This is a genomic window from Burkholderia sp. PU8-34, from assembly GCF_053427725.1.
Genome location: NZ_JBSAXC010000002.1, coordinates 1 through 55,778, shown reverse-complemented (window position 1 = coordinate 55,778; position 55,778 = coordinate 1). Strand labels below are relative to the sequence as shown.

The 55,778-nt window shown below is 68.0% G+C and carries 54 protein-coding genes, 2 tRNA genes and 1 pseudogene (1 of these 57 running past the window's edge); 36 read left to right on the top strand and 21 right to left on the bottom strand.

From position 1 onward, the window contains the following. Window positions 1-887, bottom strand: the 5' portion of a protein-coding gene (locus ACV22Z_RS04975; protein ID WP_448075223.1) for an RluA family pseudouridine synthase. Its footprint begins 118 nt before the window's first position; the window shows 887 of its 1,005 coding nt (coding positions 1-887); its start codon is at window positions 885-887; the stop codon falls past the left edge of the window. A gap of 722 nt (window positions 888-1,609) precedes the next feature. Here ACV22Z_RS04975 and ACV22Z_RS04970 point away from each other — a divergent pair. The 6 genes from ACV22Z_RS04970 to ACV22Z_RS04945 all read left to right on the top strand — a co-directional run bounded on the left by ACV22Z_RS04970 (window position 1,610) and on the right by ACV22Z_RS04945 (window position 8,906). Next, a complete protein-coding gene (locus tag ACV22Z_RS04970; RefSeq protein ID WP_448075815.1) occupies window positions 1,610-4,810 on the top strand; it encodes an Rne/Rng family ribonuclease in 3,201 nt (1,066 codons plus the stop codon). Between the two features lie 126 nt (window positions 4,811-4,936). Beyond that, window positions 4,937-6,049 (top strand): GTP 3',8-cyclase MoaA, encoded by a 1,113-nt coding sequence (gene moaA, locus ACV22Z_RS04965; RefSeq protein WP_448075222.1) that lies wholly within the window; start codon window positions 4,937-4,939, stop codon window positions 6,047-6,049. A 12-nt stretch (window positions 6,050-6,061) separates the two neighbouring features. Beyond that, window positions 6,062-6,679: a molybdenum cofactor guanylyltransferase MobA gene (gene mobA, locus ACV22Z_RS04960; RefSeq protein ID WP_448075221.1), complete on the top strand. Its 618-nt coding sequence runs from the start codon at window positions 6,062-6,064 to the stop codon at window positions 6,677-6,679. Between the two features lie 125 nt (window positions 6,680-6,804). Beyond that, the gene (moeA, locus tag ACV22Z_RS04955) at window positions 6,805-8,103 is read left to right on the top strand and encodes a molybdopterin molybdotransferase MoeA (RefSeq protein ID WP_448075220.1); all 1,299 of its coding nucleotides are present in this window, start codon (window positions 6,805-6,807) and stop codon (window positions 8,101-8,103) included. Window positions 8,104-8,142: 39 nt separating this feature from the next. After that, window positions 8,143-8,418, top strand: coding sequence for a hypothetical protein (locus ACV22Z_RS04950; protein ID WP_006476519.1), 276 nt, complete (start codon window positions 8,143-8,145; stop codon window positions 8,416-8,418). Next, window positions 8,415-8,906: an N-acetyltransferase family protein gene (locus ACV22Z_RS04945; protein ID WP_448075219.1), complete on the top strand. Its 492-nt coding sequence runs from the start codon at window positions 8,415-8,417 to the stop codon at window positions 8,904-8,906. Before ACV22Z_RS04950 ends, ACV22Z_RS04945 begins: the two co-directional genes overlap by 4 nt. A 90-nt stretch (window positions 8,907-8,996) precedes the next feature. Here the strand turns inward: ACV22Z_RS04945 and rmuC are convergent, their stop codons facing one another. From rmuC to pncB, 5 genes are all read right to left on the bottom strand, one after another. Continuing rightward, window positions 8,997-10,484 (bottom strand): DNA recombination protein RmuC, encoded by a 1,488-nt coding sequence (gene rmuC / locus ACV22Z_RS04940; RefSeq protein WP_448075218.1) that lies wholly within the window; start codon window positions 10,482-10,484, stop codon window positions 8,997-8,999. Beyond that, window positions 10,481-11,470 carry a 2-hydroxyacid dehydrogenase gene (locus ACV22Z_RS04935; RefSeq protein WP_448075217.1) on the bottom strand — a complete coding sequence of 330 codons (990 nt, stop codon included), beginning with the start codon at window positions 11,468-11,470 and terminating at the stop codon, window positions 10,481-10,483. The genes rmuC and ACV22Z_RS04935 overlap by 4 nt, the downstream gene beginning before the upstream one ends. Window positions 11,471-11,549: 79 nt before the next feature. Further along, a complete protein-coding gene (locus ACV22Z_RS04930) occupies window positions 11,550-12,980 on the bottom strand; it encodes a sodium:proton antiporter (protein WP_448075216.1) in 1,431 nt (476 codons plus the stop codon). Window positions 12,981-13,025: 45 nt separating this feature from the next. Beyond that, window positions 13,026-13,688: a LutC/YkgG family protein gene (locus ACV22Z_RS04925; protein ID WP_448075215.1), complete on the bottom strand. Its 663-nt coding sequence runs from the start codon at window positions 13,686-13,688 to the stop codon at window positions 13,026-13,028. A gap of 88 nt (window positions 13,689-13,776) precedes the next feature. Then, window positions 13,777-14,976 (bottom strand): nicotinate phosphoribosyltransferase, encoded by a 1,200-nt coding sequence (gene pncB / locus ACV22Z_RS04920; protein WP_448075214.1) that lies wholly within the window; start codon window positions 14,974-14,976, stop codon window positions 13,777-13,779. Window positions 14,977-15,311: 335 nt separating this feature from the next. Here pncB and fdxA point away from each other — a divergent pair, with 335 nt between their 5' ends. The 8 genes from fdxA to ACV22Z_RS04880 all read left to right on the top strand — a co-directional run bounded on the left by fdxA (window position 15,312) and on the right by ACV22Z_RS04880 (window position 19,900). Further along, window positions 15,312-15,635 carry a ferredoxin FdxA gene (gene fdxA / locus ACV22Z_RS04915; protein ID WP_042583454.1) on the top strand — a complete coding sequence of 108 codons (324 nt, stop codon included), beginning with the start codon at window positions 15,312-15,314 and terminating at the stop codon, window positions 15,633-15,635. A gap of 98 nt (window positions 15,636-15,733) precedes the next feature. Then, a tRNA-Asn gene (locus tag ACV22Z_RS04910) sits at window positions 15,734-15,809 on the top strand. 69 nt (window positions 15,810-15,878) lie between these two features. Continuing rightward, window positions 15,879-15,954, top strand: a tRNA-Asn gene (locus ACV22Z_RS04905). Window positions 15,955-16,079: 125 nt separating this feature from the next. Continuing rightward, window positions 16,080-16,565 carry a CreA family protein gene (locus tag ACV22Z_RS04900; protein WP_448075213.1) on the top strand — a complete coding sequence of 162 codons (486 nt, stop codon included), beginning with the start codon at window positions 16,080-16,082 and terminating at the stop codon, window positions 16,563-16,565. Window positions 16,566-16,622: 57 nt separating this feature from the next. Next, window positions 16,623-17,525: an AraC family transcriptional regulator gene (locus ACV22Z_RS04895; RefSeq protein ID WP_448075212.1), complete on the top strand. Its 903-nt coding sequence runs from the start codon at window positions 16,623-16,625 to the stop codon at window positions 17,523-17,525. A 237-nt stretch (window positions 17,526-17,762) separates the two neighbouring features. Next, the gene (locus ACV22Z_RS04890; RefSeq protein WP_448075211.1) at window positions 17,763-18,515 is read left to right on the top strand and encodes an AzlC family ABC transporter permease; all 753 of its coding nucleotides are present in this window, start codon (window positions 17,763-17,765) and stop codon (window positions 18,513-18,515) included. Further along, the gene (locus ACV22Z_RS04885) at window positions 18,512-18,853 is read left to right on the top strand and encodes an AzlD domain-containing protein (RefSeq protein WP_448075210.1); all 342 of its coding nucleotides are present in this window, start codon (window positions 18,512-18,514) and stop codon (window positions 18,851-18,853) included. The genes ACV22Z_RS04890 and ACV22Z_RS04885 overlap by 4 nt, the downstream gene beginning before the upstream one ends. Window positions 18,854-19,123: 270 nt before the next feature. Next, window positions 19,124-19,900: a DUF4088 family protein gene (locus ACV22Z_RS04880; RefSeq protein ID WP_448075209.1), complete on the top strand. Its 777-nt coding sequence runs from the start codon at window positions 19,124-19,126 to the stop codon at window positions 19,898-19,900. Window positions 19,901-20,018: 118 nt separating this feature from the next. Here ACV22Z_RS04880 and ACV22Z_RS04875 read toward each other — a convergent pair whose 3' ends face one another. Next, a complete protein-coding gene (locus ACV22Z_RS04875) occupies window positions 20,019-20,483 on the bottom strand; it encodes a hypothetical protein (RefSeq protein WP_448075208.1) in 465 nt (154 codons plus the stop codon). A 341-nt stretch (window positions 20,484-20,824) separates the two neighbouring features. Here ACV22Z_RS04875 and ACV22Z_RS04870 point away from each other — a divergent pair, with 341 nt between their 5' ends. The 3 genes from ACV22Z_RS04870 (at window position 20,825) to fumC (ending at window position 24,097) form a co-directional block, all read left to right on the top strand. Beyond that, on the top strand, window positions 20,825-21,043 hold the full coding sequence (locus tag ACV22Z_RS04870; RefSeq protein ID WP_448075207.1) for an RNA-binding S4 domain-containing protein: 219 nt from the start codon (window positions 20,825-20,827) through the stop codon (window positions 21,041-21,043). A 142-nt stretch (window positions 21,044-21,185) separates the two neighbouring features. Beyond that, a complete protein-coding gene (gene norM / locus ACV22Z_RS04865; protein ID WP_448075206.1) occupies window positions 21,186-22,574 on the top strand; it encodes a multidrug efflux MATE transporter NorM in 1,389 nt (462 codons plus the stop codon). Between the two features lie 128 nt (window positions 22,575-22,702). Then, window positions 22,703-24,097: a class II fumarate hydratase gene (gene fumC / locus ACV22Z_RS04860; protein ID WP_448075205.1), complete on the top strand. Its 1,395-nt coding sequence runs from the start codon at window positions 22,703-22,705 to the stop codon at window positions 24,095-24,097. A gap of 64 nt (window positions 24,098-24,161) precedes the next feature. Here the strand turns inward: fumC and ACV22Z_RS04855 are convergent, their stop codons facing one another. Continuing rightward, the gene (locus tag ACV22Z_RS04855) at window positions 24,162-24,674 is read right to left on the bottom strand and encodes an acyl-CoA thioesterase (protein ID WP_448075204.1); all 513 of its coding nucleotides are present in this window, start codon (window positions 24,672-24,674) and stop codon (window positions 24,162-24,164) included. 145 nt (window positions 24,675-24,819) lie between these two features. Beyond that, window positions 24,820-24,963 (bottom strand): hypothetical protein, encoded by a 144-nt coding sequence (locus ACV22Z_RS04850; RefSeq protein WP_448075203.1) that lies wholly within the window; start codon window positions 24,961-24,963, stop codon window positions 24,820-24,822. 186 nt (window positions 24,964-25,149) lie between these two features. Between ACV22Z_RS04850 and ACV22Z_RS04845 the strand changes: the two genes are divergently transcribed. Next, window positions 25,150-25,857: an ArsR/SmtB family transcription factor gene (locus ACV22Z_RS04845; protein ID WP_448075202.1), complete on the top strand. Its 708-nt coding sequence runs from the start codon at window positions 25,150-25,152 to the stop codon at window positions 25,855-25,857. A 173-nt stretch (window positions 25,858-26,030) separates the two neighbouring features. Beyond that, on the top strand, window positions 26,031-28,694 hold the full coding sequence (locus ACV22Z_RS04840) for a DUF6600 domain-containing protein (protein ID WP_448075201.1): 2,664 nt from the start codon (window positions 26,031-26,033) through the stop codon (window positions 28,692-28,694). Between the two features lie 118 nt (window positions 28,695-28,812). Here ACV22Z_RS04840 and ACV22Z_RS04835 read toward each other — a convergent pair whose 3' ends face one another. Beyond that, window positions 28,813-29,784 (bottom strand): thymidylate synthase, encoded by a 972-nt coding sequence (locus ACV22Z_RS04835; protein WP_448075200.1) that lies wholly within the window; start codon window positions 29,782-29,784, stop codon window positions 28,813-28,815. A gap of 41 nt (window positions 29,785-29,825) precedes the next feature. Continuing rightward, the gene (locus ACV22Z_RS04830) at window positions 29,826-31,223 is read right to left on the bottom strand and encodes a sigma 54-interacting transcriptional regulator (RefSeq protein ID WP_448075199.1); all 1,398 of its coding nucleotides are present in this window, start codon (window positions 31,221-31,223) and stop codon (window positions 29,826-29,828) included. Between the two features lie 531 nt (window positions 31,224-31,754). On the opposite strand from ACV22Z_RS04830, the gene ACV22Z_RS04825 reads away from it, so the two are divergent. The 9 genes and pseudogenes from ACV22Z_RS04825 (at window position 31,755) to ACV22Z_RS04785 (ending at window position 39,975) form a co-directional block, all read left to right on the top strand. Beyond that, window positions 31,755-32,114 (top strand): hypothetical protein, encoded by a 360-nt coding sequence (locus tag ACV22Z_RS04825; RefSeq protein ID WP_448075198.1) that lies wholly within the window; start codon window positions 31,755-31,757, stop codon window positions 32,112-32,114. Window positions 32,115-32,170: 56 nt separating this feature from the next. Beyond that, window positions 32,171-32,653, top strand: coding sequence for a hypothetical protein (locus tag ACV22Z_RS04820; RefSeq protein WP_448075197.1), 483 nt, complete (start codon window positions 32,171-32,173; stop codon window positions 32,651-32,653). Continuing rightward, a complete protein-coding gene (locus tag ACV22Z_RS04815) occupies window positions 32,650-33,288 on the top strand; it encodes a hypothetical protein (RefSeq protein ID WP_448075196.1) in 639 nt (212 codons plus the stop codon). The genes ACV22Z_RS04820 and ACV22Z_RS04815 overlap by 4 nt, the downstream gene beginning before the upstream one ends. 24 nt (window positions 33,289-33,312) lie before the next feature. Next, a complete protein-coding gene (locus ACV22Z_RS04810) occupies window positions 33,313-34,758 on the top strand; it encodes a cell wall anchor protein (RefSeq protein WP_448075195.1) in 1,446 nt (481 codons plus the stop codon). 70 nt (window positions 34,759-34,828) lie between these two features. Then, window positions 34,829-35,539 carry a C39 family peptidase gene (locus ACV22Z_RS04805; protein ID WP_448075194.1) on the top strand — a complete coding sequence of 237 codons (711 nt, stop codon included), beginning with the start codon at window positions 34,829-34,831 and terminating at the stop codon, window positions 35,537-35,539. Window positions 35,540-35,545: 6 nt separating this feature from the next. Continuing rightward, the gene (locus tag ACV22Z_RS04800) at window positions 35,546-36,370 is read left to right on the top strand and encodes a peptidase C39 (protein ID WP_448075193.1); all 825 of its coding nucleotides are present in this window, start codon (window positions 35,546-35,548) and stop codon (window positions 36,368-36,370) included. A gap of 117 nt (window positions 36,371-36,487) precedes the next feature. Then, window positions 36,488-37,861, top strand: coding sequence for a hypothetical protein (locus ACV22Z_RS04795; protein WP_448075192.1), 1,374 nt, complete (start codon window positions 36,488-36,490; stop codon window positions 37,859-37,861). 22 nt (window positions 37,862-37,883) lie between these two features. After that, a pseudogene (locus ACV22Z_RS04790) lies at window positions 37,884-39,362 on the top strand (sigma 54-interacting transcriptional regulator); the annotation flags it as partial. A gap of 112 nt (window positions 39,363-39,474) precedes the next feature. Next, on the top strand, window positions 39,475-39,975 hold the full coding sequence (locus tag ACV22Z_RS04785) for a dihydrofolate reductase (RefSeq protein WP_448075191.1): 501 nt from the start codon (window positions 39,475-39,477) through the stop codon (window positions 39,973-39,975). An 87-nt stretch (window positions 39,976-40,062) separates the two neighbouring features. Here ACV22Z_RS04785 and pmbA read toward each other — a convergent pair whose 3' ends face one another. Then, on the bottom strand, window positions 40,063-41,433 hold the full coding sequence (gene pmbA, locus ACV22Z_RS04780) for a metalloprotease PmbA (protein ID WP_448075190.1): 1,371 nt from the start codon (window positions 41,431-41,433) through the stop codon (window positions 40,063-40,065). 215 nt (window positions 41,434-41,648) lie between these two features. On the opposite strand from pmbA, the gene yjgA reads away from it, so the two are divergent. Together yjgA and mog are read left to right on the top strand one after the other, a co-directional pair. After that, window positions 41,649-42,260, top strand: a complete 612-nt coding sequence (yjgA, locus tag ACV22Z_RS04775; protein WP_448075189.1) for a ribosome biogenesis factor YjgA — start codon at window positions 41,649-41,651, stop codon at window positions 42,258-42,260. Continuing rightward, a complete protein-coding gene (gene mog, locus ACV22Z_RS04770) occupies window positions 42,244-42,861 on the top strand; it encodes a molybdopterin adenylyltransferase (protein WP_448075188.1) in 618 nt (205 codons plus the stop codon). The genes yjgA and mog overlap by 17 nt, the downstream gene beginning before the upstream one ends. Before the next feature lie 16 nt (window positions 42,862-42,877). Here the strand turns inward: mog and orn are convergent, their stop codons facing one another. Further along, a complete protein-coding gene (orn, locus tag ACV22Z_RS04765) occupies window positions 42,878-43,498 on the bottom strand; it encodes an oligoribonuclease (RefSeq protein ID WP_448075187.1) in 621 nt (206 codons plus the stop codon). Window positions 43,499-43,612: 114 nt separating this feature from the next. On the opposite strand from orn, the gene ACV22Z_RS04760 reads away from it, so the two are divergent. From ACV22Z_RS04760 to ACV22Z_RS04750, 3 genes are read left to right on the top strand one after another with little or no spacing between them, the layout of a single operon-like run. Next, window positions 43,613-44,872, top strand: coding sequence for a M48 family metallopeptidase (locus ACV22Z_RS04760; protein ID WP_448075186.1), 1,260 nt, complete (start codon window positions 43,613-43,615; stop codon window positions 44,870-44,872). Continuing rightward, complete coding sequence (rsgA, locus tag ACV22Z_RS04755; RefSeq protein WP_448075185.1) at window positions 44,869-45,813, top strand: ribosome small subunit-dependent GTPase A; 945 nt, start codon at window positions 44,869-44,871, stop codon at window positions 45,811-45,813. The genes ACV22Z_RS04760 and rsgA overlap by 4 nt, the downstream gene beginning before the upstream one ends. Before the next feature lie 57 nt (window positions 45,814-45,870). Further along, on the top strand, window positions 45,871-46,188 hold the full coding sequence (locus ACV22Z_RS04750) for a putative signal transducing protein (RefSeq protein ID WP_448075184.1): 318 nt from the start codon (window positions 45,871-45,873) through the stop codon (window positions 46,186-46,188). 66 nt (window positions 46,189-46,254) lie between these two features. Here the strand turns inward: ACV22Z_RS04750 and ACV22Z_RS04745 are convergent, their stop codons facing one another. From ACV22Z_RS04745 to rpsP, 6 genes are all read right to left on the bottom strand, one after another. Further along, on the bottom strand, window positions 46,255-47,193 hold the full coding sequence (locus tag ACV22Z_RS04745) for a CobD/CbiB family protein (protein ID WP_448075183.1): 939 nt from the start codon (window positions 47,191-47,193) through the stop codon (window positions 46,255-46,257). Between the two features lie 119 nt (window positions 47,194-47,312). Beyond that, window positions 47,313-47,999, bottom strand: coding sequence for a CoA pyrophosphatase (locus ACV22Z_RS04740; protein ID WP_448075182.1), 687 nt, complete (start codon window positions 47,997-47,999; stop codon window positions 47,313-47,315). An 88-nt stretch (window positions 48,000-48,087) separates the two neighbouring features. Next, complete coding sequence (gene rplS, locus ACV22Z_RS04735; protein WP_124599106.1) at window positions 48,088-48,477, bottom strand: 50S ribosomal protein L19; 390 nt, start codon at window positions 48,475-48,477, stop codon at window positions 48,088-48,090. Between the two features lie 134 nt (window positions 48,478-48,611). Then, entirely contained in the window at window positions 48,612-49,406 is a 795-nt protein-coding gene (gene trmD / locus ACV22Z_RS04730) for a tRNA (guanosine(37)-N1)-methyltransferase TrmD (RefSeq protein WP_448075181.1), read from the bottom strand. Continuing rightward, window positions 49,407-50,084, bottom strand: a complete 678-nt coding sequence (gene rimM, locus ACV22Z_RS04725) for a ribosome maturation factor RimM (protein ID WP_448075180.1) — start codon at window positions 50,082-50,084, stop codon at window positions 49,407-49,409. Window positions 50,085-50,126: 42 nt separating this feature from the next. Further along, window positions 50,127-50,381, bottom strand: a complete 255-nt coding sequence (rpsP, locus tag ACV22Z_RS04720; RefSeq protein WP_010091769.1) for a 30S ribosomal protein S16 — start codon at window positions 50,379-50,381, stop codon at window positions 50,127-50,129. A gap of 154 nt (window positions 50,382-50,535) precedes the next feature. Between rpsP and ACV22Z_RS04715 the strand changes: the two genes are divergently transcribed. Further along, on the top strand, window positions 50,536-51,693 hold the full coding sequence (locus ACV22Z_RS04715) for a PQQ-dependent sugar dehydrogenase (RefSeq protein WP_448075179.1): 1,158 nt from the start codon (window positions 50,536-50,538) through the stop codon (window positions 51,691-51,693). 110 nt (window positions 51,694-51,803) lie between these two features. Continuing rightward, window positions 51,804-52,271, top strand: a complete 468-nt coding sequence (locus ACV22Z_RS04710) for an NINE protein (RefSeq protein ID WP_448075178.1) — start codon at window positions 51,804-51,806, stop codon at window positions 52,269-52,271. Window positions 52,272-52,399: 128 nt separating this feature from the next. Here the strand turns inward: ACV22Z_RS04710 and ACV22Z_RS04705 are convergent, their stop codons facing one another. Both ACV22Z_RS04705 and ACV22Z_RS04700 read right to left on the bottom strand, forming a co-directional pair. Then, a complete protein-coding gene (locus tag ACV22Z_RS04705; RefSeq protein ID WP_448075177.1) occupies window positions 52,400-53,698 on the bottom strand; it encodes a PA0069 family radical SAM protein in 1,299 nt (432 codons plus the stop codon). Between the two features lie 68 nt (window positions 53,699-53,766). Then, window positions 53,767-54,255 carry an Lrp/AsnC ligand binding domain-containing protein gene (locus ACV22Z_RS04700; RefSeq protein ID WP_205797105.1) on the bottom strand — a complete coding sequence of 163 codons (489 nt, stop codon included), beginning with the start codon at window positions 54,253-54,255 and terminating at the stop codon, window positions 53,767-53,769. A gap of 144 nt (window positions 54,256-54,399) precedes the next feature. Between ACV22Z_RS04700 and ACV22Z_RS04695 the strand changes: the two genes are divergently transcribed. Next, window positions 54,400-55,686, top strand: a complete 1,287-nt coding sequence (locus ACV22Z_RS04695) for a D-amino acid dehydrogenase (protein ID WP_448075176.1) — start codon at window positions 54,400-54,402, stop codon at window positions 55,684-55,686. Window positions 55,687-55,778: the final 92 nt, after the last annotated feature.

The following is a 55,778-nucleotide window of genomic DNA, read 5'->3' as shown; positions in this document are numbered from 1 at the left end:
GCATGCAGGAACATCCGCTTGAGCGACGGCTGCGCGTTCGCGCGGGCGAGCGCCTTGTTCAGTGCGAAATCGCCGTACTTGGCGTCGCCGACGATCGGCAGGCCGAGATGGGCGAGATGCACGCGAATCTGATGGGTCCGACCCGTTTTAAGTTCCGCCTCGACGAGCGCGTACTCGGGCCAGCGCTCGACGAGGTTGAAGACGGTATGCGACGGCAGCCCGTCGTCCTGCACGCGCACGCGCCGCTCCCCTTCCGGGGTCGAATACTTGAACAGCGGCACCTTGACTGCGCGGCGGCGGCCCCAGTCGGGCTGCCATTCGCCGTGCACGCATGCGAAATAGCGCTTGTCCATCCGGTTTTCGCGGATCTGCTCATGCAGGCCGACGAGCGCGGCGCGCTTCTTCGCGAGCATCAGGATGCCGGACGTCTCGCGGTCGAGCCGGTGCACCAGTTCGAGGAATTTCGCGCGCGGACGCGCCTGGCGCATCTGCTCGATCACGCCGAACGCGACGCCGCTGCCGCCGTGCACTGCGATGCCGGCCGGCTTGTCGATGACGAGCATCGCGTCGTCCTCGAACAGCACGTCGAAATGCGCGGGCGGCACGACGGGCGTGCCGGCGCGCGCGAGGTCGGCCGCGGCCACCCGGACCGGCGGCACGCGCACGATGTCGCCATGCGCGAGCCGGTACTGCGCGTCGACCCGACCCTTATTGACGCGGACTTCCCCGCTGCGCAGGATCCGGTAAATATGGCTTTTCGGCACGCCTTTACAGACGCGCAACAGGAAGTTGTCGATCCGCTGACCGGCAGCGTTTTCGTCGATCTCGATCATCGAGACCTGGCCACTTGCGACCGAATTCTGGGATATTTTGCCTAACTCATTCATACTGAATATAATTTTGCCCAGCCTGACGTAGCGGGCGGCCTGACCGGCCGGCCTGGACGGGTTGGGTGAGGCGCAAGCGCAAACCGTCATTTTACTTGCGCCGGGGGCTGACTGCTCGCCCCGAACCAAGAGAAGCAGCAAGTTGCACGCACGGCGCCGGCCGCCGGCAAGGATCGCGCCCACAGGCGGATTCGGTCGGCAAGGCGCCGCGGTAACGGAAAGTTGGTTGAAAAGAATTTAATTGGCAGCCGGGCGGCGCGATACGCGCCCGTACCGGCTGCCGGTTGCGAAAACTACGGCGTTGCGCCCGATTTGGCCCCGCGAAGCGTGCGGGGACTGGCGACGTCAAACCAGGGAAGTACACCCCAGGCGGGAAAGTCGGGCTGGATTCGATACTCCCCGCTGCGGCCGAAGCCGCAGCATCTGCCGCCCGTCGGCGCGCGCGACTCACTGCGCGCGCCCGTGGCAATGCCGGTCTCAGGCTTAGCGCGCTTTCGCAGCGTGCGGTGTGTGAACGCCGTGCTTTGGAGCCGTATTCGCAGGTGCCCTTTGGCCGCCGGCCCCGTCGTTCGGGACCCAAGCGCCTATTCAGGCAATTCTCCCCGCCATCGTTCCCGCTCCAGCGTGCTTGTGACAACACAACAAGGCGCGGCCTGCCGTCGTCCCCGCTCTCCCGGCTGACAACCGTGAGGCGCCGGCAGCAGAGCCGCCTGGAGTCGTTCATGAAACGCATGCTGTTCAATGCGACGCAGCAGGAGGAGCTGCGCGTCGCCATCGTCGATGGGCAAAAACTCATCGACATCGATATCGAGACCGCCGGACGCGAACAGCGCAAAGGCAACATCTACAAGGGCGTCGTCACCCGCATCGAGCCGTCGCTCGAAGCCTGCTTCGTCAACTACGGCGAAGACCGCCACGGCTTCCTGCCGTTCAAGGAAGTCGCCCGCCAGTACTTCAAGGAAGGCATCGACATGCGCTCCGCGCGCATCCAGGATGCCCTGCGCGAAGGCCAGGAGCTGATCGTCCAGGTCGAGAAGGAAGAGCGTGGCAATAAGGGCGCGGCCCTCACCACGTTCATCTCGCTCGCCGGCCGCTACCTCGTGCTGATGCCGAACAACCCGCGCGGCGGTGGCGTGTCGCGCCGCATCGAGGGCGACGAGCGCCAGGAACTGCGCGAAACGATGGCGCAACTGCAGATTCCCGACGGCATGAGCATGATCGCCCGCACCGCGGGCATCGGCCGCAGCGCCGAGGAACTGCAGTGGGACCTGAACTACCTGCTGCAGCTGTGGCGCGCGATCGAGGCGGCGTCGCAAAGCGGCAACGCCGGCCAGCCGATGCTGATCTATCTGGAATCGAGCCTCGTGATCCGCGCGATCCGGGACTATTTCCAGCCGGATATCGGCGAAATCCTGATCGACACGACCGAGATCTACGATCAGGCCCGTGCGTTCATGGACATCGTGATGCCGGACAACGTCGCGAAGGTGAAGCGCTACCACGACGACGTGCCCCTCTTCTCCCGCTTCCAGATCGAGCACCAGATCGAAACGGCCTACTCGCGCACGGTGCCGCTGCCGTCGGGCGGCGCGATCGTGATCGACCACACCGAAGCGCTCGTCGCGATCGACGTGAACTCGGCGCGCGCGACCAAGGGCGCGGACATCGAGGAAACGGCAACCCGCACGAACCTCGAAGCGGCCGACGAAGTCGCCCGCCAGCTGCGTCTGCGCGACCTCGGCGGCCTGATCGTGATCGATTTCATCGACATGGAATCGGCGAAGAGCCAGCGCGAAGTCGAGCAGCGCCTGAAGGATGCGTTGAAGCATGACCGCGCCCGCGTGCAGATGGGCAAGATCTCGCGCTTCGGCCTGATGGAGCTGTCGCGCCAGCGGCTGCGCCCGGCGCTGTCCGAGGGTAGCCACGTGACCTGCCCGCGCTGCAACGGCACCGGCCATATCCGCGACACCGAATCGTCCGCGCTGCAGGTCCTGCGGATCATTCAGGAAGAAGCGATGAAGGAAAACACCGCGGCGATCCACTGCCAGGTGCCGGTCGAGGTGACCGCCTTCCTGCTCAACGAAAAGCGCCAGGAAATCAACAAGATCGAGTCGCGCTTCAAGGTCGGCATCGTGCTGATCCCGAACAAGCACCTCGATACGCCGCACTACAAGCTCGAGCGCCTGCGCCACGACGACGCGCGCCTCGACGATCCGCGCGCATCGTGGAAGATGGCCGAGGAAGCGGCCCGCGAAATGGAGTCGGAAACCGGCTACAGCAAGCGCGCCGCCGAAGTGAAGCCGAAGCAGGAAGCCGCGGTCAAGGGCATCACGCCCGAACGTCCGGCACCGAGCCCGGCGCCGCAGCGTGCGGCGGAACCGGCGCCCGCACCGGCACCGGCACCTGTCGTCCCGGCACGCGGCGGTTTCATCGGCTGGCTGAAGGGCCTGTTCGGCATGCAGCCGGCAGCACCCGCGCCGGCGCCGGCGCCCGTGCTGGAACCGGCCGCGGCCCGTCCGGTTCGCGAGCGCACCGAGAAGACCGAGCAGCGCGGCGGCGACCGCAATCGCAACCGCCGCGGTGGCGCCCAGCAGCCGCAGGGCGGCCGCGATCAGGCTGCCGCCGGCCGTGGCCAGCCGCAGCGTCCGGAGCGCGAAGGCAAGGAAGCACGCGAACCGCGTGAAGGTCGTGAAGGTCGTGAAGGCCGCGAAGGCCGTGGCCAACGCGAGCCGCGTGAAGCCCGCGAGGGTCGCGAGGCACGCGAGCCGCGTGAACAACGCGAACCGCGTGAGGCGCGTGAGCCGCGCGAACAACGCGAGCCGCGTGAGCCGCGTGAGGCACGTGAACCGCGTGAGGCACGCGAGCGCGTCGAGCAGCCGGAAGCCGTCGAAGCAACCGGCCGCGGCGAGCGTCGCGAGCGCGGTGAACGCCGCAAGCCGACCCAGCATGCGGCCACGCTCGAGACCGTGACCCGTGGCGAAAGCCATCCGGAACAGGTGGAAGACGAGGCTGCCGCAGCCGCACTGCCCGGCGCCGACGTGATGGCTGACGCCGAAGCCGGCGCGCGCGACGGCGAGGAGCGCCGCCGCCGCCGCCGCGGCCGCCGTGGCGGTCGTCGCGAACGCGAGGAAGACGGCGCGATCGTCGGTCACGCAGCGGAAGGCGCGGACGGCGAAGCCGTCGCCGTGCCCGCAGCAGAGTCGGCCGTTGAGCCGGTAGCGCACGCCGCACCGGTCGCGACGGCCGAGCCGGTGCACACCGCAGCACCGGCAGCCGTAGCCGCCGTTGCAGCAGTTGGCGCAGTCGTTGCGGAATCCGCGGCAGCGCATGCCGAACCGGCCCAGCCGGCCGCGGTCGACACGCAGCCGGCACCGGCCCGCGTCGACGAAGCCCCGGCAGCGCCCGCCGTTGCAGCGCAACCCGCCGAAGCGGTCGGCGCCGCGCCTGCGGTCGAGGCCGAAGCCGGCCCCGCCCCGGTCGCCGTGTCGCCGACCGACGCGTTCGAGGTGCCTCAAGCCGCTGCGGCGGTCGTTGCCCCGCAACCGGCTCCGGTCGCGGAGATTGCGGAAGTCGCGCCGGCCGTCGCAGCCGAAGCAGCCCCGGCACCGGCTGTCGAAGCGGTTCACGTCGAACCGGCTCACGTCGAAGCGGCTCATGTCGAACCGGCACCGGTCGCTGCAGCCGTAGCCGCACCGGTCGCCGAGCATGCGCAGCCGGCCGCCGCCGCGGCTGCTGCGGCCAGCCTCGAGACGGTGCTCACGCAGGCCGGCCTCGTGTGGGTGAACACGGACGCCGACAAGCTCCGCGCCGCCCAGGACGCCGCGTCGCACCTCCCGCGCGCGGTCCGCGTGCCGCGCGAACGCAAGGCGCTGCCGCCCGTCGACACGACGCCGATGCAGCAGGTGGAAACGACGCACCACTGATCGCGTCCGCCACGACGAAAAAGCCCGCTCCGGCGGGCTTTTTCACGTCCGCGCTGCGGGTTTCCGCCCCGGGTCCGGCCTGCCGCTTGCAGCTAGAATAGAGGTCTGGCTCGCACTTCTTTCAACATGTCCCGACGCATCATTCCCCTTGCCGACGTCAGCGGGATGCCGGACGTCTCCGGCGCCGCGCACACCCCCGACGGCCTGTTGCGCGACACGCTCGCGCGGCCGCTGCGCGACCTGCGCATCTCGGTGACGGATCGCTGCAATTTCCGCTGCGTGTATTGCATGCCGCGCGCGATCTTCGACAAGGACTATCCGTTCCTGCCGCACAGCGCGCTGCTCACGCTCGAGGAAATCGAGCGGATCGCGCGGCTGTTCGTCGCACACGGCGTCGAAAAGATCCGGATCACGGGCGGCGAGCCGCTGCTGCGCAAGAACCTCGAGTTCCTGATCGAGCGCCTCGCGCGCCTGACGACGCACGACGGCCGCCCGCTCGACCTGACGCTGACGACCAACGGCTCGCTGCTCGCCCGCAAGGCGCGCGCGCTGAAGGACGCCGGGCTCACGCGCGTGACGGTCAGCCTCGACGCGCTCGACGACGCATTGTTCAAGCGCATGAACGACGCCGATTTCGCGAGCGCCGACGTGCTCGACGGGATCTTCGCCGCGCAGGCCGCCGGCCTCGAGCCCGTCAAGGTCAACATGGTCGTGAAGCGCGGCACGAACGACAGCGAGATCCTGCCGATGGCGATGCGCTTCCGCGGCACGGGCGTCATCCTGCGCTTCATCGAGTACATGGACGTCGGCATGTCAAACGGCTGGAACATGACCGAAGTGCTGCCGTCCGCCGACGTCGTCGCGCGCATCGCCGAGCATTTCCCGCTCGTCCCGCTCGAGGCCCACACGGCAGCCGAGACCGCACAGCGCTGGGGCTATGCGGACGGCGGCGGCGAGATCGGCGTGATCTCCAGCGTCACCCAGGCGTTCTGCGGCGACTGCACGCGTGCGCGCCTGTCGACCGAAGGCAAGCTGTACCTGTGCCTGTTCGCGTCGGCCGGCCACGACCTGCGCGCACTGGTGCGGGGCGGCGCGAGCGACGCCGAGATCGCAACCGCGATCGCGCGCATCTGGCAGGCCCGCACCGACCGCTATTCGCAACTGCGCGGCAGCGCGACGCCCGATACGGCCCCCGAAGGCGCCGCAAAGCGCGTCGAGATGTCGTACATCGGCGGCTGACCCCGACGCGCGATGCCCGCTTCCGCTCCCCCGTCGATTGCCGGCCTGCTGCTTGCCGGCGGACGCGCGACGCGCATGGACGGCGCCGACAAGGGCCTGCAGCTGCTGGACGGCACGCCGCTCGCGCTCCACGTGCTGCGCCGGCTCGCGCCGCAGGTCGATGAGACGCTGATCAGCGCGAATCGCCACCTCGACCGCTACGCCGAGCTCGGCGCGGCGTTTGGTGCACACGTGGTGGCGGACGCGACACGCGACTTTCCCGGCCCGCTCGCCGGGCTGCTCGCCGGCATGCGCGCCGCGCACGCGCCGCTCGTCGCGTGCGCCCCGTGCGATTCGCCTTTCCTGCCCGACGATCTCGTCGCGCGGCTGCATGCGGCGCTCGTCGAATGCCAAGCGGACATCGCGATGGCCGTCACCGTCGACGCGCGGCAGCAACGTTCGCCCCAGCCGACCTTCGCGCTGCTGCGCACGTCGCTCGCCGACGATCTGGCGGCACGGCTCGGCGCCGGCGATCGCAAGGTCCGTGCGTGGTACGCACGCCACAAGACGGTCGAAGTCGAGTATCACGACGAGCGTGCGTTTTACAATGCCAACTCTTGGCAGGAACTCGCCGCGCTCGCCCGTCGCTGACGGCACCGGCCCCGTTCCCGCCCGCCGCCCTGCCGCACGCGACACCGCGCTCACCCACCGCTCTCGTCCTGCCGGCCACGAACCCCGGCCACGAACCCGATAAGCCTCGCGGCGCAGTCCGACTCATGACCACGCACTCCTCGCCTGCTTCACGATCCGCCCCAGACGATCACACGCCGATGTCGCTCGCCGATGCGCAAGCGCTCGCGTGCCATTGCGCGGTGCCGGTCGACGCATGCGACACGGTGTCGCTGCGCGACTCGCTCGACCGCGTGCTCGCGGCCGACGTGAATGCGCCGTTCGACATCCCGGCATACGACAACTCGGCGATGGACGGCTACGCGTTCAATGGCGACGACTGCGCGCACGCGTCGCCCGACGGCGACGTGACGCTCGCGATCGCGGGCACGGCCTTCGCCGGCCGGCCGTTCGACGGGGCCGTGCCCGCGCACGGCTGCATCCGCATCATGACAGGCGCGCCGCTGCCCGCCGGGTGCGACACGGTGATCCCGCAGGAACGCGTAGCCGTGCAGGACGGCACGATTCGCTTCGCCGCGCGCGACGTGTCGCGCGGCGCGAACTGCCGCAAGGCGGGCGAAGATCTCGCGCGCGGCGCGTGCGCGCTCGCCGCGGGCCGGATCCTGCGCCCGGCGGACCTCGGACTGCTCGCGTCGTTCGGCATCGCCGACGTGACCGTCCGCCGCCGCCTGCGCGTCGCCGTGTTTTCGACCGGCGACGAGTTGCGTACGCCCGGCGCGCCGCTCGACCGCGGCACGCTGTACGACAGCAACCGCGGGATGCTGGTCGCGATGCTCGAACGCCTGAGCGTCGAACCGGTCGATCTCGGCATCGTCCGCGACGATCCTGCTGCACTCGAGGCGGCGCTGCGCGGCGCGGTCGCCGCGCAGGTCGATGCGGTGATCACGTCGGGCGGCGTGTCGGTCGGCGAAGCGGATTTCACGCGCGACGTGATGGCGCGGCTCGGCGACATCACGTTCGCGAGCCTCGCGCTGCGGCCCGGACGGCCGCTCGCCTGCGGCATGCTGGCGCCGCCGTCCGCCGGCGCACGCGGTGCGCTGTTCTTCGGCCTGCCCGGCAATCCTGTGGCGTCCGCGGTGACGTTTCATGCGATCGTGCGTCCCGCGCTGCTCGCGATGGCCGGCGCACACGTGCCGCCGTCCGCGCTGTATCGCGCGTTCAGCACGCAGCCGCTGAAGAAGCGCCCGGGCCGCGCCGAATACCTGCGCGGCATCGCCACGCGCGCCGCCGACGGCAACTGGCACGTCGCGCCGGCCGGCTCGCAGAGTTCCGCGTCGCTGAGCGGGCTCGCCGCCGCCAACTGCTTCATCGTTCTCGGCCACGATGCGGGTGCGATCGACGCCGGTGCGCCGGTCGACATCCTGCCGTTCGACGGCCAGATCTGAATTCCACAATCGGTATATCTCTACGGGGGCAATCCACACATGAAAAAACAAATTTCGTCGATCGCCGCGGGACAGACCGCCAAGGCGCTGATCCTCGTCTACCTGACGTTCAGCGTGCCGATCGTGCTGCTCGGCATCCTCGTTGCCTACATCCGCTACGGGATGGTCGAACTGAGCACGATCCTGAGCGCGCTGCTGCTGAACGCAATCCTCGGCTTCGTGCTGCTGTGGATCGCCTGCCATGCGTACAACTGGGTGGCGTCGCGCTTCGGCGGCATCGAGATCGTGCTGTCCGATCCGCCGGAGGAAGCATGAGCGGCACCCCGCTGATCCGCGCGGCCGACGCTCGCGACGTCGGCCCGATCCTCGCGCTGATGCGCGAGCTGGCCGAGTTCGAGAAACTCACGCACCTGTTCGTCGCGACCGACGACGATCTCGCCGATGCGCTGTTCGGCCCGCATCCGGCCGCAGAGGCGCTCGTCGCGGAACGCGACGGCGCACTCGTCGGCTATGCGCTGTTTTTCCATAACTATTCGACGTTTCTCGGCCGTCGCGGCCTCTATCTCGAGGATCTCTACGTGCAGCCGTCGCAGCGCGGCACGGGCCTCGGCACCGCGATGCTCCGGCGGCTCGCGGCACTCGCCGTCGAGCGCCGCTGCGCACGCTTCGAATGGTCGGTGCTCGACTGGAACCAGCCCGCGATCGATTTCTACGAGAAGATGGGCGCGACCGTGCTGCCGGAATGGCGCATCGTGCGTGTGACGGGCGACGCGCTGGACGCGCTCGCGTCGGCCGTTCAGTAGCCGCGGCTGCGCGGATCATCTCCGCAAAACGGAAAACGGGCGCCGACGGCGCCCGTTTTGCTACAGCCCACCCCGCACGACGGATGCGGGTCAGGCTTCGTCGGTATCGGCCCCTTCCGCCGCGTCCGCCCCTTCCGCGCCGAGCAACCCGGCCGCCGTGTCGCCCGGCAGCGCCTCGACCTGCTTGAGCTTGCGGTTCATCACGCGCGTGCGCTGTTCGGCCGCCTCGATCGAACGCGTGACCGTCTCGAGCTGCGACTTCGTGCGCGCGAGCACGTCGCCGAACTTGCCGAATTCCGTCTTCACCGCACCGAGCACCTGCCAGACCTCGCTCGAACGCTTCTCGATCGCCAGCGTGCGGAATCCCATCTGCAGGCTGTTCAGCAACGCGGTGAGCGTCGTCGGGCCCGCGACCGTCACGCGATAGTCGCGCTGCAGCAGGTCGGTCAGCCCCGGGCGGCGCAGGATTTCCGCATACAGCCCTTCGGTCGGCAGGAACAGCAGCGCGAAATCGGTCGTGTGCGGCGGCGCCACGTATTTCTCGGCGATCGTGCGCGCTTCCGCCCGCACGCGCATTTCGAGCGCGCGCGCCGCCTCTTCGACCGCGGCCGCATCGGCGCGCTCCTGTGCGTCGATCAGCCGCTCGTAATCCTCGCGCGGGAATTTCGCGTCGATCGGCAGCCAGACCGGCGGCGCTTCGCGTGTGCCGGCGTCGCGTCCCGGCAGGCGGATCGCGAATTCGACCCGCTCGCTGCTCTTCGGCACGGTCGCGACGTTCTTTGCGTACTGGTCGGGCGTCAGCATCTGTTCGAGCAGTGCCTCGAGCTGGACTTCGCCCCACGTGCCGCGCGTCTTCACGTTGGTCAGCACCTTCTTCAGGTCGCCGACCCCGGCCGCGAGCGTCTGCATCTCGCCGAGCCCGCGATGCACCTGCTCGAGCCGGTCCGACACCAGCTTGAACGACTCGCCGAGCCGCTGCTCGAGCGTCGCGTGCAGCTTCTCGTCGACGGTGCGCCGCATCTCCTCGAGCTTCGCCGCGTTGTTCGTCTCGATTTCCTTCAGGCGCTGTTCGAGCGTCGCGCGCACCTCGCCAATCCGCCGGTCGTTCGCCTCGGTGAGCTGCGTGAGCTGCCGGTTCAGCGTGTCGCCGAACAGCCGAAGCGCCGCGGTCTGCTCTTCGCGCGCCTGCTGCGCCTGGCGCTGCAGGCTGTCGCGCATCGCATCGAACTGCTGCGTATTGCCGGCAACGAGCTTCGCGAGCTGCTGCGCGAACCCGTCGATCTGGCTGTTCTGTACGGTCGCGACGCTCGTCATCTGCGCGGCGAGCGTCTGCTGCAGCCGTGCGAAACTGCCCGCCAATTCGGTGCGCGAGCCGCGCGAACCCTCGACGATCTCGCCGCGCAGCTCGCGTTCGAGCCGCTCGAGCGCGCGCCCCTGCGCATGCGCGGCATCTTCGATCTGATCGCCGAGCAGCGCCGTATCGTCGTGGCGGCCGCCGCCCCGCACGATCGCGACGATCGCCACCACCAGCGCGACGGCCAGCACGACGACCGCCGCAAGCAACAACGTCATCGTCATGCGCGCGTCTTCCCGATCACGTCCGGGTTGATCGGATTCGGCGGCCGCCCCGCACGCGGCCCGGCGCCCAGCGCGGCGATCAGGTTGTCGGCCGCGAGATTCGCCATCGCGCGGCGGGTCTTCTCGGTCGCGCTCGCGATATGCGGCGTCAGCACGACGTTCGGCACCTCGAGCAGCGCCGGATGCACGCTCGGCTCGCCCTCGAACACGTCGAGGCCCGCCGCCGCGATTTTCCTGTCGCGCAACGCGGCGGCCAGCGCCGCGTCGTCGACGATCCCGCCGCGCGCGATGTTGGTGAGCGTCGCGGTGGGCTTCATCAGCGCGAGTTCGGCCGCGCCGATCGTGTGGTGGTTTTCCTTCGTATACGGCAGCACGAGCACGACGTGGTCGGCACGCGACAGCAGCGCTTCTTTCGACACGTATTCGGCATTCAGCTCGGCCTCGATCTCCGGCGCGACGCGCGAGCGGTTGTGATAGATCACCTGCATGCCGAAACCCTTCGCGCGGCGCGCGAGCGCCTGGCCGATACGGCCCATCCCGATCACGCCGAGCGTCGAGCCGTGGATGTCGCTGCCGAGGAAACCGTCGTACGCCCACTTCTGCCAGTGGCCGGCGCGCAGCCAGTGCTCGGACTCGGCGATGCGCCGTGCGGCCGCCATCATCAGCGCCCAGCCGAAATCGGCGGTGGACTCGTTCAGCACGTCAGGCGTGTTGGTGCCGAGCACGTTTGCCGCATTGAACGCCGCCATGTCGAAGTTGTTGTAGCCGACCGCCATGTTCGCCACAACGCGCAGGCGCGGCGCCGCCGCGAGCGTGTCCGCGCCGATCGGATCGCCGGCCATCAGCGCGCCGTCCTTGTCGGCCAGGCGTGCGGCGAGCGCGTCGGGGGCGAGCGCATCGCCGTTGTTCCAATCGACTTCGAAATACTGCTCGAGCCGTTCGATCACGTCCGGGAAGATCGGACGCGCGACCAGGATCTTCTGCATCGCCATCTCCGCTTGTCGCCGGCGGCCCGTCGCGCGCATCGCGCGACCAGCCGCCCGCTGATTGTTGAAAACTGTCAGCTTACGCCGTGAAGAAGATCCACGTCGCGAGCAGGAACACGGGCACCAGCACGACGATCGCCCAGCCGAGATACGCGAAGAAGCTCGGCATCTTCACGCCGCGCGATTCGGCGATCGCCTTCACCATGAAGTTCGGCGCGTTGCCGATGTAGCTGTTCGCGCCCATGAACACGGCGCCCGCGGAAATCGCGGCAAGCGTCGTCGCGCCCGTCGTCATCAGCGATTGCGCGTCGCCGCCCGCGAGGTTGAAGAACACGAGATAGGTCGGCGCGTTGTCGAGGAACGACGACAGCAGCCCAGTCGCCCAGAAGTACATCGCGTCGACCGGCTTGCCGTCCGGCCCGGTGACGAGATGGACGATGGGTGCGAACGCGCCGTCCGCGCCCGCGCGCAGGATCACGATCACCGGCGCGATCGTCACGAAGATGCCCGCGAACAGCTTCGCGACCTCCTCGATCGGCGCCCAGTTGAACGCGTTGCCTTCGCGCGCTGAACGCGGCGTCAGCGCGAGCGATGCGAACGTCACGCCGATGAGCGCGACGTCGCGTACGAGATTCTGCAGCGCGACGTGCGTGCCCCACACGTCGAACGTGATGCCGGGCTTCCAGATCCCGCTCATCAGCACGAGGCCGATCACCGCTGCCAGCAGCACGAAGTTGATCTTGCCGTCGATCGACAGCGCTTCGCCGTCGGGCGTCGGATCGACGGCGGCCGGCCGCTCTTCGCCGCCCTTCCGGTAGAAATACGTATCGAGTACGAAAAACACGCTCAGCAGCACCGCGCAGATGAACAGCATCGGCAGCGCGAGATGCGTCGTCGTCCAGAAGAAGCTCACGCCGTTCAGGAAGCCGAGGAACAGCGGCGGATCGCCGAGCGGCGACAGTGAGCCGCCCGCGTTCGCGACGAGGAAGATGAAGAAGATCACGACGTGCACCACGTGCTTGCGGTTGTCGTTCGCGCGCAGCAGCGGCCGGACCAGCAGCATCGCCGCGCCGGTCGTGCCCATCACGCTCGCGAGCAGCGTGCCGAGCGCGAGGATCGCGGTGTTGAGCTTCGGCGTGCCATGCAGGTTGCCGTTCACGCAGATACCGCCCGCAACCGTATAAAGCGCGGTCAGCAGCACGATGAACGGGATGTATTCCTCGAGCAGCGCGTGCACGAGCGTGCCGAACGCGGTGCCCGCGCCGAACGCGGACGCGAACGGAATCAGGAGCGCGATCGCCCATGCGGCCGCGATCTTGCCGAAGTGGTGATGCCAGAACACGGGCGCTGCGAGCGGGAACAGCGCGATGGACAGCAGAATCCCGGCGAACGGGATGCCCCAGAGCGCGGACAACGTGGCGCCGTCAAGCGTCGCGGCCGATGCGAGCGCGGGAGCGGCGCCAAGCGCAGCCCCCGACGCCATGCCCGCCCAGGCGGCATGTCGTTTCATGCGGTACTTCCTTGATTGTGGGTTGCGGTGAATGCGGCGGGCGCGTCATGCGCCCCGTACGACGATCACGTGGACGCGGTACGGGCCGTGTGCGCCCAGCACGATGGTTTGCTCGATGTCGCCCGTGCGCGACGGACCGGACACGAAGTTGACCGCGCGCGGCAATTCGCCGCGCTCTGCACGGATCAGCGCGAACGCGTCTTCGTGGCCGGCGACGATCCGCGACGCGGGCACGATCGCGATATGCGTCTCCGGCAGCAGGCCGGCCGATGCATAGGTATCGGGCCCCGACAGCAGGACCAGCGAGCCGGTTTCCGCCGTCGCGCAAAAGCAGCCGGTCAGGCCAACGAGATCGCCGTCGGCCGGCTTGCGGCATTCGACGGCGAGACCTGCGCCCGCCCAGTCGAGATCGGCGAGCGTGCGCCACGCGATGGCCTGCATCGGCAGGCCGTGTGCGGACAGGTAGCGGGCAGCGGCGGCCGGGGCGTCGGCGAGCGCGTCGACTTCGTCGACGGTCGTCGCAAGCTTCGTCGCCTCGTCGACGAAGGCCGCGACGAGATCGGCCGGCGCCGGCGGACGCGGGCCTTGCGGATGACGGGCGAGGTAGTCGGCGACACCTTCGCGCTCCGCCGCGTCCGGCTCGGCCGAGCGCCCCTGCGCGGCGCGGATGCGTGCGAGGATCTGGCGACGGGCAGCGGAAGTGTCCATGAACGGTCCTCGTGACGTTGGCGTGCGATACCGTCGGATTATACCGGCCGCCCTCGCCCCGACGCACCTTCGGCCGAACGGCCGACGCTTACTTCGACGCGTCTTCGTCGACCGGCTGCGCGATGCCGAACACCTGGCGCAGGTACGCGAGATACGCCTTGTCGTCGCACATGCTCTTGCCCGGCGAATCCGACAGCTTCGCGACCGGCTGGCCGTTGCAGCGGACCATCTTGATGACGATCTGCAGCGGCACGTAGCCGAGGTCGTTGGTCAGGTTGGTGCCGACGCCGAACGCGAGCTTGCAGCGTTCGCGGAACCGTTCGTACAGCTGCATGACCTTCGGGATGTCGAGCGCGTCGGAGAACACCAGCACCTTGGTGCGCGGGTCGCAGCGGTTGGCCTCGTAATGCCGGATCATCCGTTCGCCCCACTCGAACGGATCGCCCGAGTCGTGGCGCGCGCCGTCGAACAGCTTGCAGAAGTACATGTCGAAGTCGCGCAGGAACGCGTCCATCCCGTAGACGTCCGACAGCGCGATGCCGAGGTCGCCGCGGTATTCCTTCGCCCACATCTCGAAACCGTAGATCTGCGAGTCGCGCAGCCGCGGGCCGAGCGCCTGGCACGCCTGCAGGTATTCGTGCGCCATCGTGCCGAGCGGCGTGATGCCGTGCTTCATCGCGTAGAGCACGTTGCTGGTGCCCGCGAACTGCGGGCCGAGGCCGTCGCGCAGCGTGAGCGCGACCTCCTCGTGCCAGACCTTCGAGAAGCGCCGGCGCGTGCCGTAGTCGGCGATCTTGCAGTCGGCGAACTCGGGCTTCCCGCCGAGCAGCTTGATCTTCTCGCGCAGCCGCCCGCGGCCCTCGCGGTAATCGGGTTCGCGCTGCGTGTTGCGGAAATAGACCTCGTTGACGATCGCGAGCACCGGGATCTCGAACAGGATCGTGTGCAGCCACGGCCCCTGGATCTCGATGTCGATCTCGCCGTTGCCCTTCGGCGACGGCCTGATCGAGATGTACTTCTCGTTCAGGTGGAAGAGCGCGAGGAAATCGACGAAGTCGCTCTTGATGAAGCGCATCCGGCGCAGGTAGTCGAGTTCGTCGTCGGTGAAGCGCAGCGCGCACAGGCCGCGCACCTCGTCGCGGATCTCGTCGATGTAGGGCACGAGATCGACGCCGGGCGTGCGGCACTTGAAGCGGTACTCGACGCTTGCGGCCGGGAAGTGATGCAGGACGACCTGCATCATCGTGAACTTGTAGAGATCCGTGTCGAGCAGCGAAGTGATGATCATGATGACGGCAACGCCAATATCTGGACCGGCTCCGGCGCACCGCGCGCCGCCCGGCCTGCCGGCCATGTTACCCGAATGCGTGCCGGACCATCGCGAAACCGCGCCGCGGTGCACGGGCCGCCCTGGGCGGCCCGTGGGCGGGCGCCCTAGGCGGACTCCACCAGGCGCCCCCCAAGCGCCCCCTGGGCGGGGCCCCTACGCGGGCCGCCATAAACTAATCACGAAACGGTATAAGCCGGAAAGCCGACCACGCGATGCGGGTTTTGTGCATCAGTTACAATGCCGCTTTTGGCGCAAACGCCACCCCATATATACCGCCAAGCAGGAGCGTTTTAATGACTCACGTTGTGACCGAAGGCTGCATCAAGTGCAAATACACGGATTGCGTGGATGTGTGCCCTGTGGATTGCTTCCGTGAAGGTCCCAACTTCCTCGCGATCGATCCGGACGAGTGCATCGACTGCGCCGTGTGCGTCGCCGAGTGCCCGACCAACGCGATCTACGCGGAAGAAGACGTCCCGGGCGACCAGCAGCAGTTCACCGCGCTGAACGCGGAGCTGGCGAAGAACTGGCCGTCGATCACGAAGACGAAGCCGGCGCCGGCCGACGCGGACGAGTGGAAGGACGTGCAGGAGAAGCTGCACCTGCTCGAGCGCTGATCGCAGGGCGCCCGCCCGAAAAAATTTTCAGCGGTGTGCGTCAAAAGTGTTGACAGAGTAACCAACACTCCATAAAATCTCATTTCTCTGCTGTTTGTTCCCCGATAGCTCAGTCGGTAGAGCGCCGGACTGTTAATCCGTAGGTCCCTGGTTCGAGCCCAGGTCGGGGAGCCAAAAATGCAAAGGCCCGTTGAAGGTGGACGGGTTTTTTGTTGGTAGACAAACGCAGATGTACCGATTTATTCCCCGATAGCTCAGTCGGTAGAGCGCCGGACTGTTAATCCGTAGGTCCCTGGTTCGAGCCCAGGTCGGGGAGCCAAATAGCAAAAGGCCCGTCAGTCGACGGGCCTTTTGTTTTTCCGGCGTTGCACGGCATCCGATGCCGATGGCGCGTCCCGCGCGCGTGCTAGAGTCTCTGTCTCGCAATCGCTTCAGACTCCGCCGATGAAGACCCGCCTTTCCACCGTCGTGTCGTCTGCCCTCCTCGTCGCAACATTCGCCGCCGCGTCGCTCGTGCACGCAGAGGAAGTCGGCAGCGTCAACACCAACTTCCGCATGACCGGCTCCGACCGCGTGGTCGTCGAGGCGTACGACGATCCGCTCGTGCAGGGCGTGACCTGCTATGTGTCGCGCGCGCGCACCGGCGGGATCAAGGGCACGCTCGGCCTCGCCGAAGACCCGAGCGAAGCGTCGATCGCGTGCCGGCAGGTCGGCCCGATCGGCTTCGCCGGGCCGCTCAAGCAGCAGACCGACGTGTTCAGCGAGCGGATGTCGTTCATCTTCAAGACGCTGCACGTCGTGCGGGTCGTCGACAAGAAGCGCAACACGCTCGTCTACCTGACCTACAGCGACCGGGTCGTCAGCGGCAGCCCGAAGAACAGCGTGACCGCGGTCCCCGTCCCCGCCGCCACACCGATCCCCGTCAAGTAAGCGCGCCGGACGCGCGCGGCACTACACTATCGGTTCGCCCGCTCCTGCGCCCCCGCCATGTCCGCCGCCCGCTTCCGAGAATCCGTCCGCTACTGGCGCACGCCGCTGCTGCCGGACGCGGATCTCGTCACGGCCACCTATCGCGACCACACGTTCGCGCCGCACTGGCACGACGCGTACACGATCCCCGTCATCGAGGCGGGCGCCGAGCGCTACACGTATCGCGGAGCCGGCCATGTCGCCGAAACGGGCACCGTCCCGGTGATCAATCCCGGCGAGGTGCACACCGGCTCGCGCGCGACCGACGACGGCTGGCGCTACCGCGTTTGCTACCTGCCGGTCGATTTCATCCGGTCGCTCGCGAGCGCGATTGCGGGGTGCCCGCAGGACGCGCCGTGGTTTCCCCCGGACGTGATCCGCGACGCCGATCTCGCCGCCCGGATCGCGCACGCGCACCGGCTGATGGAAGCCGGCAGCGAACGCGCGAGCGCGTCGTACGAATACGGAGGGGTGTCGGACACCTCTGCCGGCGCCGGCGTATCGCGCCCATACGATCCGCTCGCGGCCGAAATGGCGATGCTCGACGCGTTCTCGACGCTGATCGTCCGTCATGCCGACACCCATCCGCGGCCGGCACCGCTCGCGGAGGATGAACCGCGCGTCGAGGCGATGCGCGAGCAGCTCGCCGCCGACCTGACGCGCGCGATGACGCTCGACGAGGTCGCGCGCGCGGCCGGCCTGTCGCCGTTCCACGCCGCACGCCTGTTCACGCGCACGACCGGCATGCCGCCGCATGCGTGGCGCAACCAGCTACGCCTGCAGCGCGCGCTCGCGCCGCTGCGCGCGGGCGTCGCCGTCGCCGACGTCGCGGCGGACAGCGGCTTCGTCGACCAGAGCCATTTCACCCGGCATTTCAAACGGATGTTCGGCGTGCCGCCGGGACGCTGGCAGACGCGCTGACGCGCTGACGCGCCGGCCGCGTGCCGCCGCCGCGGCCGCCCGGCACGTGCGTGCGCATCGGCCCGAAGTCCGGGCATGGCAGGCGGGAAGGCGCAGGAAAAGACAAAAAGGCGGCCGGAACGCCCGTCGCCCGGATCGCGAATCGGGGGTCGCGCAGCACGCCGCACACGGCAGCGCAAGAACGTACAAGTCGGCAGCGTGCCGCCCCGCTATCCTCCAGAAGATGGAGGCACCATCTTGAATCACACCCCTGCTTCATCCCCCCGCCGTCCACTGAACGAGTGGCTCGACGGCGCGCGCGACACGATCCCGATGATGGTCGGCGCGGCGCCGTTCGGCGTGATCTACGGCACGCTCGTCAGCGGCGGCCCGCTCGCCGGCTGGCACGGCGCACTGATGTCGCTGACCGTGTTCGCGGGCTCCGCGCAGTTCATCGCGCTGGGGCTCATCGCGGGCGGCGCGGGCTTCGCGATCGTGCTCGCGACGACGCTGATCGTCAACCTGCGCCACCTGCTGTACAGCGCGACGCTCGCGCCCTATGTCGCGCACCTGCCGCTGCGCTGGCGCGCGACGCTCGGCGCATTGATGACCGACGAAGTGTTCGCGGTCGCGTACGCGCACTATCGGCACTTCCCGCCGGGCGCGATCGGCCCGCACTACTTCCTCGGCTCGGGAATCGCGATGTACGTGAACTGGCAGATCTGGACGATCGCCGGGTTGTGGTTCGGCGCCGCGTTCCCGGGGCTCCAGTCGCTCGGCCTCGATTTCGCGATGGCGGCGACCTTCATCGCGATCGTGGTGCCCCAGCTCGGCACGCTGCGCTTCTTCGCGGCGGCCGCCACCGCCGGCACGCTGGCCTATTACTGGCAGGGCTGGCCGTACAAGCTCGGCCTGCTCGGCGCGGTGGCAGCCGGGGTCGTCGTCGGCGTCGCGCTCACGCTGCTGCACGACCGCGCGCGCGCCGGCTCGCGCACGGAGGCCGCATCGTGAACTACGCGCTGCTGATCCTCGGAATGGCCGTCATCACGTATGCGATCCGCTCGACGCTGTTCCTGTTCGGCGAACGGCTGACATTCCCGCCGCTCGTGCGTACCGCGCTTGGCTTCGTGCCTGTCACCGTGCTGACCGCGATCATCGTGCCGATGACCGTGTCGCCGCATGGCGGGACGGCGGAGCTCACGTGGCGCAATCCGCAGCTCGTCGGCGCGCTCGCCGCCGTGCTGGTGTCGGCGGCGACGCGCCGGCCGCTCGTGACGATCGCCGCCGGGCTCGCCGTGTTCTTCTTCTGGCAGGGCGTCGTGCTGCCGCACGGCTGGCTGCCGGGCTGAGCGACGCGCTCGCCGGCAGCCACGGCGGCAGCCCCGCCGCCGACACGCGCATCCGGCGGGCCGCCTCGTCCGGATGCCGCCTGCCTCCCCCACTGGCCGCCCACCGCGCGGCGCGCGCTTTGGCGCGGCCCGCTCAAGTTTTCCGCCCGTGTGCCGATAAACGGTTGAAGACCCGCCATCGGCCCCGGCGCAGATCGGTCCGTCGACGCTCCGCCCGTACCGGCGCGCGCCGTCGGCTCCGGCACGCGCGGGCCGCCATCGAGACGATTCATGGGCCAGATCACCCTTTCCCTCAAGGACGACACGCTCGCGTCCCTGCGCAAGGACTACGACGCGTTCGTGCGCGTGTCGCTGAAACTCGACCCGCAGTTCGCGACGCCGTCGTTCGAGGATTTCCTGCGCGCAAAACTGCTCGACAACATGGTGCCGCTGACCGAGCACGCGGTGCAGCGGATGCTGGAGGGCGGCCAGTATGCGTGGGCGAAACGCACGCTCGACAAGGAATTCCCGGACGTCGTCGCGATCCTGATGCGGCAGGCCGGCGAATTCGGCTTCGGCTTCGCGTCGCGGTCGGAATGGACGCCCGACGAGCTCGCGAAGTCGTGCCGCGACTGGGCGAAGGCGATTGTCACCGAGGCGCAGGGCGACGCGAGTCTCGTCGACCCGCTCGCCGCGCAGATCAAGAGCGCGGTCCTCGACATCCAGGCGCTCGAGGAACAGATGCAGACGCCTGCGTGGCGGCTTGCCGAATCGCTGCGGCAACGGGTCTACGAAGCGAAGCTCGCGTGCGAGATGAGCGTCGGCAGCACCGCGCGCGACAAGCTCGGCGAGCTGCGCGGGCTGTTGCGGCTCGGGCTCGCGCACGGCTCGTTCCAGAAACAGGAAGCCCAGCAGATCATGGAATACCTGCGTCTGCTGAAGCCGGAGATCTTCGTCGACGAACCGTACGACGTGTTCGCGCGCCTCGCCGCGTGGCTGCGCAGCGTGTTTGCGCCCGTCCAGCCGCGGACCGCGCAAGGCAACGCATCGGAACAGCGCCGGCCGTGACTGCGCGCCGGCCGCAATGAAAAACGGCCCGGTCCGCGCGAAGCGAACCGGGCCGCCGGATGGCCGCCGTCACGACACGCCTTCCGGGGCGGCCGTCGTGCCGGCGGGCGAACGCCGCTTACTGCGCTGCGCCCTGGCCCGAAGCACCGCCCTGCACGCCGACCGACGCGCCGCCCTGGGCGGCTTCGCCGCCTTCGGCCGCTTCGCCGGCCTTCGCCTTCGCGGCGCCGGCATGGCTCTTCGTCGACTTCGCGGCGTGCTTCACGTGCTTCTTCGCCGAGTGGACAGCCGACGATGCGGTGTCCTTGGCCTCGTCGGCCGCCGAGCCGACTGCACCGGTCTCGCCGTCGGCCGCCTTGCCGGCTGCTGCGCCGACACCACCGACCGCATTGCCGAGGCCGCTGCCCGACGCATTCGCGCCGGCCGCACCCTGCGCACCTGCGCCGATGCCGGCAGCCGGCGTCTGCACCTGCACGCCGGCACCTGCGGCACCCTGCGCGCCTGCCCCCGTCTGCGCGAATGCGGCCGAGGTCGCGAACGCCGTCACTGCGGCACCGATCAGCATCATACGAATCCTGGACATGGCAATCCTCCTCAAGAAGTTGTTGGCGCGGGCCGCATCGCTGCGGTCCGTCGCGTACCCCGCCGCAACACGCGGCAGGTACGGCTAGAGACCCGGCCGTCGCGACGCGGGTTCGCCGATCTCGCAGACTGTTACCCACCGTTTCATTTGCTGACGAATGGCTCACACTCTTTAACATCTCACGCTGGCACATTCCCGACTGGGATGCGATACGTCCGCTCTCGCGTGATCTCGCCCCACCGACGCGACCGCCCGAGACCACGCCGCCGCGCTCGCGCCGCAGCCCCGCGTGCCGTATGATGCGGGGCGATTCATCCCGCGCCGTGCGCGCTTTCTTCGTCATGCCCAATCTGGATTTCACGCTGACCGGCGAATACGTCGAGTTGCACAACCTGCTGAAGATCACCGGCCTCGCCGACAGCGGCGGCTCCGCCAAAGTGATCGTCGCGTCCGGCGCGGTTAAAGTCGACGGCGCCGTCGAACTCCGCAAGACCTGCAAGATCCGCGCAGGCCAGGTCGTGCTGCTCGGCGACACGCGCATTGCGGTACACGGCGTGTAGCGAACGCGAGCGCGCCGCCCGCCGACCCTGTCCGCGACAGGGCCATCGGCAACCCGTTCGACAGGGTGTGAATAAACCCGTAAGCTAGCTTTCTCTCAAAATAAGCACAGCGCGGGCCCGCACCCACGCAAGCGTTCATTCCATGTCGCATTCCGGTCTCTCGCGGACGGTCGCCGCGCCGCCGTCCCTGTCCAGCCACGCCGCCGACACCGCGCGCCTCGCCGCCCCGCTCGCGATCGCCCAGCTGTCGCAGATGGCGATGAGCGTCACCGACACGGTGCTGCTCGGCTCCCTCGGCCCCGACTCGCTCGCGGCGGGCGGGCTCGGCGCGAACTTCTTCTTCGTGATCGTCACGGTGCTGCAGGGCGTGCTGTCGTCGATCAGCGTCAGCGTCGCGCACGCGCGCGGCGCGAAAGCCGACCATCGGGTGCCGCACATCTACTGGACGGGCTTCGCGCTGTCGGTGCTGCTCGCGATTCCCGCGATCGTCGCGCTGTCGCTCTCCGAGCCGATCCTGCTGATGTTCCACGAGCCGCCGGCGCTTGCGCGCCATGTCGGCGAATACACGGGCATCCTGCGCTTCGCCGCGCTCGGCAGCCTGATCGGCGTCGGCCTGATGCGTTCGTTCCTGCCGGCGATCGGCGCCGCGCGGCGGCTCTTGTGGGTGTCGCTTGGCGGCGTCGGCGTGAACGCCGTGCTGAACTACGGGCTGATCCACGGCGCGTTCGGGCTGCCGCGGCTCGGCTTTCTCGGCTCCGCGGTCGCGACGACGATCACGATCTGGCTTTCCGCGCTCGCGCTCGTCTGGCTGCTGCACGGCCGCCGGCGCTACAAGCATTTCGTGACCGTGTCGCGTCCGAAGCTGCCCGTGATGGGCGAGCTCATCGGCATCGGCTGGCCGGTCGCGATTACGTACGGGGTCGAATCGACGCTGTTCCTCGCCACCGGCCTCACGGTCGGCGTGCTCGGCGCGACGTCGCTTGCTGCGCACCAGATCGCGCTGAACGTCGCGTCGGTGTCGTTCATGGTGCCGCTCGCGATCGGCCAGGCCGCCAACGTCCGCGTCGGCTACTGGGTCGGCGCGGGCGCGCCCGTTGCCGCGCGGCATGCAGGTTTCGTCGCGCTCGGGCTCGGCGTCGCGTTCATGTCGCTGTCGGGGCTCGTGATGATCGTCGCGCCGCACACGATCGTCGGCCTCTACCTGCGCCTCGACGCCCCCGCCAACGCCGGCACCGTGTCGCTCGCCGCGTCGCTGCTCGGGATCGCCGCGGTGTTCCAGATCGTCGACGGCATGCAGACGGTCGCGTCCGGCGCGCTGCGCGGCCTGAAGGACACGCGCATCCCGATGCTGGCCGCCACCTTCGGCTACTGGGGGATCGGCTTTCCGACCGGCTACTGGCTCGCGTTCCATGCGGGCCTCGGTGCGCGCGGCCTGTGGTGGGGCCTCGCGGCGGGACTCGCGAGCGTCGCCGCGCTGATGGCGTGGCGCTTCCACCTGAAGAGCGCATCGCTCGCGACGCCGCGCGCTTGAACGCCAGACGACGCAAACCTGTTGTCGGCGCTATCCTTCTTCCGTTGTAGACGCCCGGCGCGACTGCCTCACGATACGCCCGATGCCGCGCGCCGCGCGGCCCTTCCCCTTTCGAAGAGGAGTAGATCATGAACGAAGCAGTTCGGATGGAACGCGACACGTTCGGCGAGATCGCCGTGCCTGCCGCCCGGCTCTGGGGCGCGCAGACCGAGCGCTCGCTGCAGAACTTCAGGATCTCGACCGAGAAGCAGTCACCGGAGCTGATCCACGCGCTCGCGATCGTCAAGCGCGCGGCGGCCGCCGTGAACCAGTCGCTCGGCGTGCTGGCCGACGACAAGGCCAGCGCGATCATCGCCGCGGCCGACGAGATCATCGCGGGCCAGCATCCGCGCGAATTCCCGCTTGCGGTCTGGCAGACCGGCTCCGGCACGCAGACCAACATGAACCTCAACGAGGTGATCGCCAACCGGGCGAGCGAGCTGATGGGCGGCGAGCGCGGCGAAGCGCGCAAGGTCCATCCGAACGACGACGTGAACCGCGGGCAATCGTCGAACGACGTATTCCCGACCGCGATGCACGTCGCCGCCGCGTATGCGATCGCCAACCATCTGCTGCCCGCGCTGCATACGCTGCGCGCAACGCTCGACGCGAAATCGAAGGCGTTCGCCGACATCGTGAAGATCGGCCGCACCCACCTGCAGGACGCGACGCCGCTCACGCTCGGCCAGGAATTCTCCGGCTACGTCGCGCAGCTCGACCAGGGCATCCGGCACGTCGAATCGGCGCTGCCGCACCTGTACGAACTCGCGCTCGGCGGCACGGCGGTCGGCACGGGGCTGAACGCGCATCCGGAATTCGCGGTGCGCGTCGCCGACGAGATCGGCCGCCTGACGACGCTGCCGTTCGTCACCGCGCCGAGCAAGTTCGAGGTGATGGCGGCCGCCGACGCGCTCGTGTTCGCGCACGGCGCGCTGAAGACCGTCGCGGCGAGCCTGATGAAGATCGCGAACGACGTCCGCTGGCTCGCGAGCGGGCCGCGCTGCGGGCTGGGCGAGCTGTCGATTCCCGAGAACGAGCCGGGCAGCTCGATCATGCCGGGCAAGGTGAATCCGACGCAGTCGGAAGCCGTGACGATGCTCTGCTGCCAGGTGTTCGGCAACGACGTCGCGGTCAACGTCGGCGGCGCGAGCGGCAATTTCGAGCTGAACGTGTTCCGGCCGATGATCGCGCACAACGTGCTGCAGTCGGTGCGGCTGCTCGCCGACGGCGCGCAGAGCTTCAACGACCATTGCGCAGTGGGCATCGAGCCGAACCGCGCACGCATCGACCTGCTGCTGAACGAATCGCTGATGCTCGTGACGGCGCTCAATCCGCACATCGGCTACGACAAGGCCGCGCAGATCGCGAAGAAGGCGCACAAGGAAGGCACGACGCTGAAGGGCGCCGCGCTCGCGCTCGGCTATCTGACCGAGGCGGAATTCGATGCGTGGGTGCGGCCGGAGCAGATGATCGGGTCGCGCTGACGCGCGGGTCGCGCGCCGCCGGCATCGCGCGGCGCGCGACGGGTCCGGCGCAACGGCGCTCGCGTCAGACCGTGCCCTTCGCAACCTCTTCGGGCTTCATTTCGACGATCTTGTCGAGCGCGGCGCGCACGTCCATCGCGTATTTCGCGAGACGCTTCTGCTCGTCGGTCTCCGGCACGAACGGCGGCACCGGCAACGGGTTGCCGTTCTCGTCGACCGCGACGAACACGACGAGGCAGTCGGTCGTCTGGCGCAGCACGCCGCCCTTCGGATCGCCGGCGTGCACGGACACGTGGATGTGCATGCTGGTGCGCCCCGTCGCGACGACGCGCGCCTTCAGCTCGACGAGGTTGCCGACCATGATCGGGCGCTGGAAGCGGATGTTGCCGACGCTGACCGTCACGCAATAGCGGCTCGACCAGACCGCCGCGCACGCGTACGCGACCTCGTCGATCCATTTCATCAGCGCGCCGCCGTGCACCTTGCCGCCGAAGTTCACGGACGTCGGCTCGGCGAGAAAGCGGAACACGGTTTCGGTGCGATCGAGGGTCGCGGGGGTGGGGGTCGAGGCGGACATCTTGTGGGCTCCAGGCGGCGGGGGCGCTGCAATCGGGGCCATTATACGTGGCGCTGCGACAACGCGTCGCGGCGCGCCGGCCGACGCGGCGCAAGCGGGCGTGTCCGGGCCGCTGCGTGCCCCGGACACATGGATGACCGCCCGCTCAGCGGCGCACCGTGATGCCCTGGTCTATCACGCCGTACATCTCGATACTGCCGCCGCGCTCGCCGGCGGAACTCGCGCCGCCGCCCTGCGCACAGGCCGCGCAGACCAGCGCGACCGCCAACATGCCGAAAATCGTCTTCATCGTCGCTTCGTGTTGCATCGGGTTGCATGCAGCGGCCCGCTGCCGCCGCGTCCGGTCATTCTACGCGCGGCAGTCCCCGCGCTGCCGGACGGCTCCGCATTCGACATTTCATCCCGAAGCGAAACATCGAATGCCGCAAGCGCCTACACTGCGAAACATCCTCCTCTCCTCTGCCGGAACACTGCGATGACCGATACCGACGACCATCATTTTCCGGGCCTGAGCCGCATCGGCGCGCTGATCGCCGACCCCGGACGCGCCGCGATGCTGTGGGTGCTGATGGACGGCAGCGCCCGCCCCGCCGGCGAGCTGACGCTGATCGCCGGGCTGTCGCCGTCCGCGGCGAGCGCCCACCTCTCCCGGCTGACGGAAGGCGGACTGCTGGCGCTCGACGTGCGCGGCCGCCACCGCTATTACCGGATCGCATCCGCCGACATCGCCGCATCGCTGGAAGCGCTCGCGAACGTTGCCCGCGCGGCGGCGCCGAACCGGCCGGTTCCGCCGACCGCGCGCAGCGTGCCTGCCGAACTCCGTTACGCGCGCACCTGCTACGACCACATGGCCGGCGAACTCGCAGTGCGCATCTTCGACGGGCTAACCGCACGCGGCTGGCTGCACGCGCAAGGCGATGCGGTCGACGCGACCGAACTGGGCGTGCAGGCGCTCGCGCGCTGGGGCATCGACGTCGCGCAGCAGCGCGCGCGCCGGCGCCGATTCGCGTGCGGCTGCCTCGACTGGAGCGAACGCCGCGCACATCTGGGCGGCGCGCTCGGCGCGGCGCTGCTCGACAGCTTCTGCGCACACAGGTGGATCGAGCGCACCGCGCGGCCGCGCGTGCTGCGCGTCACGGTGTCCGGCCAGCAGGCGATCGACGCATGGCTTACGGCCGCATGACGCGTCGATTTCAACCGCACTACAGTCGCACGACAGCCTCGCCGAACGGACAAGTTTTGTTACAGGACGGGCAATTGGCCTTACAAAACACCGCGCATTGAAACAGCCGGAGCGGATATTGTGAAATCAACGGCACGAATCGACGCGCCGGGATAACGACGAAGACGCTCATCATGGCCCCCCTGTTCACGCTCAAGCGCACTGCACGCTTCACGATGCTTGCCGTCGCGGCGCTCGCCGCGCTGCCGCCCGCGTTCGCGCAATCGGCCGGCGCGCCGCCGTATGCGGCGGCCGCCCAGCAACCGGGTGGTGACCCGCCCGGCCGGGTCGCGCGGCTCAATTACCTGTCCGGCGCGGTCACGACCGAGCCGGCCGGCACCGATACGTGGTCGTACGCGGCCGTCAACCGGCCGCTGACGACCGGCGACCAGCTCTGGAACGACGCCGGCGCGCGCTCGGAACTGCATATCGGCTCGACCGCGGTGCGGCTCGGCCAATCGACGAGCATGTCGGTGCTCAACCTCGACGACACGACGACGCAACTGAAGGTCGGCCTCGGCTCCGTGTCGACGCACGTGCGGTCGCTGCCGCCCGGCACGTCATATGAAATCGATACGCCGAATCTCGCGCTCGGCTTGACCGGCCCCGGCGACTACCGCGTCGACGTCGCCCCGGACGGCGCCAGCACGACCGTCACCGTGCGGCGCGGCAGCGCGACCGTCTACGGCGACAACGGCCAGTACCCGCTGTCCGCCGGCCAGCAGGTCGTGTTCACCGGCACCAACCTGCAGGTCGCGCAGGAAGCCGCTGCCCCCGGGCTCGATCCGCTCGACCAGTGGGCCGCCGGACGCGACGCGGCCGAGGAACGCTCGGTGTCGGCCCGCTACGTGTCGCGCGACATCCCCGGCTACCAGGATCTCGACGCTAACGGCACGTGGCGCGAGGACCCGAGCTACGGCTCCGTATGGGTGCCGAGCGACGTGCCGTCCGACTGGGCGCCGTACCACGACGGCCACTGGATCTGGCAGGCGCCGTGGGGCTGGACCTGGGTCGACGACCAGCCGTGGGGCTTCGCGCCGTACCACTACGGCCGCTGGGCGTATGTCGACGACAGCTGGGCGTGGGTGCCGGGCCCGGTCGTCGTCAGCGAGCCGCCTGTCTATGCGCCGGCGCTCGTCGCGTTCGTCGGCGGTGGCGGCGGCGGTTTCGACTGGAGCGTCGGCCTCGCGGTCGGCGGCGTCGCCGCGGCGGGCTGCGCGTGGTTCCCGCTCGGCCCCGGCGAGCGCTGGCATCCGGGCTGGGGCGGCTGGAGCCCCCACTACTACGACCGCGTGAACCGGAACATCGTGGTGAACAACGTCAACGTGAACGTGAACAAGACCGTGAACGTGACGAACATCACCAACATCAACAACACGTACATCAACTATCACGCACCGCACGCGATCACGGCCGTGCCCGCGACCGCGTTCGTGCATGGCCAGCCGGTCGCGCATTTCGCTCAGCACGTCGATCCGCAGCAGTGGCGCAATGCGCACGTGATCCCCGGCACGCCCGGCATTGCTCCGGTGCGCCAGAGCTTTACCGGCGGGCTGCGCAATGCCGCCTATCATCCGCCGGTCACGGTCGCGCAGCACCCGGTCATCGCGACGCGCAACCCGGTGGTGCCGCCCGCGTATCGCGACCAGGCGGCCGCGCACCTCGCGCAGCAAGGCGCGCGCGTGCCGGGCGCGGGCGCCCCCGTCGCGAAGACGGCCGCGCCGGCCGACTACACGCCGCGCCCGGTTCGGGTACCCGGCAACCCGCAACAAGGCTGGGCGATGCGTAACGTGCAGCTCGTCAATCCGCACGGGCCGGTCGTGCAACCGGCGCATGCGCAGGGCGAAGACCACCCCGGTGCCGCGCATGCGGGCCCGTCCGGCCTCGCGGCGGCCGGCATCGGTGCAGCGGCCGCCGGCCTGGGCGCGGCAGCGCTGATGGGCGCCGCGCATGGCGGCCACCCGGTAAACGGCAATGCCGCGAATGCACCCCACCTGATGAACGGCGCGGTGCCGAACGTGGCCGCAGCCCAGCATGCCGCCGTCGCGCCGGAACCGGGCGTCCCGCATCCGCCGTCGCTCGGCAACGCGCCCCGCCAGCCCGGCCAGCCCAGCCAGCCCAGCCAGCCCAGCCAGCACGGCGACGCGCGGTCCGCGCAGGCCGCCGCTGCGCCGTCGCCCGCATGGATGCAGCCGCATCCGCCGATCGACCGGCAACGCGCGGCGCTCGGCCCGTCCGGCGCACCGCCGTCGGCGACGCACCCGGCGGGGCAGAACGCGCTGCTGCCGATGCGCGGAACGCAAACGCCGCATCCGGAAACCGCGCCGCAGGGCGGTACGCAAACGCCGCACCCGCAAGCCGTGCCACAGGCCGGCCCGCAAGCCGCGCGGCCGGCCGAAGCGCCGCCTGCGCCGCGTGCGCAGCCGCAGCCGCGTGCCGACCTCGGCACGCACATTCCGCAACCGCGACCGCGCCCCGATTACACGGCACCCGCGCAGCACGCGCAACCGCGACCGGATTACGCGGCGCCGGCGCCGCGGCCGCGCCCGGACTACGCCGCGCCCGCGCCTCGCCCGAACTACGCGCCGCCGCACGTGAACGAATATCGTCCGCCGGCCCCGGCTCATGAAGCGCCGCGGCCGCAGCCGGCGATGCAGATGCCCGCACCGCGGATGGAACCGCGCCCGCAGGCACCGGCCCCGCGCATGGAGCCGCGCCCGGCCCCGCCGCCGCAGCAGCAGCACGCGCAAAGCAGCCCGCCGCCGCAAGCGCAGCACGACAACCGCCGTCACGAGTGAGCAAGCGCAAACTCGGTACAAGCGCGGATAACAAAACGCCCCGACCGGTGCAAGCCGGTCGGGGCGTTGATTTGTCGGCGACGTGCCGTCCGTCGGGCGCGGCGCCCGACGCGTCCGCTCAAACGGCCATCGGCGCCGTCAGCGGTTCATGGTGCCGGTAGCCGGCGAGCGAGAAGTCGGACGGCTCGACCTTCTCGAGCCACTCGGGTGCATACACGCCGGTCTGCGCATAGTCGGGCACGCGGTCGGCGATCACGAGCCGCGGGCTTTCGTACGGTTCACGCGCGAGCTGCTGCTGCAGCATGTCGAGCTGGTTCTCGTAGATGTGCGCGTCGCCGATGAAATAGGTGAACCAGCGCGGCGTATAGCCGGTCAGGCGGCCGACGAGCGACAGCAGCGCGGCCCCTTCGGTCAGGTTGAACGGCGTGCCGAGCCCGACGTCGTTGCTGCGGATGTACAGGCACAGCGAGATCTCGCGCTTCGCCGCGTTCGGCAGGAACTGGTACAGCAGATGACAGGCCGGCAGCGCGATCTCGTCGAGCACCGCCGGATTCCATGCGTGGAACAGGATGCGGCGGTCGGACGGGTTCTGCATGATCGTGTCGAGGCACTGGCGCAGCTGGTCGATTGCCTTGTACAGCAGCACCTTCGGCGCGCCGTCCTCGTCGAAGCGCGTGACGACGCGAAAGCCGCGGCGCGTCGCATCGGCGATCTGCGCATCGGCGCCCGCGTCGAGCACCTTGTACCCGGGCCACTGGCGCCACTGGACGCCGTACACGTCGCCGAGATCGTCGACGCCCTGCCGGTACGGATTCGCGAGCCATTGCGCGTTCTCGTTCGCATTGGCGTCCCACACCTTGCAGCCGAGCGCGCGGAAATCGGCCGCGCTGCGCGACGCGCGCAGGAAGCCGACCAGCTCGCCGATCGCCGACTTGAACGCGAGCTTCTTCGTCGTCACGGCCGGAAAGCCCTGCTGGAGGTCGAAGCGCAGCATCGCGCCGGGCATGCTGATGGTGCGGATGCCCGTGCGATTCTCCTGCCAGGTGCCGGTGTCGAGGATGGTACGAACGAGATCGAGATACTGTTTCATGCGGGTTCCTTCGGCCGCGAGGGCGGCCGCACCCGCCAATTCTAGCAAGCGTGCCGCGGAAGCTCCGGCAACGGCGGCGGAAACCCGGCCAGCGCCTCGCCGCGATCGCGCATGCCGTGCGCGCACATCAGCCGGTACAGCGTGACGCGCGACACGCCGAGTTCGCGCGCCGCATCGGCGAAACGGCCGCGGTGACGCAGCAACGCATGTTCGATCGCCTGCCGCTCGGCCGCCTCGCGCGCCTCGACGAGCGACACGGGCGCCAGCACCGCAAAGTCGCGCAGCTCGAGATCCTCGGCCGTGATCGTCCGGCCTTCCGACATCACGATCGCGCGGCGCACGCGGTTGATCAGCTCGCGCACGTTGCCCGGCCACGGATAGCCGTACAGCGCGGCAATCGCGTCGGGCGAGAAGCCGCGCAGGCGGCGATGCGAGTCGCCCTTGAAGCGTTCGAGCATGTGCCGCGCCAACACTTCGATATCCTTGCCGCGCGCGCGCAGCGGCGGCTCCTCGATCTTCAGCACGCAGAGCCGGTGGTACAGGTCCTCGCGGAAACGCCCTTCGCGCAGCGCCGCTTCCATGTCGACATGCGTCGCGCAGATCACGCGCACGTCGACCGGCACGGACACGTGCGCGCCGAGCCGTTCGATCTTGCCCTCCTGCAGGAAACGCAACAGGCTCGCCTGGCTCTCGAGCGGCAGGTCGCCGATCTCGTCGAGGAACAGCGTGCCGCCGTGCGCGGCCTCGACGCGGCCGACCTTGCGCTGGTTCGCGCCGGTGAATGCGCCGCGTTCGTAGCCGAACAGCTCGGCCTGCAGCAGTGTCGACGGAATCGCGCCGCAGTTGATCGCGATGAACGGCGCCTGCGCGCGCGACGATCGCTCATGGATCGCGACGGCCGTCAGTTCCTTGCCGGTGCCCGACTCGCCGGAAACGAACACGGGCGCATCGGTTGTCGCCACCCGGCGAATCATCTTGAAGAGCGCCAGCATCGCCTCGCAGGTGCCAACCATCTCGCCTTCCCCGCGCCCGGCCCCCGCCGGCAGCGGCGCCGGATCGGTCAGCGCGACCATCCCGTGCGCATGGCCGACCGTCTCGACGATGCGCGAGGTCTCGTACGGCATCGTCACGTAATCGAAGCAGTAGTCGCGAATCAGGTGGCGCAGCGCGGCATCCTGCAACTGGCCGCGTTGCGTCGCCGCAATCCAGCCGATGTGCGGAATCGTCAGGCAGGGTTCGAGTTCGTGCAGGTCGGCCGGCTTGAATCCCGACGAAAAATCGAGCAGCCCGGCCGTTGCGACACCGTGCTGCACGACACGCCGCACGTCGCGCACGGTTTCGGCGAGATCGACGCGCCAGCCGCGCGCGTCGAAATGACCGCGCAACGCATCGCTCGGTTCCCGGGAGAAATAGATCACATGCCGTGCTTCGGCTTCCATAAGCTCACCCCGTTCATCAACCGTCTAACGATTACTGACGCATGCCAAATAGCACGCAAAAATCGAATCGGGTCATGCTCAGGCTGGCTCGATTCACCATGCAATGCGAGGCAGCGCCAACCTCGCATGATGGCGCTCATGAAATCGCGGACTGCAGCCGCAGGTCTCTTCGCGTGTAGTTTTTTTTGGTCAAAACACCTTAGTTATAGGCGCAGATTAAGACAAACCGATTTCAACGCCGTCGCGCGATCAAAACACGGCCCGACCGAACCGGATGTTGGCCATTCCTCTGCATATATGTGCAGACACCGAGGCCGCGTTTATCGCATCGACACGTAGCGTTGATTTTCATCCCTGAAGCGGATTGCTTGAATCCGCAGTACTCCCAAGTCCCCTCGTTTCAGGCCTGAAACATTTTTTTTGCGTTTGGCCGGCCAGTTCGCAACGTCGAAATGCGGATCGCGCTCACGTCAACGGTTTGACGTCGATGGCATGCATTTCGCTGCTTACGGGGCATACGGGAGACACGCCATGCGACACGTCCTTCGCCTTTCCCTCGCCTCGGCGGCCATCGCGCTCGCAGCCGCGTCGCTGCCGATCGCGGCCTCCGCCCAGGACGCCGCACTGCCGGACGCACCCGTCGCAACGTTTGCGTCGCCGCTCGCGGACGCTACGTGGATGAAGCGTTATACGCCACTCGACGAGAACACGCTCGACCAGCAGCGCGGTCGCGCGCCGGGCATCGTGACGGTCTCGGCGCCTTCGGCGATGCCGGCCGGCAGTGCGTCCGTCACGTTGTGGGACGAAATCGCGCCGCCCACGCCGCTGCCGATTCCGGTCGATGCGCAACGCGCGATCCAAGGCAACAACGCGAGCTACACGCGCAAGTAACAACAACCAACCGACACCGGCGCTCGTCGATCGATGCGCCGTTCGAGAGGCCCGACATGAACGCTCCGCTGTCTTCGCTTCGCCGCCCGGCTCTCGCCGCGCTGTGCGCGGCGCTCGCCGGCATCGTTTGCGGCACGGCGTTCGCGCAGCAACAGCTCGCGAACCCGGGCGACATCATCGTCGCACGCGACATCACGCCGCGTATTGCGTACGACAGCGTGCCGAAAGCTCAGGACCCCGTGCTCGTGCGCGCGACTACGTTTCCGGCGAACCACTTCGACCCGATGATGGCCACGATGGTCTCCGACACGGACCTGACCAACGCGCATGGCTCGAATGGCGTCGCGCCCGGCGGCATCCTCGGCGGCAGCGGCATGCAGGCCGTCACGCGCGTCCTCGCGGGCGACGCGGGCAGCAGCGCGATCGTGCGCGGCGCGATCGGCGGCGCGCCGACGACGGGCGGCATCGGCGGCACGATCTCGAGCTCGGTGACGGGCGCGCTCGCCCCGCTCACGAGCGCACTGGGAGCAGTCAAGTGAACGCGCGCACGCTTCGCGCGCCGCTCGCGATCGCGATCGCTCTCGTCTCCGCGTTCGCCGCGTTCGCCGCGTTCGCCGCACCTGGCGCGTTCGCACAGAGCGAGCCGGTCGTCAGCGGCAACGCAACGATTGCGACCGGCACCGGCAGCGGCACGAGCGGCGCGATCGCGGTCAACGAAACGGCCGGCCTCGACAACGCACAGAGCAATCAGCTCGCTTTGGGAATGGGCGCCGCGGGCGCCGGATACGTCGGTGTCACTCAGTCGGCAGTCACGCACGCACACGTGGGCGACACGACGACGCGCATCGAGGGCTCGGCATTTTCGAATGTCTCGGGCGCTCTGCTGGTGAACCAGAGTGCAGGGGCGGGAAATCTTCAGCGCAACAGCACCGTGCTCGGCACGCTGGGCGCGGAAGCAAGGGCTGTCTCGGATACCGAATTATCCGAAACAGCCCCAGGACGCGGAGGACCGGGACTCCCGGTGGGCGGGCTGGGTATGCCCGAGGTGTCGATTAGCGGCGACGCTTTCAAGCATATCAGCGGCATCGTACAAGTCAACCAGACCTCCGGCGCCGGTAATGCGACGGCGAACAGTTTTGTGCTCCGTCCCCCGGCGGGCACTCTTTTTAACTAAGCCATCACCGTAACGGAGCGTACTATGAAGCGCACACTCATTGCAGCGGCGGTACTCTTGACAGCGGCGGGTTCCGTCTATGCCGCACCACCGAAGGTATATCTGTTCAATACGACCGGCGTGACTGAAACCGTCGGCATTCGCGGCTGGGTCCGGATCTTCGGATGCGTGACCGTGACGAGCACGGCGGGCGCGGTCGTCAACAACACCCAGGCTGTGCTGCTCCCCGAAGGAACGTCGCTCGACCCGAACTATCACAGCTACACGTTGGGCGCGGTCACGACGACCTTCAACAACGAGGACAAGAACGTCTCGGTGACAGGCAGTTCGTCGCTCATGTCGAGCGCGTCATACATGAAGACGTCGTCGTCGAAGTCGAGCGAATCTCATTCGTCGTCGCACGATTCGCTCAGCGTGACGGCATGGGCGTCAGCCGAAAACCGGAAGTCGCAGACCAGCAGCGACACGCAACATGCGTCGTCGTCGAGCGACTCGAGCACCAACAGTGGCCACCAGGCCGTCGCGGGCGTCCTGACAGGAACGGTCGCCGCGTCCGCAAGCGTGAGCGAGACCCATACCCATACCGGCAACCATCGCAACGGCGGCAGCAGCGAGAACGTGAACTTCAACGGCAGCCTCTATGTGGCCGGCTCGGCCGGTGTCGCGTGGGACGGCGCGTCGTCGAAGAGCACGACGCACAACGACATGTCGAGCTCATCGACGAACACGAGCTCGTCGATGAGCGAGTCCGGCTACAAGGCGCGCGTGCATCACGACCAGATGGCGTCGACCGAATCGTCGAGCAGATCATCCGAGAAGAGCGGCTCCGAGAAGTTCTCGAAGAGCAAGTCGTGGAGCTTCAACCTCGACGTCGACAAGACTGACGTGACGAAGACGGGCAGCGTCACGCACTACGTCGATACCCGCCAGGCCGGCGTGCTGAATGCAGGCACCGGCAGCAACGCGGCGTCGGGCGTCACCGGCAACCTCGGCGTGAACGTCGCGGAAGGCATCGACAACGCGCAAAGCAACGACGTGTCGCTCGCGGCGGTCGATATCGGCAACGTGTTCGGTAACGCACAGATCTTCAGCAACCAGTCGTCGGCAGGCTCGGCCAGCGTCAACAACTTCAAGCTGAACGCGACGATCGGCGACGGCTCGCTGTCGAACGTGTCGGGCAACGTCGGCGTGAACGTCGCGTCGGGCATCGGCAACGTGCAGAACAACAGCCTGGCCGGCTCCGTGACGACCGTCAATGCGACACAAGCGCAGACGGTCGCGATGGTCGCAACCGACGACAACACGCAAAGCGCAGGGGCTGCAGTCAGCGGACGTTTCGAAGGCAGCGCGCTGCTCGGCGCGAATACGCTGCACAACTCCACCGGCAACATCGGCGTGAACATCGCCGGCGGCGTCGGCAACCTGCAGCACAACGGTCTCGCAATCGCTGCACTCAACAACGGTCATTGACCGTTACAACCGGGGGAACGCGCGCCGTGCCGCACATCTTGCGGCGCAGCGCGCGTAGCAGGAGATCAGCATGTCCGGGGAACATCCGCTGTGGCCGCTGCGCGTCGCCGTTGCCATCGCATGCAGCGCCGGATGCGCGGCAGCCGCCGCGCAATCGAGCATCGACACGTCCACGTTCGCGGGCGTGCCGCTCACGAAGCATCTGCAATCGATGCGCGACCTGCGCTATCGCGACATCGTCAACCAGCAATTCGATTTCAGTTGCGGCTCGGCCGCGCTCGCGACGCTGCTCAAGTACGGCTACGACATCGATATTCCGGAAACCGAAATGATCCGGCGGATGATGGCGTTCTCGACGCCCGACGTCGTGGTGAAGAACGGCTTCTCGATGCTCGACATGAAGAAATTCGTCGAGACGCTCGGCCTGCGCGGCCGCGGTTTCCGGGTCGGAATCGACGCGCTGTACCACCTGCAGATTCCCGTGCTCGTACTGATGAACCTCGACGGCTACGAGCACTTCGTGATCGTCAAGCATGCGGAGAACGGCCGGATCTTCCTCGCCGATCCCGCGCTCGGCAATCGCATCGTGCTCGAGCAGGACTTCGCCAGGACCTGGAACGGCCTCGTTTTCGCCGTGCTGGGCAAACCCTTCAAGGAGGACTCGCCCCTTTTGCAGAACAACGAATCGCTGGCGCTCAAGCTGCGCGACCAGGCGCTCAACACCGGCTCCGCCGCGATTCCTTTCGTCGAATTCGGCTTGATCAAGGCAGACCTGTTCTGACCCGCCATGAAACGCTACCTCTCGCCGCTCTGCCTCGCATGGTGTGCTGCCATGGTGGGCTACGCGAGCGGCGCCGTTGCAGCCGAGAACGCGCCCGGCGCGCTCGATTTGCGTCCGTTCGACAATCAGGTGCCTGCACCGGCCATGCAGCTCGTCGACGATGACGTCCTCGCCCGTCAGACCGGCAAATACGCCGATGCATCGATGATCTCCGGGTTCGTGCTGAACCTGGTGTCCCAGTGGCAGTTGCCCAACGGCGCCCTCGCGATCGCGCAAGGCACGCTATCGGCCGCCACCAATGCCGCGAACCAGCTCAACGCAAACGTCACGACGCTCGCGAAGGTCGTCGACGGCAACGGTGGGCCGAGCGGCGCCAACCCGAACGCGATCGCCGCGGGCGGGCAATCGGTGTCGGTCAACGGCATCTCGCAGATCACGCAAGTCGCGGGCAACCACAACGCCGGCACCAACGCCGCCGTCATCGACTTCAATGCGCAGAACCCGACACCCGCCCCGCTGCCCGGTTCGACGTCGAGCCCGAGCGCATTCGCGACCGATGCGGCCGGCACGGTGAAGGCCGGCGTCTCGTTCACCGGCAACGGGGTGTCTGTCGCGCTGCAGACACCGGCCGGGCTGGCCACCCAGTCGATTACGCCGGCATCGGCCCAGCAGGCCGGCTCGATCGCACAACTGCTGCAGGTCGCAGGCAATCGCCAGATCGTCTCGAACCAGCTGCAACTCCTGCTGCAGACGCAGCAGATGTCACCGGCGACGCTCCGTCAGATGGGCGTCCTGCAGGCGCTGCAAAGCAGCGCCCTCTTGAGGAGATGACAGGCGGCGCGCGAGCCGCGGCATCGCACACGCAATCGCTTACGTGTGCCGCATCAGGCGGCCGCGGACCGGACCCCTTGGTTCGCTTCACGGTCGCTCCATCCGGGGGGAAGGGCCATGTGTCACAAGTCGTCAACATGTCTGCCGCGCACCAAGCTTGCCGCCATTCCGGCCGCGGTTCTCTGCTTTACGTTCATGCAGGGCGCGCATGCGCAGGCACTCGCCGACCAGTCGGTCGAGGAGCGGCTCAATATGCTGATGAAGGTCGTCGACCAGCAGCAGCGCAAGATCGATGCGCTCGAGCGCCAGGTCGTGGATCTCGAGATGGCTCGCCGCGGCCGCGGCGAACCGGGCGCGCCGGGCACCACCGACCCGGCCACGCTGGTATCCCAGTACACGCCCGTCACGCCTGCGCCGCGTGAAGGCACCGGTACCGCGACCGGCGTGCCGGTGAATCCGCCGCCGCCCGCCGGCAGCGCCGAAACCGGTGCGCCGGGCACGATCGGCACCACGCAGAAGGCGGCCGAACCCACCCGCACCGCCGCCGAGGACGCGGTCGTGCAGCGCGAGCACGCGCCGCTCTTCGACCGCAAGCTGACGATCGACTGGGGGATCAGCGATACCTATTACGACCGCCGGCAACTGCAGCTGTCCGGCTTTCTCGCGCTCGACGCGATCTTCCTCGGCAACCTGAATCTCGGCCAGACGAAGTCGCACCAGCTGATGTCCGACGTGGACGTCCGCTATGGCCTCACCGAGCGCATCAGCGTCGACGTCGACGTGCCGTACATGTACCGCACGTCGACCTTCATCAACGGCGGCGCAGGCGGCGCGGCGAACACGCTGTCCGACACCGCGGTGAATTCGCACGCGCTCGGCGACGTGAACTTCGGCATCTACTACCAGTTCATCAAGGAACACGGCAGCGTGCCGGACATCGTCGGCAGCCTGCGCGTGAAGTCGCCGACCGGCACGTCGCCGTTCGGCATCAAGCTGCTGCAGGCCGATGCGAACAACACGAACCTCGTCGCGCCGAGCAAGCTGCCGACCGGCACCGGCTTCTGGAGCATCACGGCCGGGCTGTCCGCGCTGAAGACCTACGACCCGATCGTGCTGTTCGGCAGCGTGTCCTATACGTACAACGTCGCCCGCTCGTTCGCGGACATCTCGTCGGTGATCGGCCAGACGCAGCCCGCGAAAGTGAAGCTCGGTGACATCGTCCAGCTCGGCGGCGGCGTCGCGCTCGCGTTCTCCGAGCGCGACTCGGCGAGCATTTCCTACACGATGGCGATCGAACCGTCGACCCGCACCCAGGCACCGGGCGGCGAATGGCAGCGCGTGCCGGGCAGCCAGACGACTGCGTCGACACTGGGCTTCGGCCTCAACCATGTGTTCAACAAGCACCTGACGATGAACGCGTCGGTCGCGATCGGGCTCACGCCCGATGCGCCGAACTACGTCGTCGGCCTGCGCTTCCCGTATACGTTCTGAAGCGCGACACCGCAGCGAGGATATCGTGCACGACTCCCGCCCCGTCTCACCAGCCGCCCCTCCAGGCTTCATGCCGCGACTGACGATCGCGCACTCGGACGGGGCAGGGACCGGCCACCTGCTTGCAGTCCGGCCACTCGTGTATCTGTCGCGCCGTCCCGACGCGGCGCTCGTCACGCACCTCCGGGAGCGTCGCTGGGACGTGCTGTGCGCGAAGTCCTCGCATGATGTGCAGCGGCTCGTCAAACCGGAAGTCGCGCACGCGGGCATTGTCGATCTCGACGCGTTCGCGGCGCGCGACCTGCCCGCGCTCGAGCCCGTCCTGCGCCATCAGCAGATCGGCTGGATCGCACTCGCCGACGCCGTGCGGCTCGCCGAGCCCGACATCCGCAAGCTGATCCGCCAGTGCTGCTTCGATTACGTGAAGGGCCCGCCGACGCATACGACGATCGACTACCTCGTCGGCCACGCGTACGGGATGGTGACGCTGTGCGATCTCGGGCTCGCGACCGACGTCGCGGCGACCGGCGACGACGAAATGGTCGGCACCTGCGACGCGATGCAGCAGCTGTTTCGCACGATCCGCAAGGTCGCGAACACCGATGCCACGGTGTTCATCTCCGGCGAATCGGGCACCGGGAAGGAGCTGACCGCGCTCGCGATCCACGAGCGCTCCACGCGCCGCAAGGCGCCGTTCGTTCCGATCAACTGCGGCGCGATTCCGCACCATCTGCTGCAATCCGAACTGTTCGGCTACGAGCGCGGTGCGTTCACCGGCGCGAACCAGCGCAAGATCGGCCGCGTCGAGGCCGCGCATGGCGGCACGCTGTTCCTCGACGAGATCGGCGACATGCCGCTCGAAAGCCAGGCGAGCATGCTGCGCTTCCTGCAGGAGGGCAAGATCGAGCGGCTCGGCGGCCACGAATCGATTGCGGTCGACGTGCGGATCATCTCGGCGACGCACGTCGATCTCGAAGCGGCGATGCGCGACGGACGCTTTCGTCCCGACCTGTTCCACCGGCTGTGCGTGCTGCGCATCGACGAGCCGCCGCTGCGCGCGCGCGGCAAGGACATCGAACTGCTCGCGCACCACGTGTTGCTGAAATTCCGCAGTGACGGCGCGCGCAAGATCCGCGGCTTCACGCCGTGCGCGATCGAGGCGTTGTACAGCTACCCGTGGCCCGGCAACGTGCGCGAACTGATCAACCGGATCCGCCGCGCGATCGTGATGGCGGACAGCCGGCTGATCTCGGCGGCCGATCTCGATCTCGGGCAGTACACGGTGCAGCAGTCGATGACGCTGGCCGAGGCGCGCGAGCGTGCGGAAAAGCGGGCGATCGAGGCCGCGCTGCTGCGTCACCGGCATCGTCTCGCGGAAGCGGCTGCGGAACTCGGCATCTCGCGCGTCACGCTGTACCGGCTGATGGGCGCGCACGGGTTGCGCGAGCTGTCGGATACCGAACAGCGCGCGGCGGCGGGCGACGACGAGCCCAGCGGGTGAGCGCGCACGCGGTATCCCGCCACGGCAGGCGCGCCGCCGCGCACGATGCGCGGCGCGCGCCGGCATTCCGGTAGAATCGGCGCCATTCCGGTCTTCCCTCTTTCCGACCTTCATGACGACGCTGACCCTGATCGTCGCGCGCGCCCGCAACGGCATCATCGGCCGCGACAACCAGTTGCCCTGGAAACTTCCCGAGGATCTCGCCTTTTTCAAGCGCACGACGATGGGTGCGCCGATCGTGATGGGCCGCAAGACCCACGAATCGATCGGCCGGCCGCTGCCGGGCCGCCGCAACATCGTCGTCACGCGCGACGCATCGCGCCGCTTCGACGGCTGCGATACCGTCACGTCGCTCGCCGATGCGCTCGAGCTCGCCGCGCGGGACGGCGCGGCCGAGGCGTTCCTGATCGGCGGCGCGCAGCTCTATGCGGAAGGCCTCGCGCTCGCCGACAAGCTGGTCGTCACCGAGATCGACGCCGACTTCGACGGCGACGCGTCGTTCCCCGCGCCGGATCCCGCGCACTGGCGGGAAGTGTCGCGCGACGCGCACCAGGCGGCCGCGCCGAACACGTTCGGCTACGCGTTCGTCGTCTACGCACGCAAGCGCGGCTGACGCCCGTTCGATGAAAAAAGCCCGACCGGCGACAGGCCGGTCGGGCTTTTTTCATTCATGCCGGCGGCCGGACTGCCGCGCCGGCGCTTACTGCCCGGCGATCGTCATCTGCTCGATCAGCACCGAGCCGGTTTCCTTCGTGCCGCGCACGATCGAATCCGCGCCGATCGCGACGATGTGCCGGAACATCTCCTGCAGCGTGCTCGCGACGGTGATCTCCTCGACCGGATACTGGATCACGCCGTTCTCGACCCAGAACCCCGCCGCGCCGCGCGAATAATCGCCCGTCACGTAGTTCACGCCCTGCCCCATCAGTTCGGTCAGCAGGAGGCCCGTGCCGAGCTTCTTCAGCATCGCGTCGAAATCGTCGCCCGGTTGCGTGTTGCTGCTGCGCAGCGCGAGGTTGTGCGAGCCGCCCGCGTTGCCGGTCGTCTGCGTGCCGAGCTTGCGTGCCGAGTAGGTCGACAGGAAGTAGCCCTCGACGACGCCATCCTTGACGACGCTGCGCGCGCGCGTGCGCACGCCCTCCTCGTCGAACGGCGCGCTGCCCATCGCGCGCGGCACGTGCGGATCCTCGACGACCTGGATATGCGGCGCGAACACCGGCTTGCCGAGGCTGTCGACGAGGAACGACGTCTTGCGGTACAGCGCGCCGCCGCTCACGGCCTGCACGAACGCGCCGAGCAGGCCCGCCGCGAGCGGCGCCTCGAACAGCACCGGCACCTTGCGGGTATCGAGGCGGCGCGCGCCCATCCGCGCGAGCGCGCGTTCGGCCGCATAACGCCCCACGGCTTCCGGCGCCGCGAGATCGGCCGCGCTGCGCTTCGACGAATACCAGTCGTCGCGCTGCATGTGGCGGCCGCTGCCCGCGATCGGCGCGCACGCGATGTAGTGGCGCGAGTACGGATAGCCGGCGAGGAAGCCGCGCGACGTCGCGAGCACGAACTGCGAATGCTGCGCCGACACGCTTGCCCCCTCCGAATTGCGGATCTGCGGGCTGACCGCGAACGCGGCGTCTTCCGCGCGGCGGGCGAGCTCGACCGCGTCGTCGGCGGACAGGTCCCACGGGTGATAGAGGTCGAGGTCGCGCGGATCGGTTTCGAGCAGCTCGGCCTCGGCGAGCCCGGCCGCGTCGTCCTCGGCGGTGAAGCGCGCGATGTTGTACGCGGCGGCGACAGTGTCCTTGATCGCGGCCGGCGAGAAATCCGACGTGCTCGCGTTGCCGCGCTTCTTGCCGATGAACACGGTCACGCCGACCATCTTGTCGCGGTTGTGCTCGATCGTCTCGACCTCGCCGCGGCGCACCGACACCGACAGGCCGTCGCCTTCGGAGATTTCGGTCGCGGCATCCGACGCGCCGAGCGCCTTCGCGTGCCGGAGGATGTCCGAGGCGATTTCTTTCAGCTGATCCTGCGTATGCGGGAAATAGCGCGCTTGGGTGTCGAGATTGGCAGCCATCTTCGTTTTATCCGGTAGCGGGCTCGCGGCCCGCGTGTTCAAAATGTCGTATCCCGCGATCATATCAGTGTGCAGTGCGCGCCGGGCCGCCCCAAGCGCACTGATGGCCCCCTCAGGGGGCAGCGAACGCAGTGAGCGTGGCGACCGTTCATTTCAGGTCCGGGATACCCGAATGGAGAAGCTTGGGGCGGCTGCGGCGCGATACAATGCCGCCCATGACACGCAAAACCCGAATTCAGCCGATCGAGCACGCCGACGACGATGCCGGCCACGGCTACGATCGCCCCAGCAAATCCCAGTTGAAGCGCGAGATGCACGCGCTGCAGGAACTCGGCCAGGCGCTCGTCGACCTGCCCAAGGACGCGCTCAAGCGCATGCCGATGCCCGAAGACCTCGCGGATGCGGTGCGCGAGGCGCGCCGCATCACCGATCACGAAGGCAAGCGCCGCCAGCTCCAGTACGTCGGCCGCGTGATGCGCTCGCTGACCGACGACGAGACGGCCGCGCTGCGCACCGCGCTCGACGCGCAGCGCGGCGTGAACAAGGCCGCGACGGCCCGCCTGCACTGGATCGAGCGCACCCGCGAACAGCTGCTGGCCGACGACGACGCGCTGACCGAATTCATCCGCCAGCACCCGGACGCCGACGTGCAGGAAGGCCGCACGCTGATCCGCAATGCGCGCAGGGAGGCGCAGCAAGGCAAGCCGCCGCGCTACTACCGCGAGCTGTTTCAGTGGATCAAGACGGCGAGCGGCGTGCCCGGCTCGGATGAGGCGGACGACGCAAGCGACGAGCCCGCCGGAGAGGATCATGACGACGACGCGTAACCATCCGGACGAGCTGGTGGTCGGCCTCGTGTCGATCAGCGACCGCGCGAGCACCGGCGTCTACGAGGACAAGGGCATTCCCGCGCTGCAGGCGTGGCTCGCCGCCGCGCTGAGCTCGCCGTGGCGCGCCGAGACGCGGCTGATCCAGGACGACGCGGCGACGATTTCCGCGACGCTCGTCGAGCTGGTCGACACGGCCGGCTGCGACCTCGTGCTGACGACGGGCGGCACCGGCCCCGCGCGCCGCGACGTGACGCCCGAGGCGACGCTCGCGGTCGCGACGAAGGAAATGCCGGGATTCGGCGAGCAGATGCGGCAGATCAGCCTGAATTTCGTGCCGACCGCGATCCTGTCGCGGCAGGTCGCGGTGATCCGCGAGACGGCCGATCATGCGGCGCTGATCATCAACCTGCCGGGCCAGCCGAAATCGATCAAGGAAACCCTCGAAGGGCTGCGCGGCGCGGACGGCACGATTACCGTGCCCGGCATCTTCGCCGCGGTGCCCTATTGCATCGACCTGATCGGCGGCCCGTATATCGAGACGAACGCCGCCGTGGTCGCGGCGTTCCGGCCGAAGAGCGCGCAGCGCGCGCCCCGTTGACCCGGGACCGGCCCGCTCAGGCGGCCGGCGCGGATTCGCCGGTCGACGCCGGCGTGGCGGGGATCAGGAAATGCTGGCGGTAGTACTTCAGCTCGTCGATCGACTCGTGGATATCGGCGAGCGCGGTATGCATCGCGCGCTTCTGGAAACCCTTGTAGATCGCCGGCTGCCAGCGTCGGCACAGCTCCTTCAGCGTGCTGACGTCGAGGTTGCGGTAATGGAAGAAACGCTCGAGATCCGGCATCCAGCGCGCCATGAAGCGGCGGTCCTGGCAGATCGAATTGCCGCACATCGGCGACTTGCCGGGCGACACGTACTGGCCGAGGAACGCCTGGAGCTGCGCGGCGGCTTCCGCTTCGGTGACCGTCGACGCGCGCACGCGGTCGATCAGCCCCGAGCGGCCGTGCGTCGACTTGTTCCAGTCGTCCATCTTGGCGAGCGTCGCGTCGCTCTGGTGGATCGCGAACACCGGCCCTTCGACCGCGATCTCGAGCGTCGAGTTGGTCACGACGACCGCGACTTCGATGATGCGGTCGTTATCCGGGTCGAGGCCCGTCATTTCCATGTCGAGCCAGACGAGGTTCAGCTCGTTGCGCACGAGTTCAGGCTGGCTGGCGGAAGCGGGGGTATCGGTCATGAGTCATCCTGGAAAATGGCGGACGGCGTGCCGCGCCGCGGCGGACGGCGTCGCGTCAGCGGGCCCCGTCCGCAAGAACATATAATTCTCGCATAGAACCCTTTGGCGCCTTCGATGTCACCTTCTTCGTTCACCCTGCTGTTCACGCTCGCCGTGGTCGCGATGGTCGTCACCAAGCTGTGGCTCGCGTCGCGGCAGATCCGCTTCGTTGCCGCGCACCGCAACCGCGTCCCTGCCCAGTTCAGCGCAACCATTCCGCTGTCTGCGCACCAGCGCGCGGCCGACTACACGGTCGAGCGCACCCGTCTGACGATGCTCGAGATCGTCGTCAGCGCGGGCGTGCTCGTCGGACTCACGCTGCTCGGCGGGGTCGGCACGCTCGATGCGCTCCTGAGCGGCGGGCTCGGCCGCGGCTACGGACAGCAGGTCGGGCTCGTCGCCGTGGTGTTCGCGATCATGAGCGTGATCGACGTGCCGTTCGAGTACTACCGCCAGTTCGGGATCGAGGAGCGCTTCGGCTTCAACCGGATGCCGAAGCGCCTGTTCTTCACCGACATGCTGAAGAACGCGCTGCTCGGCGCCGCGCTCGGCCTGCCGCTGCTGTTCGTCGTGCTGTGGCTGATGAACCAGGCGGGCAACCTGTGGTGGCTGTGGACGTGGATCGTCTGGGTCGCGTTCCAGATGCTCGTGCTGCTGATCTACCCGACCTTCATCGCCCCGCTCTTCAACAAGTTCGAGCCGCTCAAGGACGACGCGCTGCGCGCCCGCATCGAGGCGCTGATGAAGCGCTGCGGCTTCGCGGCGAAGGGCCTGTTCGTGATGGACGGCAGCCGCCGGTCCGCGCACGGCAACGCGTACTTCACCGGCTTCGGCGCATCAAAGCGGATCGTGTTCTTCGACACGTTGCTCGCGCGCCTGTCCGGCGAGGAAATCGAGGCCGTGCTCGCGCACGAACTCGGCCATTTCAAGCGCCGCCACGTGATGAAACGCATGGTCGTGTCGTTCGTGCTGAGCCTCGTGCTGCTCGCGCTGCTCGGCTGGCTCGCGCAACGCGCATGGTTCTACACGGGGCTCGGCGTCACGCCGTCGCTCGATTCCAGCAACGCCGGCGCCGCGCTCGTGCTGTTCTTCCTCGCGATCCCCGTATTTTTGTTCTTCGCGACGCCGGTCGGCAGCCTGACGTCGCGCAAGCACGAATTCGAGGCCGACGCGTTCGCCGCCAGCCAGACGCACGCGCAGGATCTCGTCAGCGCCCTCGTGAAGCTGTACGAGGACAACGCGTCGACCCTGACGCCCGACCCCGTCTACACCGCGTTCTACTACTCGCACCCGCCCGCGTCGCAGCGGATCGACCGGTTGCTGCAGCAAGCATGAGCCGGCCGACTTCCCGCAAGCCGGCCCAGCGCGCGTCGGGCGCGGAACGTGCCGAAGGCCGCGTGATCGCGGCGCACGGGCGCCACTACATCGTCGCGCCCGACGACGGCGGCGCGATGCTGCAGTGCTTCCCGCGCGGCAAGAAGAGCGACATCGCGGTCGGCGACCGCGTCGCGTACGAGCGTTCGTCCGCCGACCAGGGCGTGATCGTCGAGATCGGCGAGCGCCGCAACCTGCTCTACCGTTCCGACCAGTTCAAGTCGAAGCTGTTCGCGGCCAATCTCGACCAGTTGCTGATCGTGCTGGCGACCGAGCCCTATTTCAGCGAGGACTTGCTCGGGCGCGCACTGATCGCGGCCGAGGCGAACGACCTGAAGCCGCTCGTCGTGCTGAACAAGATCGACGTCGAGGCCGCCGTGCCCGTCGCCCGCGAACGGCTCGCGCCGTACCGCGCGCTCGGCTACGACGTGCTCGAACTGTCGGTGAAGGGCGCGCCCGACGACGCGCGTGCACAATTGATGCCGCATCTCGCCGGACACGCGACGATCCTGCTCGGCCAGTCGGGGATGGGCAAATCCACGCTCGTGAACCTGCTCGTGCCCGACGCGGAAGCGGCGACCCGCGAGATCTCGGCCGCGCTCAACAGCGGCCGGCACACGACGACTTTCACGCGCCTCTATCCGCTGCCAGGCAGCGACGGCGCGCTGATCGATTCACCGGGCTTCCAGGAATTCGGCCTCTATCATCTGACGGAAGGCCGGCTCGAGCGCGCGTTCCCGGAGTTCCGTCCGCTGCTCGCGCATTGCCGTTTCTATAATTGTCATCATCTGCACGAGCCGGGCTGCGCCATCCTGGAAGCCGTCGCCGAAGGCCGCGTCGCGCCGTCGCGGCATGCGTTGTACGCGCAACTGGTGCACGAGGCGAGCCAGATCGTGCGTTGATGAGCTGATCCGGCCGCGGCGGTCGGGTCGCCCCGGCCACCACCGACAGGAACCACGATGCGTTTCAAGGCACCCGATCTCGCGACCGCGCAGCATTGGGCCAACGTCCTCGAAGCAGCCGGGATCGGCTGCGAACTGCACAATCGCTATGCGACGGGCGCGCTCGGCGGTATTCCCGCCGATGCATGCGCGCCCGAGGTCTGGCTCGACGACGAGCGCGACGACGCGCTTGCGCGCCGCCTGCTCGACGCCGCATCGCACGGCCCGGCGGCCGGCGCGACACCTTGGCGGTGCCGGCACTGCGGCGAGGAGCTCGAAGCGCAGTTCACCGCGTGCTGGCATTGCGGCGCGGTACGCGACCCGCGCGACGATTGATCCAGCAAAAAGGCCGGCATCGCGCCGGCCTTGCTCTTTCGTTCTTCGAGAAACGCGGCGCCCGCGTCACGACACCCAGACGGCAAGCGTCAGCATCAGCAACAGGATCATCCACAGAATCACTGCACGCCACACGAGGCCGACCGCCGACTGCAGCGTGCGCGGCGTGCAATCGTCGCCGACCGTCAACGGACCGCTGTCGCCGACTGCCAGTGCGTCCAGGCTCGACGGCTCCGCGAGCGGCCCGGCCAGCCGCGCACCGAGCGCCCCGCTGCCCGCTGCCAGCAGCACGCCGTCATTCGGGTCGGGCCACTGGCGCGTATGGTTGCGCCACGCGTAGATCGCATCCTCGAAATTGCCGACGATCGCGAAGCCGAGCGCCGTCAGGCGCGCCGGCACCCAGTCGATCACGAAGAACGCGCGTTGGGCGAACGTCGAGAACGCGGCAGTACGATCGTCTGCCGGCGCCGACCAGCTGCGGGCGAGGTATTCGGAAATGCGATACAGCACCGCGCCGGCCGGCCCGATCGGCAGCACGTACCAGAAGAACACGCCGAACACGTGGCGATGCGACGCGACGACCGCATGGATCAGCGTATGGCGGACGATCTCGCCGACCGGCATGTCGACCGTATCGATGCCCGTCCACTCGTGCAGGATTTCGCGCGCGCGCGGCACGTCGTCGTTGTTGAGCGCGAGGTGGATGTCGGTGAAGTAATGGGAGAACTGGCGGAAGCCGAGCGTGAAATACACGACGACGACGTTCCACAGGAACGCGAGCACGAAGCTCACCTTGTACAACAGGAAATAGATCAGCGCAACGATCAGCACCCACGGCAGCACGACCGCGAGCCACGCGAGGATCCCGTGTTTTTGCTTGCCGGCGTCGAGGCCATGTGCGACGGTTTCCGCATGAAACTGGAACAGCGCGAAGACCGGATTGCTCGGCGACAACGCGCGGACCTGTTCGATGATGAGGGCAAGGAGAACCGAAAAGAAAGTCATGCGTGGCGCCGTCTTCGGGTTATGTCATTTTTTGCATAACGATAGCACAGCGTAAGCCACGCCGGGCCGCCGGCGCCGACCGTCGGCGGCCGGCCGGGCGTGCGCGACGGTGCACCGGATCATCGGGCGACCAAGAAGCGGTACAGATTGCGCAACATGCCGGCAGTTGCGCCCCAGATGAAGTAATGCCCGCTCCCGTCTCCTCGCGGAAAAGGCATCGCAAAAAAACGACGCTCGCCGCCATCCCAGCGGAACACGCGGACCTCGTGGTTCGCCGGATTCATCAGGAACGCGAGTGGCACCTCGAAGATCTCGGCAACCTCGAAGGTATCCGCCTGCACGGTGAACGGCGGATGGACGAGGCCGACGACGGGCGTCACGCAAAAGCCCGTTCCCGTCAGGTAGTCCGGCAATGCACCGAGGATCTCGACCCGCTCGCTGGCGAGCCCGATTTCCTCGTTCGACTCGCGCAATGCGGTCGCAGTCGCATCGCGGTCGAACGGTTCGCGTCGGCCGCCGGGAAAGCTAATCTGGCCGGCGTGATCGTTCAGGTGGTCGGCGCGCTGCGTCAGCAGTACGGTCAGACCGGCTTCACGGACGACGAGCGGCACGAGCACGGCGGCGCTGCGTGGATCGGTGCCTTCCTGGATGCGGGCCTCGAACGGTTCGGCCGTCCATTCGAGCGCACGGGCGAAGCGGTCGCGCATGCCGCTCGGCGTCATGCGTTCGCGATCGATGGTCAGCAGGCCGGCGCCGGTGCCTTCGACCGGCAGCACTTCGGGATCGATAATGAGGCGGCGGGTCAATGGAGCTCTCTTGATTCGAGTCGATATGAGCGTATTGTCGCGCCAGAATGAAAAAAGCACCCGGGTGGGTGCTTTTTCCTTACAGCTCTTACGCTTGGGTAGCTGCGGCGCGATCCTTCGACACCAGCTTTTCCTTGATTCGAGCCGACTTGCCCGAACGCTCGCGCAGGTAGTACAGCTTTGCGCGACGCACGTCGCCGCGGCGCTTCACGACGATGCTCGCCAGCAGCGGCGAGTAGGTCTGGAACGTACGCTCGACGCCTTCGCCCGACGAAATCTTGCGGACGATGAACGCCGAGTTGAGGCCACGGTTGCGCTTCGCGATCACGACGCCTTCGTAAGCCTGAACGCGCTTGCGGTTACCTTCAACCACGTTCACGTTCACGATCACCGTGTCGCCCGGGGCGAATTCGGGGATCGTCTTGCCTGCGAGCGCGCGCTCGATTTCTTCCTGCTCAAGCTTTGCAATCAGATTCATCACTGACTCCTAAAACCATCTTGTCGGCGTTTGCGCCCGCCCGTTCCCAGGCTTGGCCCCGATAGAGGATGGATTCACATCAGGCGCCATACACGCATGTACGGCGCCGCCAATTCCCGCCCGCGAGCACCGCCTCAGGAGGCGTCCTTCGCTTCGCGTGCGAGGTTCGCGAGCCAGGCCTCGTCGGCACGGCTCAGCAACTTGTCGCGACGCGCCCGGGCGATCAGGTCCGGACGCTTCAGCCACGTATTCTTCAATGCCTGCTGGCGCCGCCAGCGCTCGATCTCGGCATGGTGCCCGCCGAGCAGCACGTCCGGCACACGCATCCCGTCGTATTCCTCGGGGCGCGTGTAATGCGGACAATCGAGCAGGCCGCCGACGAAACTGTCCTGCACGGCCGACTGCGCATCGTTCAGCACGCCGGGCAGCAGACGCACGACGGCATCCATCATCGCCATCGCCGGCAGTTCGCCGCCGGACAGCACGAAATCGCCGAGACTGATCTCCTCGTCGACGCACCGGTCCAGCAGACGCTGGTCGATCGCCTCATAACGGCCGCACAGCACGATGACACCCGGCTCCTGCGCCATCCGCACGACACGTTCATGCGTGAGCGGCGCACCCTGCGGCGACATCATCACGACGCGCGTGCTCGCGATGCCCTGCTCCGCCTGCGCCGCCTTCGCGGCGCCGATCGCAGCCTCGAGCGGCTTCGCCAGCATCACCATGCCCGGACCGCCGCCGTACGGGCGATCGTCGACCGTACGGTAGTTGTCCGTCGTGAAATCGCGCGGATTCCAGGCGCGCAAGCCGAACCGCCCCTGCTTGACCGCCCGGCTGGTAATGCCCCAGTCGGTCAGCGCGCGGAACATTTCGGGAAAGAGCGTGACGACATCGAACTGCACCGCGCTCTCCGTGACCTGGTCCATTTAGTAATCGGCTTCCCAGTCGACAACGATGCGACGTGCCGCCTGATCCACCGTTTTGACGTACACGCCGACGAACGGGATCAGCCGTTCGGCAGCCGCCGGCTGACCGTTTTTCCCGGTCGCCGGGTATTCGATACGCATGATCGAATGCACGCCGTTGTCGATCATCCCGACCACCTTCCCGAGCGCCACCGATTGCTCGTTGACGACCTCGAGGCCGATCAGGTCGACCCAATAAAATTCGTCCGACGCGAGCGCCGGAAAATCGTCGCGGCGCACGAACACGCGAAAGCCGCGCAAGGCCAGCGCGGTATCGCGATCGCCACAACCGACAGGCTGCGCAACAACCGTGTCGCCATGCGTCTTCGCCTGGGTGATGCGGGCGGAACGGCGCTCGGCGCCCCTCTCCAGCCACCACTGGCGCGCGCTGAGCAGCGCATCGCCACCGCGGCCGGCATCGGCATGCGCCGCCACCTTGACCCAGCCCTTGAGGCCGTAGGCATCGACGACCGCCCCGACCTCGACAGCGTCGTCGGGCATGGCTTGCACCACTTCGAGGCCGCCGTGCTCGACAGCCGCGCCGGCGTTCGCGGCAGACCCGCGCTCGACCGGCTTGCGGACGAATGCGCCGAACGACGCACGCCCGCGCCTTGCGTTACCGGTATCGTGATCCGACATCAATGCACCTCACAGCCGGCACGACCGGCACACCGTGCCATGTTAGGCAGCCGGCTGCGCCTTTTGCGCTTGCTTCACGAGACGCTCGACGGTCGGCGACAGTTGCGCGCCAACGCCTTGCCAGTACGTCAGGCGGTCCTGAGCGATACGCAGCGACTCACCCTTCGTCGCAACCGGGTTGTAGAAGCCGACGCGCTCGATGAAGCGGCCGTCACGACGGTTGCGCGAATCGGTAGCGACGATGTTGTAGAACGGGCGCTTCTTCGAGCCGCCGCGAGCCAGACGGATGATAACCATATGAAATCCTTCGGGAAAACCGGGTTCGAAACTACTGAAACGTGCGATTATAGCTGGAAACCAGAGGCACAACAAACACTTACGCGCAAAAAATCCGCAGATGCGCAGTTCGCGGGGCATACAATCGTCCTGTCCAGGACCGCCCGCCGCCGCCATGCCGCCCCTTCGCGCCGCGGCGCGCCGCGCGCAGCGCCGCATTGCGGGGCTGCTTGCCGGCGCCGCCTGTCTCATCTGTCTTGCCTGCCTTGCCTGCGCAACGACGGTCGCCGCCGGCCAGTTGCCGGTGGACGAACTCGTCGTGCCGCCCGGTTTTCACGTGTCGGTGCTGACCGACGCGGTGCCGACCGCACGGGAAATGGCGTGGTCGCCACGCGGCGTCCTGTATGTCGGCAGCCGCGAAGGCCGCGTGCACGCACTCGTGATGCGTGAGGGGCAGATCAGCGAACACCACGTGATCGCATCCGGGCTCGACATGCCGGTCGGCGTCGCCTATCGGGATGGCGCGTTGTACGTGTCGGCCGTGTCGCGTATTGTGCGCCTCGACCGCATCGACGACCAGCTCGCTACGCCGCCGAAGCCCGTCGTCGTCACTGACGCGCTGCCGACCGAGCATCATCACGGCTGGAAATTCATCGCATTCGGCCCGGACGGCAAGCTGTACGTGCCGACCGGCGCGCCGTGCAACGTCTGCCTCGCCGACCGCAACCGCTACGCGATCATCGCGCGAATGAACGCGGACGGCAGTCACCGGGAGGTGGTCGCACGCGGCGTGCGCAATACGGTCGGATTCGCGTGGCATCCCGACACGGGCGAGCTGTGGTTCACCGACAACGGCCGCGACTCGATGGGCGACGACGTGCCGGACGACAAGCTCAACCGCGCGCCGCAAGCAGGCCTCGATTTCGGTTTCCCGTACTGCCACGGCGGCGACACGCCCGATCCCGAATACGGCAGCAAGAATGTGTGCCGCCGCTACACGGGCCCCGTGCTGAAGCTCGGCGCGCACGTCGCGTCGCTCGGCATGCGCTTCTATACGGGTGCGATGTTCCCGGCCGCCTATCGAAACAACATCTTCATCGCCGAACACGGCTCATGGGACCGCAGCACCAAGGTCGGCTATCGCGTGATGCGCGTCGTCGCATCCGGCGACGGCAGCCACGCGCGGCAAACGCCATTCGTGACCGGCTGGCTGCGACCCGACGGCACCGTATGGGGTCGCCCGGCCGACGTATTGCCGCTGCCCGACGGCTCGCTGCTCGTCAGCGACGATTACGCGGGCGCGATCTATCGCATCACCTATGCGGCACCTTGACGCAGACCGGTGGTGACCGCCTCCACCCCGACATCGTAGAATGCGTGCCGGGCTTCCTGCCCGCGCCGCGTCTGTGGCAGCCCATTCCAACGACATTACGCCCGCGATCCATGTCCAGCAGCACCGCCCCGATCCGCCGCTTCCGCTCCAAGACGCTGACCGCAGCCCTCGCCTTCCTGTTCGGCTCGATCGGCGCACACCGTTTCTATCTGTATGGCTTGCGGGATGTATACGGCTGGGCGCACCTGCTCGCGACGATCGTCGGCATCCCCGGCTTCCTGCTGCTCGCCGCGACCCAGCGCACCGCGAGCCTCGGCTGGTGGCTGGCCATGCCCGGCGCGATCTCGCTGCTCGCCGCGTTCCTCGCGGCGCTCGTCTACGGCCTGCGCCCCGATGAAAAATGGGATGCGCAATTCAACGCCGGCACGGGCAAGCACAGCCGCTCCGGCTGGACGGTGATCTTTGTCGTGATCTTCTCGCTGCTGGTCGGCGCGTTCCTGTTGATGACCGCGCTCGCCATCTCGTTCCAGACGTATTTCGAATCGCAGGTCGAAGCGGCCAAGCAGATCTCGCAATAACAAGCGCGACTCACGGTATGCCCGCGCCGCCGATGGCATGCTGCTGAACACGCTCGGGGCACGACAACCACCGGCCGTCCGCAATAGAGCAACCGGCCACGTTACCCTGCCCGGCAGCACGCACGGAACTAGAAAAGACTCAACTGCGTGTCGTCGCGCGGCATCGAGCCGGCTGCCCGTGCGCTCGAGCGGCGGATGGCAGCTTTATCCGCCTCCGGTCCGCGGATGATCGCTCCGCGAACGGCCTGTCGGGAGGCACCGCCACCCGGATGGCCGGCCCACGGATGGCCGCCCCCAGGATGGCCGGCCCCCGGATGGCCGGCCCCCGGATGGCCGGCCCCCCGAAACTGCGACAGATCGAGAATGCCGTTTGCGCGCTCGTTCAGCCCGAGCCGCTTGACCGCCTGACGAAAACGCTGCTTCAGCAGATCCGCCCAGATCCCCTCGCCCTTCATCCGCTTGCCGAAATCCGCGTCGTAGTCCTTGCCGCCTCGCATGTCGCGCACGCGGTTCATCACGCGCTCCGCGCGATCCGGGAAGTGCGCGGTCAGCCAGCTCCGGAACAGCGGCGCAACTTCCCACGGAAGCCGCAGGATGATGTAGCTCGCGTGCGTCGCCCCCGCCTCCGCACACGCTTCGAGCACCCGCTCCATGTCGGGCTCGGTGACGAACGGAATCACCGGCGCGATGCTCACGCCGACCGGTACGCCGGCTTCACGCAATGCGCGGATCGTGCGCAGCCTGCGAGCCGGAGTCGCCGCGCGCGGCTCGAGCGTGCGCGCGAGGTCCGCGTCGAGCGTCGTGATCGTGACTGCCGCCATCACCTGCCCGCGCGCGGCCATCGGCGCGAGCAGGTCGAGATCGCGCTCGATCAGCGACGACTTCGTGATTGCGGCAAACGGCAGCCCGCGATCGTGCATGACCTGAATCACGCTGCGCGTAATGCGCAGATCCCGTTCGACCGGCTGGTACGCATCGGTGTTGACGCCGAGCGCGATCGGCTCGGGCACGTAGCTTTTTCGGGAGATCTCGCGCTCGAGCAGTTCGGCCGCGTTGACCTTCGCATAGATGCGGCTCTCGAAATCGAGGCCGGGCGACAGGCCGAGATAGCTGTGCGTCGGCCGCGCGAAGCAATAGATGCAGCCGTGCTCGCAGCCGCGATAAGGATTGAGCGATACGCTGAATGGAATGTCGGGGGACTGGTTGCGCGTCAGAATGCTCTTCGCGCGCTCCTCGAACACCTGCGTACGCAGCGGCGCCGGCAGATCGGCATCGTCCGCCTCGTGCGTCCAGCCGTCGTCGACCGCCTCGCGCAGCGCCGTCTCGTACCGCCCCTGCAGGTTGTCGACCGCCCCGCGCCCCTTGCGGGGCGTTGGCGGCGCAACCGGAAATTCGTTGTCGGATCGATCACCCATTTCCCCACCCATTCACCTGCGCCCAATACTGGATATTTATACAGTATTGGGCGCAGCGTGCCAAGGGTGAAATCGGGGGGCTATTCGTCGACCGAAATCGTCAGCGTCTCCTTGATTTCCTCCATCACGACATAGCTCTTCGACTGCACCGCGCCCGGCAACTGCAGCAGGATGTCGCCAAGCAGCTTGCGGTAGTCGGCCATTTCACCGATCCGCGCCTTGATCAGGTAGTCGAAATCACCGGACACGAGGTGGCACTCGAGCACCTCGTCGATCTTCATCACTTCGCGGCGGAACTGCTCGAACATGTTGCCGCCCTTGTGCCCGAGCGTGATCTCGACGAACACGAGCAACGCAGCGCCGAGCTGGGCCGGATCGACCCGCGCGTGATAGCCGGTGATCACCCCGTCGCGCTCCATCCGCCGAACGCGTTCGATGCACGGCGTCACGGTCAGGCCGACCTGTTCCGCGAGGTCCTTCATCGCCATCCTGCCGTCGTGCTGGAGCAGTTTGAGGATGCGCCGGTCGAGCTTGTCGAGCGTGCGTACCGGCTGGCGTTGAGTTCTCATGGTTTTTTGCTAAAAAACAGAAAAATACGATAACAAAACCTACACCTTCGACAATACCATAGCGCAAAAAACTAGATCAGCTAGAGGTTACACGGAGCCGCGGGTGCGCCCGGCCTCGATCTGGTCCTTCCATCTGGAGCAGCTATGCGAGTCGTCGTTTTGGGCAGCGGTGTAGTGGGCGTGGCGAGCGCGTATTACCTTGCACGTGCCGGTCATGAAGTCACGGTGATCGACCGGGAGGCCGGCCCGGCGCTCGAGACGAGCTTCGCGAACGCAGGCCAGATCTCGCCCGGCTACGCGGCGCCGTGGGCGGCGCCCGGCGTGCCGCTGAAGGCCGTCAAGTGGATGTTCGAAAAGCACGCGCCGCTCGCGATCCGCCTCGACGGCACCCGCTTCCAGCTCCAGTGGATGTGGCAGATGCTGCGCAACTGCACGGCCGAGCGCTATGCAGTCAACAAGGGCCGCATGGTGCGGCTCGCCGAATACAGCCGCGATTGCATCCAGGCATTGCGCGCCGACACCGGCATCGCGTACGAAGGCCGCACGGGCGGCACGCTGCAGTTGTTCCGCACGCAGCAGCAACTCGACGGCGCGGCGAAGGACATTGCGGTGCTGAAGGAAGCGAACGTGCCGTTCGAACTGCTGTCGCCGGCCGAACTGAAGCACGCCGAACCGGCGCTTGCCGCGGTGTCGCACAAGCTGACGGGCGGCCTGCGCCTGCCGGGCGACGAAACCGGCGACTGCCAGCTGTTCACGACGCGCCTCGCCGCACTCGCGGAAGGGCTCGGCGTGAAGTTCCGCTACAACACGCCGATCGACGCGCTCGCGATCGCCAGCGGCAAGATTGCCGGCGTGCAATGCGGCAGCGAGACGGTGCGCGCGGATGCCTACGTGGTCGCTCTCGGCTCGTACTCGACCCGCTTCATTGCAAACCTGATGAAGATTCCGGTCTATCCGCTCAAGGGCTACTCGATCACCGCGCCGATCGTCAACGAAGCGGCTGCCCCCGTGTCGACGGTGCTCGACGAGACCTACAAGATCGCGATCACGCGCTTCGACCAGCGCATCCGTGTCGGCGGCATGGCGGAGATCGTCGGCTTCGACAAGAACCTGCGCGACGCGCGCCGCGAAACGCTCGAAATGTGCGTGAACGACCTGTTCCCGGGCGGCGGCGATACGTCGAACGCGACGTTCTGGACGGGCCTGCGCCCGATGACGCCGGACGGCACGCCGATCGTCGGCCGCACGCCGGTGTCGAACCTGTTCCTGAACACCGGCCACGGCACGCTCGGCTGGACGATGTCGTGCGGTTCCGGCCAGCTGCTCGCGGACCTGATCTCGGGCAAGAAGCCGGCGATCCAGGCTGACGACCTGTCGGTGCACCGCTACCTGAAGGACGTGGCCGGCCAGCCGCGCCCCGCTTACGCATAAGGCGCAGCGGCCCGCCGCAGTGCGGGCGGGTCCCAGCCAAACGAAAAGGCGCCTGCGGGCGCCTTTTCGCATTGCATCGCAGGCTGCGCGAC

Coding starts and splice junctions, on each gene's coding strand:
- ACV22Z_RS04970 (WP_448075815.1), top strand. CDS start 1,610: ATGAAACGCATGCTGTTCAATGCGACGCAGCAGGAGGAGCTGCGCGTC.
- moaA (WP_448075222.1), top strand. CDS start 4,937: ATGTCCCGACGCATCATTCCCCTTGCCGACGTCAGCGGGATGCCGGAC.
- mobA (WP_448075221.1), top strand. CDS start 6,062: ATGCCCGCTTCCGCTCCCCCGTCGATTGCCGGCCTGCTGCTTGCCGGC.
- moeA (WP_448075220.1), top strand. CDS start 6,805: ATGACCACGCACTCCTCGCCTGCTTCACGATCCGCCCCAGACGATCAC.
- ACV22Z_RS04950 (WP_006476519.1), top strand. CDS start 8,143: ATGAAAAAACAAATTTCGTCGATCGCCGCGGGACAGACCGCCAAGGCG.
- ACV22Z_RS04945 (WP_448075219.1), top strand. CDS start 8,415: ATGAGCGGCACCCCGCTGATCCGCGCGGCCGACGCTCGCGACGTCGGC.
- rmuC (WP_448075218.1), bottom strand. CDS start 10,484: ATGACGATGACGTTGTTGCTTGCGGCGGTCGTCGTGCTGGCCGTCGCG.
- ACV22Z_RS04935 (WP_448075217.1), bottom strand. CDS start 11,470: ATGCAGAAGATCCTGGTCGCGCGTCCGATCTTCCCGGACGTGATCGAA.
- ACV22Z_RS04930 (WP_448075216.1), bottom strand. CDS start 12,980: ATGAAACGACATGCCGCCTGGGCGGGCATGGCGTCGGGGGCTGCGCTT.
- ACV22Z_RS04925 (WP_448075215.1), bottom strand. CDS start 13,688: ATGGACACTTCCGCTGCCCGTCGCCAGATCCTCGCACGCATCCGCGCC.
- pncB (WP_448075214.1), bottom strand. CDS start 14,976: ATGATCATCACTTCGCTGCTCGACACGGATCTCTACAAGTTCACGATG.
- fdxA (WP_042583454.1), top strand. CDS start 15,312: ATGACTCACGTTGTGACCGAAGGCTGCATCAAGTGCAAATACACGGAT.
- ACV22Z_RS04900 (WP_448075213.1), top strand. CDS start 16,080: ATGAAGACCCGCCTTTCCACCGTCGTGTCGTCTGCCCTCCTCGTCGCA.
- ACV22Z_RS04895 (WP_448075212.1), top strand. CDS start 16,623: ATGTCCGCCGCCCGCTTCCGAGAATCCGTCCGCTACTGGCGCACGCCG.
- ACV22Z_RS04880 (WP_448075209.1), top strand. CDS start 19,124: ATGGGCCAGATCACCCTTTCCCTCAAGGACGACACGCTCGCGTCCCTG.
- ACV22Z_RS04875 (WP_448075208.1), bottom strand. CDS start 20,483: ATGTCCAGGATTCGTATGATGCTGATCGGTGCCGCAGTGACGGCGTTC.
- ACV22Z_RS04870 (WP_448075207.1), top strand. CDS start 20,825: ATGCCCAATCTGGATTTCACGCTGACCGGCGAATACGTCGAGTTGCAC.
- norM (WP_448075206.1), top strand. CDS start 21,186: ATGTCGCATTCCGGTCTCTCGCGGACGGTCGCCGCGCCGCCGTCCCTG.
- fumC (WP_448075205.1), top strand. CDS start 22,703: ATGAACGAAGCAGTTCGGATGGAACGCGACACGTTCGGCGAGATCGCC.
- ACV22Z_RS04855 (WP_448075204.1), bottom strand. CDS start 24,674: ATGTCCGCCTCGACCCCCACCCCCGCGACCCTCGATCGCACCGAAACC.
- ACV22Z_RS04850 (WP_448075203.1), bottom strand. CDS start 24,963: ATGAAGACGATTTTCGGCATGTTGGCGGTCGCGCTGGTCTGCGCGGCC.
- ACV22Z_RS04845 (WP_448075202.1), top strand. CDS start 25,150: ATGACCGATACCGACGACCATCATTTTCCGGGCCTGAGCCGCATCGGC.
- ACV22Z_RS04840 (WP_448075201.1), top strand. CDS start 26,031: ATGGCCCCCCTGTTCACGCTCAAGCGCACTGCACGCTTCACGATGCTT.
- ACV22Z_RS04835 (WP_448075200.1), bottom strand. CDS start 29,784: ATGAAACAGTATCTCGATCTCGTTCGTACCATCCTCGACACCGGCACC.
- ACV22Z_RS04830 (WP_448075199.1), bottom strand. CDS start 31,223: ATGGAAGCCGAAGCACGGCATGTGATCTATTTCTCCCGGGAACCGAGC.
- ACV22Z_RS04825 (WP_448075198.1), top strand. CDS start 31,755: ATGCGACACGTCCTTCGCCTTTCCCTCGCCTCGGCGGCCATCGCGCTC.
- ACV22Z_RS04820 (WP_448075197.1), top strand. CDS start 32,171: ATGAACGCTCCGCTGTCTTCGCTTCGCCGCCCGGCTCTCGCCGCGCTG.
- ACV22Z_RS04810 (WP_448075195.1), top strand. CDS start 33,313: ATGAAGCGCACACTCATTGCAGCGGCGGTACTCTTGACAGCGGCGGGT.
- ACV22Z_RS04805 (WP_448075194.1), top strand. CDS start 34,829: ATGTCCGGGGAACATCCGCTGTGGCCGCTGCGCGTCGCCGTTGCCATC.
- ACV22Z_RS04800 (WP_448075193.1), top strand. CDS start 35,546: ATGAAACGCTACCTCTCGCCGCTCTGCCTCGCATGGTGTGCTGCCATG.
- ACV22Z_RS04795 (WP_448075192.1), top strand. CDS start 36,488: ATGTGTCACAAGTCGTCAACATGTCTGCCGCGCACCAAGCTTGCCGCC.
- ACV22Z_RS04785 (WP_448075191.1), top strand. CDS start 39,475: ATGACGACGCTGACCCTGATCGTCGCGCGCGCCCGCAACGGCATCATC.
- pmbA (WP_448075190.1), bottom strand. CDS start 41,433: ATGGCTGCCAATCTCGACACCCAAGCGCGCTATTTCCCGCATACGCAG.
- yjgA (WP_448075189.1), top strand. CDS start 41,649: ATGACACGCAAAACCCGAATTCAGCCGATCGAGCACGCCGACGACGAT.
- mog (WP_448075188.1), top strand. CDS start 42,244: ATGACGACGACGCGTAACCATCCGGACGAGCTGGTGGTCGGCCTCGTG.
- orn (WP_448075187.1), bottom strand. CDS start 43,498: ATGACCGATACCCCCGCTTCCGCCAGCCAGCCTGAACTCGTGCGCAAC.
- ACV22Z_RS04760 (WP_448075186.1), top strand. CDS start 43,613: ATGTCACCTTCTTCGTTCACCCTGCTGTTCACGCTCGCCGTGGTCGCG.
- rsgA (WP_448075185.1), top strand. CDS start 44,869: ATGAGCCGGCCGACTTCCCGCAAGCCGGCCCAGCGCGCGTCGGGCGCG.
- ACV22Z_RS04750 (WP_448075184.1), top strand. CDS start 45,871: ATGCGTTTCAAGGCACCCGATCTCGCGACCGCGCAGCATTGGGCCAAC.
- ACV22Z_RS04745 (WP_448075183.1), bottom strand. CDS start 47,193: ATGACTTTCTTTTCGGTTCTCCTTGCCCTCATCATCGAACAGGTCCGC.
- rplS (WP_124599106.1), bottom strand. CDS start 48,477: ATGAATCTGATTGCAAAGCTTGAGCAGGAAGAAATCGAGCGCGCGCTC.
- trmD (WP_448075181.1), bottom strand. CDS start 49,406: ATGGACCAGGTCACGGAGAGCGCGGTGCAGTTCGATGTCGTCACGCTC.
- rimM (WP_448075180.1), bottom strand. CDS start 50,084: ATGTCGGATCACGATACCGGTAACGCAAGGCGCGGGCGTGCGTCGTTC.
- rpsP (WP_010091769.1), bottom strand. CDS start 50,381: ATGGTTATCATCCGTCTGGCTCGCGGCGGCTCGAAGAAGCGCCCGTTC.
- ACV22Z_RS04715 (WP_448075179.1), top strand. CDS start 50,536: ATGCCGCCCCTTCGCGCCGCGGCGCGCCGCGCGCAGCGCCGCATTGCG.
- ACV22Z_RS04710 (WP_448075178.1), top strand. CDS start 51,804: ATGTCCAGCAGCACCGCCCCGATCCGCCGCTTCCGCTCCAAGACGCTG.
- ACV22Z_RS04705 (WP_448075177.1), bottom strand. CDS start 53,698: ATGGGTGGGGAAATGGGTGATCGATCCGACAACGAATTTCCGGTTGCG.
- ACV22Z_RS04700 (WP_205797105.1), bottom strand. CDS start 54,255: ATGAGAACTCAACGCCAGCCGGTACGCACGCTCGACAAGCTCGACCGG.
- ACV22Z_RS04695 (WP_448075176.1), top strand. CDS start 54,400: ATGCGAGTCGTCGTTTTGGGCAGCGGTGTAGTGGGCGTGGCGAGCGCG.